The sequence below is a fragment of the Streptomyces sp. NPDC021100 genome (assembly GCF_044333095.1).
Lineage (GTDB): Bacteria > Actinomycetota > Actinomycetes > Streptomycetales > Streptomycetaceae > Streptomyces.
In genome coordinates, this window is the sequence record NZ_JBIRQH010000001.1 from 379592 (window position 1) to 435278 (window position 55687).

Annotated in this window: 55 protein-coding genes and 2 tRNA genes (2 of these 57 cut by a window edge); 16 read left to right on the forward strand and 41 right to left on the reverse strand. The window is 72.2% G+C overall.

The annotated features are described in order from the left end of the window. The 3 genes from lysA to ACH4PU_RS01745 form a co-directional block, all read right to left on the reverse strand. Positions 1-1265, reverse strand: the 5' portion of a protein-coding gene (gene lysA / locus ACH4PU_RS01735) for a diaminopimelate decarboxylase (RefSeq protein WP_398264481.1). The gene continues 127 nt to the left of window position 1, outside the view; only the first 1265 of its 1392 coding nucleotides appear in the window; the start codon lies at positions 1263-1265; its stop codon lies beyond the left edge, outside the window. A 38-nt stretch (positions 1266-1303) separates the two neighbouring features. Continuing rightward, positions 1304-2146, reverse strand: coding sequence for an ArgS-related anticodon-binding protein NrtL (nrtL, locus tag ACH4PU_RS01740; protein ID WP_398264483.1), 843 nt, complete (start codon positions 2144-2146; stop codon positions 1304-1306). A 137-nt stretch (positions 2147-2283) separates the two neighbouring features. Further along, positions 2284-2745: a PleD family two-component system response regulator gene (locus ACH4PU_RS01745; protein ID WP_398265322.1), complete on the reverse strand. Its 462-nt coding sequence runs from the start codon at positions 2743-2745 to the stop codon at positions 2284-2286. A gap of 210 nt (positions 2746-2955) precedes the next feature. On the opposite strand from ACH4PU_RS01745, the gene ACH4PU_RS01750 reads away from it, so the two are divergent. Next, positions 2956-3027, forward strand: a tRNA-Arg gene (locus ACH4PU_RS01750). Positions 3028-3160: 133 nt separating this feature from the next. Here ACH4PU_RS01750 and ACH4PU_RS01755 read toward each other — a convergent pair. Genes ACH4PU_RS01755 through ACH4PU_RS01770 form a run of 4 tightly spaced genes read right to left on the reverse strand, consistent with a single transcriptional unit; the run spans position 3161 to position 7583 of the window. Then, positions 3161-4639 (reverse strand): tyrosine-type recombinase/integrase, encoded by a 1479-nt coding sequence (locus tag ACH4PU_RS01755; RefSeq protein WP_398264485.1) that lies wholly within the window; start codon positions 4637-4639, stop codon positions 3161-3163. Further along, complete coding sequence (locus tag ACH4PU_RS01760; protein ID WP_398264487.1) at positions 4636-4833, reverse strand: helix-turn-helix transcriptional regulator; 198 nt, start codon at positions 4831-4833, stop codon at positions 4636-4638. The genes ACH4PU_RS01755 and ACH4PU_RS01760 overlap by 4 nt, the downstream gene beginning before the upstream one ends. A 57-nt stretch (positions 4834-4890) precedes the next feature. Next, the gene (locus tag ACH4PU_RS01765; RefSeq protein ID WP_398264489.1) at positions 4891-6663 is read right to left on the reverse strand and encodes an ATP-binding protein; all 1773 of its coding nucleotides are present in this window, start codon (positions 6661-6663) and stop codon (positions 4891-4893) included. Further along, positions 6660-7583: a bifunctional DNA primase/polymerase gene (locus tag ACH4PU_RS01770; RefSeq protein ID WP_398264491.1), complete on the reverse strand. Its 924-nt coding sequence runs from the start codon at positions 7581-7583 to the stop codon at positions 6660-6662. Before ACH4PU_RS01770 ends, ACH4PU_RS01765 begins: the two co-directional genes overlap by 4 nt. Before the next feature lie 160 nt (positions 7584-7743). Between ACH4PU_RS01770 and ACH4PU_RS01775 the strand changes: the two genes are divergently transcribed. After that, positions 7744-8244: a hypothetical protein gene (locus ACH4PU_RS01775; protein WP_398264493.1), complete on the forward strand. Its 501-nt coding sequence runs from the start codon at positions 7744-7746 to the stop codon at positions 8242-8244. A 38-nt stretch (positions 8245-8282) separates the two neighbouring features. Here ACH4PU_RS01775 and ssb read toward each other — a convergent pair whose 3' ends face one another. From ssb to ACH4PU_RS01855, 16 genes are all read right to left on the reverse strand, one after another. Beyond that, positions 8283-8756 (reverse strand): single-stranded DNA-binding protein, encoded by a 474-nt coding sequence (gene ssb, locus ACH4PU_RS01780; protein WP_398264495.1) that lies wholly within the window; start codon positions 8754-8756, stop codon positions 8283-8285. Positions 8757-8768: 12 nt separating this feature from the next. Further along, on the reverse strand, positions 8769-10637 hold the full coding sequence (locus tag ACH4PU_RS01785; protein WP_398264497.1) for a DNA polymerase: 1869 nt from the start codon (positions 10635-10637) through the stop codon (positions 8769-8771). Then, a complete protein-coding gene (locus ACH4PU_RS01790; protein WP_398264499.1) occupies positions 10634-11023 on the reverse strand; it encodes a hypothetical protein in 390 nt (129 codons plus the stop codon). Before ACH4PU_RS01790 ends, ACH4PU_RS01785 begins: the two co-directional genes overlap by 4 nt. A 104-nt stretch (positions 11024-11127) precedes the next feature. Then, positions 11128-11646, reverse strand: a complete 519-nt coding sequence (locus ACH4PU_RS01795; RefSeq protein ID WP_398264501.1) for a hypothetical protein — start codon at positions 11644-11646, stop codon at positions 11128-11130. Then, complete coding sequence (locus ACH4PU_RS01800; protein ID WP_398264503.1) at positions 11643-11882, reverse strand: hypothetical protein; 240 nt, start codon at positions 11880-11882, stop codon at positions 11643-11645. Before ACH4PU_RS01800 ends, ACH4PU_RS01795 begins: the two co-directional genes overlap by 4 nt. Before the next feature lie 83 nt (positions 11883-11965). Next, complete coding sequence (locus tag ACH4PU_RS01805; RefSeq protein WP_398264505.1) at positions 11966-12385, reverse strand: DNA cytosine methyltransferase; 420 nt, start codon at positions 12383-12385, stop codon at positions 11966-11968. Positions 12386-12472: 87 nt separating this feature from the next. Beyond that, positions 12473-12898 (reverse strand): NUDIX domain-containing protein, encoded by a 426-nt coding sequence (locus ACH4PU_RS01810; protein ID WP_398264507.1) that lies wholly within the window; start codon positions 12896-12898, stop codon positions 12473-12475. A gap of 29 nt (positions 12899-12927) precedes the next feature. Next, positions 12928-13401, reverse strand: coding sequence for a hypothetical protein (locus ACH4PU_RS01815; protein ID WP_398264509.1), 474 nt, complete (start codon positions 13399-13401; stop codon positions 12928-12930). A 203-nt stretch (positions 13402-13604) separates the two neighbouring features. Beyond that, positions 13605-15746, reverse strand: a complete 2142-nt coding sequence (locus tag ACH4PU_RS01820; RefSeq protein ID WP_398264511.1) for an ATP-binding protein — start codon at positions 15744-15746, stop codon at positions 13605-13607. Positions 15747-15863: 117 nt separating this feature from the next. Continuing rightward, complete coding sequence (locus ACH4PU_RS01825; RefSeq protein WP_398264513.1) at positions 15864-16055, reverse strand: hypothetical protein; 192 nt, start codon at positions 16053-16055, stop codon at positions 15864-15866. A gap of 2 nt (positions 16056-16057) precedes the next feature. Beyond that, positions 16058-16375: a hypothetical protein gene (locus ACH4PU_RS01830; RefSeq protein ID WP_398264515.1), complete on the reverse strand. Its 318-nt coding sequence runs from the start codon at positions 16373-16375 to the stop codon at positions 16058-16060. A 98-nt stretch (positions 16376-16473) separates the two neighbouring features. Continuing rightward, positions 16474-16707, reverse strand: coding sequence for a hypothetical protein (locus tag ACH4PU_RS01835; RefSeq protein WP_398264517.1), 234 nt, complete (start codon positions 16705-16707; stop codon positions 16474-16476). A gap of 47 nt (positions 16708-16754) precedes the next feature. After that, the gene (locus ACH4PU_RS01840) at positions 16755-17624 is read right to left on the reverse strand and encodes a protein spdB (protein WP_398264519.1); all 870 of its coding nucleotides are present in this window, start codon (positions 17622-17624) and stop codon (positions 16755-16757) included. Further along, positions 17621-17905 (reverse strand): hypothetical protein, encoded by a 285-nt coding sequence (locus ACH4PU_RS01845; protein ID WP_398264521.1) that lies wholly within the window; start codon positions 17903-17905, stop codon positions 17621-17623. Before ACH4PU_RS01845 ends, ACH4PU_RS01840 begins: the two co-directional genes overlap by 4 nt. Then, positions 17902-18090, reverse strand: a complete 189-nt coding sequence (locus ACH4PU_RS01850) for a hypothetical protein (RefSeq protein ID WP_398264523.1) — start codon at positions 18088-18090, stop codon at positions 17902-17904. Before ACH4PU_RS01850 ends, ACH4PU_RS01845 begins: the two co-directional genes overlap by 4 nt. Continuing rightward, positions 18087-18353, reverse strand: a complete 267-nt coding sequence (locus tag ACH4PU_RS01855) for a DUF6284 family protein (protein ID WP_398264525.1) — start codon at positions 18351-18353, stop codon at positions 18087-18089. Before ACH4PU_RS01855 ends, ACH4PU_RS01850 begins: the two co-directional genes overlap by 4 nt. Positions 18354-19345: 992 nt before the next feature. Here ACH4PU_RS01855 and ACH4PU_RS01860 point away from each other — a divergent pair. After that, positions 19346-20716: a hypothetical protein gene (locus ACH4PU_RS01860; protein ID WP_398264527.1), complete on the forward strand. Its 1371-nt coding sequence runs from the start codon at positions 19346-19348 to the stop codon at positions 20714-20716. Between the two features lie 3 nt (positions 20717-20719). On the opposite strand, the gene ACH4PU_RS01865 is transcribed toward ACH4PU_RS01860, so the two are convergent. Continuing rightward, on the reverse strand, positions 20720-21622 hold the full coding sequence (locus ACH4PU_RS01865) for a phosphotransferase enzyme family protein (RefSeq protein ID WP_398264529.1): 903 nt from the start codon (positions 21620-21622) through the stop codon (positions 20720-20722). After that, on the reverse strand, positions 21619-22071 hold the full coding sequence (locus ACH4PU_RS01870) for a GntR family transcriptional regulator (protein WP_398264531.1): 453 nt from the start codon (positions 22069-22071) through the stop codon (positions 21619-21621). Before ACH4PU_RS01870 ends, ACH4PU_RS01865 begins: the two co-directional genes overlap by 4 nt. Before the next feature lie 451 nt (positions 22072-22522). Here ACH4PU_RS01870 and ACH4PU_RS01875 point away from each other — a divergent pair, with 451 nt between their 5' ends. The 4 genes from ACH4PU_RS01875 to ACH4PU_RS01890 all read left to right on the forward strand — a co-directional run bounded on the left by ACH4PU_RS01875 (position 22523) and on the right by ACH4PU_RS01890 (position 29191). Further along, positions 22523-22927, forward strand: a complete 405-nt coding sequence (locus ACH4PU_RS01875; RefSeq protein WP_398264533.1) for a hypothetical protein — start codon at positions 22523-22525, stop codon at positions 22925-22927. 735 nt (positions 22928-23662) lie between these two features. Beyond that, entirely contained in the window at positions 23663-26677 is a 3015-nt protein-coding gene (locus ACH4PU_RS01880) for a D-alanyl-D-alanine carboxypeptidase (protein ID WP_398264535.1), read from the forward strand. Between the two features lie 122 nt (positions 26678-26799). After that, on the forward strand, positions 26800-28977 hold the full coding sequence (gene mrdA, locus ACH4PU_RS01885) for a penicillin-binding protein 2 (RefSeq protein WP_398264537.1): 2178 nt from the start codon (positions 26800-26802) through the stop codon (positions 28975-28977). Positions 28978-29118: 141 nt separating this feature from the next. After that, positions 29119-29191 (forward strand) — tRNA-Arg (locus ACH4PU_RS01890). 114 nt (positions 29192-29305) lie between these two features. On the opposite strand, the gene ACH4PU_RS01895 is transcribed toward ACH4PU_RS01890, so the two are convergent. Further along, positions 29306-30121 (reverse strand): polysaccharide deacetylase family protein, encoded by an 816-nt coding sequence (locus ACH4PU_RS01895; protein WP_398264539.1) that lies wholly within the window; start codon positions 30119-30121, stop codon positions 29306-29308. 149 nt (positions 30122-30270) lie between these two features. Further along, a complete protein-coding gene (locus ACH4PU_RS01900) occupies positions 30271-31431 on the reverse strand; it encodes a ferritin-like domain-containing protein (protein WP_398264541.1) in 1161 nt (386 codons plus the stop codon). A 209-nt stretch (positions 31432-31640) separates the two neighbouring features. Between ACH4PU_RS01900 and ACH4PU_RS01905 the strand changes: the two genes are divergently transcribed. From ACH4PU_RS01905 to ACH4PU_RS01915, 3 genes are read left to right on the forward strand one after another with little or no spacing between them, the layout of a single operon-like run. Then, positions 31641-32588: a diiron oxygenase gene (locus tag ACH4PU_RS01905; protein WP_398264543.1), complete on the forward strand. Its 948-nt coding sequence runs from the start codon at positions 31641-31643 to the stop codon at positions 32586-32588. Between the two features lie 53 nt (positions 32589-32641). Continuing rightward, a complete protein-coding gene (locus tag ACH4PU_RS01910; protein WP_004955925.1) occupies positions 32642-33364 on the forward strand; it encodes a TetR/AcrR family transcriptional regulator in 723 nt (240 codons plus the stop codon). A gap of 45 nt (positions 33365-33409) precedes the next feature. Next, a complete protein-coding gene (locus ACH4PU_RS01915) occupies positions 33410-33727 on the forward strand; it encodes a hypothetical protein (RefSeq protein WP_398264546.1) in 318 nt (105 codons plus the stop codon). 921 nt (positions 33728-34648) lie between these two features. Here the strand turns inward: ACH4PU_RS01915 and ACH4PU_RS01920 are convergent. The 5 genes from ACH4PU_RS01920 to ACH4PU_RS01940 form a co-directional block, all read right to left on the reverse strand. Beyond that, positions 34649-35926 carry a styrene monooxygenase/indole monooxygenase family protein gene (locus ACH4PU_RS01920; protein ID WP_398264548.1) on the reverse strand — a complete coding sequence of 426 codons (1278 nt, stop codon included), beginning with the start codon at positions 35924-35926 and terminating at the stop codon, positions 34649-34651. 7 nt (positions 35927-35933) lie between these two features. Continuing rightward, the gene (locus ACH4PU_RS01925) at positions 35934-36539 is read right to left on the reverse strand and encodes a GTP-binding protein (RefSeq protein ID WP_398265325.1); all 606 of its coding nucleotides are present in this window, start codon (positions 36537-36539) and stop codon (positions 35934-35936) included. A gap of 10 nt (positions 36540-36549) precedes the next feature. Next, positions 36550-36945, reverse strand: a complete 396-nt coding sequence (locus tag ACH4PU_RS01930; protein WP_398264550.1) for a DUF742 domain-containing protein — start codon at positions 36943-36945, stop codon at positions 36550-36552. Then, positions 36942-37433, reverse strand: coding sequence for a roadblock/LC7 domain-containing protein (locus ACH4PU_RS01935; RefSeq protein WP_398265328.1), 492 nt, complete (start codon positions 37431-37433; stop codon positions 36942-36944). The genes ACH4PU_RS01930 and ACH4PU_RS01935 overlap by 4 nt, the downstream gene beginning before the upstream one ends. Before the next feature lie 80 nt (positions 37434-37513). Continuing rightward, on the reverse strand, positions 37514-40081 hold the full coding sequence (locus ACH4PU_RS01940; protein ID WP_398264552.1) for a nitrate- and nitrite sensing domain-containing protein: 2568 nt from the start codon (positions 40079-40081) through the stop codon (positions 37514-37516). A gap of 353 nt (positions 40082-40434) precedes the next feature. Between ACH4PU_RS01940 and ACH4PU_RS01945 the strand changes: the two genes are divergently transcribed. Next, complete coding sequence (locus tag ACH4PU_RS01945; protein ID WP_398264554.1) at positions 40435-41208, forward strand: protein phosphatase 2C domain-containing protein; 774 nt, start codon at positions 40435-40437, stop codon at positions 41206-41208. Between the two features lie 105 nt (positions 41209-41313). Here the strand turns inward: ACH4PU_RS01945 and ACH4PU_RS01950 are convergent, their stop codons facing one another. Beyond that, complete coding sequence (locus ACH4PU_RS01950; RefSeq protein ID WP_185940188.1) at positions 41314-41808, reverse strand: MarR family winged helix-turn-helix transcriptional regulator; 495 nt, start codon at positions 41806-41808, stop codon at positions 41314-41316. Positions 41809-42032: 224 nt separating this feature from the next. Between ACH4PU_RS01950 and ACH4PU_RS01955 the strand changes: the two genes are divergently transcribed. Further along, complete coding sequence (locus ACH4PU_RS01955; RefSeq protein ID WP_398264557.1) at positions 42033-42908, forward strand: lysozyme; 876 nt, start codon at positions 42033-42035, stop codon at positions 42906-42908. Positions 42909-43017: 109 nt separating this feature from the next. Here the strand turns inward: ACH4PU_RS01955 and ACH4PU_RS01960 are convergent, their stop codons facing one another. Then, entirely contained in the window at positions 43018-45891 is a 2874-nt protein-coding gene (locus ACH4PU_RS01960) for a M4 family metallopeptidase (RefSeq protein WP_398264559.1), read from the reverse strand. Positions 45892-46174: 283 nt separating this feature from the next. Continuing rightward, a complete protein-coding gene (locus tag ACH4PU_RS01965; protein ID WP_398264561.1) occupies positions 46175-46339 on the reverse strand; it encodes a hypothetical protein in 165 nt (54 codons plus the stop codon). Between the two features lie 304 nt (positions 46340-46643). Here ACH4PU_RS01965 and ACH4PU_RS01970 point away from each other — a divergent pair, with 304 nt between their 5' ends. Continuing rightward, on the forward strand, positions 46644-47276 hold the full coding sequence (locus tag ACH4PU_RS01970) for a LysE family translocator (protein WP_398264563.1): 633 nt from the start codon (positions 46644-46646) through the stop codon (positions 47274-47276). 51 nt (positions 47277-47327) lie between these two features. On the opposite strand, the gene ACH4PU_RS01975 is transcribed toward ACH4PU_RS01970, so the two are convergent. Then, positions 47328-47780 (reverse strand): lamin tail domain-containing protein, encoded by a 453-nt coding sequence (locus ACH4PU_RS01975; protein ID WP_398264565.1) that lies wholly within the window; start codon positions 47778-47780, stop codon positions 47328-47330. A gap of 301 nt (positions 47781-48081) precedes the next feature. On the opposite strand from ACH4PU_RS01975, the gene ACH4PU_RS01980 reads away from it, so the two are divergent. Next, on the forward strand, positions 48082-48729 hold the full coding sequence (locus tag ACH4PU_RS01980) for a CatB-related O-acetyltransferase (protein WP_398264567.1): 648 nt from the start codon (positions 48082-48084) through the stop codon (positions 48727-48729). Positions 48730-48835: 106 nt separating this feature from the next. On the opposite strand, the gene ACH4PU_RS01985 is transcribed toward ACH4PU_RS01980, so the two are convergent. Then, on the reverse strand, positions 48836-49096 hold the full coding sequence (locus ACH4PU_RS01985) for a GntR family transcriptional regulator (protein WP_398264569.1): 261 nt from the start codon (positions 49094-49096) through the stop codon (positions 48836-48838). Positions 49097-49979: 883 nt separating this feature from the next. Here ACH4PU_RS01985 and ACH4PU_RS01990 point away from each other — a divergent pair. Beyond that, a complete protein-coding gene (locus ACH4PU_RS01990) occupies positions 49980-50816 on the forward strand; it encodes a class I SAM-dependent methyltransferase (protein WP_398264571.1) in 837 nt (278 codons plus the stop codon). A 24-nt stretch (positions 50817-50840) separates the two neighbouring features. Here the strand turns inward: ACH4PU_RS01990 and ACH4PU_RS01995 are convergent, their stop codons facing one another. Further along, entirely contained in the window at positions 50841-51344 is a 504-nt protein-coding gene (locus ACH4PU_RS01995) for a Uma2 family endonuclease (protein ID WP_398265331.1), read from the reverse strand. 248 nt (positions 51345-51592) lie between these two features. On the opposite strand from ACH4PU_RS01995, the gene ACH4PU_RS02000 reads away from it, so the two are divergent. Beyond that, a complete protein-coding gene (locus ACH4PU_RS02000) occupies positions 51593-51952 on the forward strand; it encodes a hypothetical protein (RefSeq protein WP_398264573.1) in 360 nt (119 codons plus the stop codon). Positions 51953-51983: 31 nt separating this feature from the next. Here ACH4PU_RS02000 and ACH4PU_RS02005 read toward each other — a convergent pair whose 3' ends face one another. The 3 genes from ACH4PU_RS02005 to ACH4PU_RS02015 form a co-directional block, all read right to left on the reverse strand. Further along, positions 51984-52844, reverse strand: coding sequence for an MBL fold metallo-hydrolase (locus tag ACH4PU_RS02005; protein WP_398264575.1), 861 nt, complete (start codon positions 52842-52844; stop codon positions 51984-51986). Between the two features lie 74 nt (positions 52845-52918). Beyond that, entirely contained in the window at positions 52919-55327 is a 2409-nt protein-coding gene (lon, locus tag ACH4PU_RS02010) for an endopeptidase La (RefSeq protein WP_398264577.1), read from the reverse strand. 107 nt (positions 55328-55434) lie between these two features. Next, a protein-coding gene (locus ACH4PU_RS02015; RefSeq protein WP_398264579.1) for a helix-turn-helix domain-containing protein crosses the window boundary here: on the reverse strand, positions 55435-55687 show its final stretch. It continues 782 nt past the right edge of the window; the window shows 253 of its 1035 coding nt (coding positions 783-1035); the start codon falls outside the window, past its right edge; its stop codon occupies positions 55435-55437.

The window sequence follows — 55687 nt, forward strand, 5'->3', positions numbered from 1 at the left end:
CAGTAGGCGCCGGTCGCGGGCACGGCGAGGAGGTCGCCGGGGGCGACGTCGGCGGGCAGGAAGGCGTCGCGGACCACGATGTCACCGGACTCACAGTGCTTGCCGACGACGCGGGAGAGCATCGGCCCGGCGGTCGAGGTACGCGACACGAGGGCCACCGAGTAGTCGGCGTCGTAGAGCGCGGTACGGATGTTGTCGGACATGCCGCCGTCGACACTGACGTACGTCCGCAGTCCGGGGAGCTCCTTGACCGTCCCCACCTCGTACAGCGTGAAGGCGGTGGGACCGACGATCGCGCGCCCCGGCTCGACGGACAGGCGCGGCACCGCGAGCCCGGCCGCCGCGCACTCGCGCTCGACGATGGCCCGCAGCGCGGTGGCGATCTCCTGCGGCTCGCGGGGGTCGTCCTCCGGGGTGTAGGCGATGCCGAGGCCGCCGCCGAGGTCGATCTCGGGCAGCTCGACGCCGTGCTCGTCGCGGATCTCGCGGAGCAGGCCGACGACGCGGTGCGCCGCGACCTCGAAACCGGAGGTGTCGAAGATCTGTGAGCCGATGTGCGAGTGGATGCCGATCAGTTCGAGCCCGTCCAGCTTGAGCGCGCGGCGGACCGCCTCGGCGGCCTGGCCGCCGGCCAGCGGCAGGCCGAACTTCTGGTCCTCGTGGGCGGTGGCGATGAACTCGTGGGTGTGCGCCTCGACGCCGACCGTGACGCGGATCTGCACCCGCTGCCGCTTCCCCGCCCGCTGGGCGGTGTGCGCGACGCGCACGATCTCCTGGAAGGAGTCGACGACGATCCGCCCCACGCCGGCCTCGACGGCCCGGGTGATCTCCTCGGCCGACTTGTTGTTGCCGTGCAGGGCGATCCGCTCGGCGGGCATGCCCGCGTCGAGCGCGGTGGCCAGCTCGCCGGCGGAGCAGACGTCGAGGTTGAGCCCCTCCTCGGTCAGCCAGCGCACGACGGCCCGGGACAGGAACGCCTTGCCCGCGTAGAAGACGTCCGCGTCCGGCCCGAACGCCTCGCGCCAGGCGCGGCAGCGGGCCCGGAAGTCGTCCTCGTCGAGGAAGTAGGCGGGCGTGCCGAACTCCTCGGCCAGCCGCTTGACGTCCAGCCCGCCGACGGTGGCGACACCGTCCTCGTTCCGGGAGACGGTGCGCGACCAGACGCGCGGGTGGAGGGCGTTGAGGTCGGCGGGGGGCGCCGGGTGGTGGCCCTCGGGCAGGACGTCGGCGTAGCGGGGCCCGGCGGGGTGCGCGGAGCGGCTCATGGCGCTGATCTCCTCAGGTGCTCAGAGATGTGGGGGTCTCAGAGATGTGCGGGTGCGGTGATGCCGAGCTGGTGGAGGCCGTCGGCGAGCACCGTGCCCGTGGCCTCGGCGAGGGCCAGGCGGGCGCGGTGGACGACCGAGGGTTTCTCGTCCCCCCGGGGCAGCGTCGGACACGACGCCTGCCAGCGGAGGAAGGCGTCGGCCAGGCGCTCCAGGGCCCGCGCGAGCCGCTCGGGGTCGCGGGCGCCGACGATACGGGGGTGGTCGGCGAGGGCGGATATCAGCGGCCCGGAGCCGGCGCCGAAGTCGTCGGTGTCGGTGTCGTCGGTGTCATCGGCGACGGCGGGCCCGAACCCGAGGTCGTGGGCGTTGCGCAGCAGGGCGCGGCAACGGGAGTGGGCGTACCGGACCCGGAAGAGGGGGTTGGCCTCGCGCTGCACCAGCAGCAGACCGCGGTCGAGGCCGGGCGGGCTGAGCAGGCTCCAGCGGGCGGCGTCGGGCCCGAGCCGCCGGACGAGCTCGTCGGAGGGGCGCAGGGGAAGCGGCTCGGACTCCGCGTGCCGCTCGAGGACGTCCCGCACGAGCCGCGCGTGCGGGACGCCCGCGAGGGTGATGTTGAGGAACCCGGGACCGGCGATGTCGACCCGGGCGATGCCGGGCTCCCGTACCAGCCGGCGCCGCAGCAGCTCGGCGACCTCCCGGGCGGGCCGTCCGCTCTCCTTGGCCAGCCGCAGGGCGACTTCGGTGGCGTAGTCCCCACTGCCCGGGTGCGGCGGCACCCGGATCCCGACCGCGGCCGGCGCCACGGCGCGCAGCTCGTCGGCGTCGATGGCACGACGCACGGCGCGCAGCACGGTACGGGAGAGATCCGCTGGGGTCACAGGGCAAGCCTAGGGGAGGAAGCGGGTCGCTCCGCCAGCCGGTTTCCCCGATGTTCCCCGGACGTGCCCCTCTCCATCCGTCCTCGGGGCCGGCCGTCTTCACGGTGCACCGTCCGCGCACCGGGCCGTCCTCGTGGTCAGCCGGCCGGCCGCACCACGGCCCCGGCCCCGGCGTCCCCGGACGCCGTCTCCCCCGCCTCCCCCTCGCCCCCGTCACGCACCCCGCGCCCCAGGAGCAGCCCCCACACCATCCGCACGAGCTCCGCCGGTTCGAAGGGCTTCGCCAGGAACGCGTCCACTCCGGCGGGCGGCCCGCCCCCTGTCTCCGCCCCGTCCAGCTGCGTGCACGCGCTGATGATGGCGATGGGTATGTCCCGCGTCCGCACGTCGTCCCGCAGCCGCGCCGCCGTCCGCAGACCGTCGAGCCGGGGCATCACGAAGTCGAGGGTCACGACGTCGGGGCGCACCCGGTGCACGATCTCCAGGCACTCGGCACCATCGGCCGCGGTCACGACCTCGAAGCCCTCGAGCTCGAGATTGACCCTGATCAACTGCCGGATGACCCTGTTGTCGTCGACAACGAGGACCCGGCCGGGCAAGCCAGGCACACCCCGAGGGTAGGCGCGCCCACCGCACCGCGTCCGGGTTTTCCCCACTTCCACCCCCGAGAGCGACCCGGCCCCACCCTCCGGCCCTCCGGCGCCCGTTCCGGAACCCGTTGCCCCGTGCCGGAACCCGTTACGGATCACCCGCCCGGAGCTGGTACTGTTCTTCCTGTCGCCGCGAGCGAGACCGCGACCGGAAGACACGCCCCCGTAGCTCAGGGGATAGAGCAACGGCCTCCGGAGCCGTGTGCGCAGGTTCGAATCCTGCCGGGGGCACTCGCCGGTCAGAGACCAGACATCAGGGTCTGACCAGGGCGGATGCCGATGACAGAGAGCGGGAGTCAGTCTCACTGACTCCCGCTCTCTCTCGTTGTCTCTCACTGTTCGCGCCACACCTCCGACACACTCGTCAGGTCGCGCCGCCCCGCTCCCCGGTCCACCCCATCACCCCCTCGATCTTCTTGTTGTCCTCTTCCTCGCTGTTGTCGATCAGACCTGCGTAGTGGCGATCGATGACCTCCGGGGATGTCCCTGCCCGGCGGGCGACTTCAGCGATCGCAAGCCCCGCCAGAAGCCACTGGGTGATACAGAACGCCCGGCCGGCGTACGGGTTCTCAGCCAAGGGCGAGTGGAACTTGGGCGGCGGGAAGGCATAGGCCCGCGCCTCCACCCAAACCCGGTAGTACGAGGTCGTACCTACCAAGCCGCCCCGCTCGTTCTGGAAGATCCGACCGTCCGGGGCCGTGCCGAACTCCTTCAGGTGCGCCCGGAGCATCCCCACCAGCTCAGGTGGAACGGGGACTGGGCGGTCCGCACCGGAGTCCCGCATCTTCAGCCCCCTCTTGTCGTGCCGTTCCCCGGTATCCGTCCACTTCTTTCCCGACACCGGGCGCGTCTCTCGGAGAGTCAGCACGCCCCACCCTGTTTCCGGCAAGTAGCAATCCTCCAGTCGGAGCCCTACCACTTCCGCCGGCCGCATAGCCGCGTAAAGGATGCAGCCGAAGAACGCGACTAGGCGCCTGCCCCGGTTTCGATTGATCGACCCGACATAGGACACGGCGATAAGAAACTCACGCGCCTGAGTCGGATTCATTAGTATTCGCCGATCGATCGAGGGGCTTCGGGCGGTCGCTGGTCTCTCGAATTCAGCAACGGGGTTCTCGCCCAAATACCCGCTCTGGATCGCATAGGCGATTGCCGCGTTGAAGCAGCGCCGGCGGCGCTTGTAGGTTTCCCTGGCAGCCAGTTTGCCGTCCAGCCTGTAGGTAAGCCGGTAGTGGACATCCTCTGCCACTCCGGGCTTCCTCAGAGCCGACAAAGGCAGGGAGTTACACGCCAACCACGCACAGGCATTCTCCAGGTCCGGCGGCGGCTCTTCGCCCTCGTGGGCTGGCACGACGGCCCACCTCACAGCCCGCCGCACGGCCAGGAGGTCTGGGGCATCAGGTCCCTCTCCCATCATGCCCAAGGCAGCGGACGCGAGGCTGTCGGCGAATCCCTCACGTGTCTTCGCCGCGGCGGTACGCCACCGCCGTTTCATGAATTCGCGCGAGAATTGCCACCAGGTTGGGTCCAGCCTGACCTCGATCTTAGCCGCTTCCATCGCTTCGGCTGCGGCGCGCACCTCGGACTCGGGCAAACCCGATTCGATCTCGAAGGCTTCACCTCGTCGATTCATGGCCTGCCACAGTTCGTTGCGTCGGCTTTCGGCGAGCGGGTACGTGGTGAACGTGTCACCGAACACCTGACCCGCAACAACCCAACGAACGCGCCAGGGCCGCGATTTGCGACCGGTCTTCGAGATTCTCCAGAGGCTGACGTCGAAGGTGTAGCCCGGCCGGGCTGATCCGCGAGGGAGCCTGGCCGGGGTGTTGTTCGCGGCGTTCACGCAGCATCCTCCCGCTCTGCCAACCACCGCTCGTAGTCGGAACGACGAATGCGCACATCCCCGTTCGGCAACTTGATCGATCGGGGACCTTTACCGAGCTGACGCCACCTGTAGAAAGTTGCCGGGGCAACCTTCAGGTCGGCGAGCACCTCTTGGATGGTCAGCTTTTCGTCCGGCACGCGGCCCTTGCTCATATCGACGCCCTCTCTTCTGTTGTGGCTGTGACCGGTCACAGTTGCGCCCGGATTTCGTCAACAACCCGGGTGTTTGAGGTGGCCCGCCGCGGTCAGCGCCGGTGCCATGGGCTGTTCGCAGATGGGGCAGCGCAGTCCCGGATTAGAAGTGGGGTGCGGATTAGCGTCCGCAGCGTCCGCAGCGTCCGGGATCTTGTGCGTGCGCAGGTCAGAGCCTGTGGCAGGTGCGGACGCTAGCGCGGACGCTGAGGGGCCCTTAGCGTCCGCAGCGCCGGTCGTAGCGTCCGCATGATCGTTGTGCGGACGCTGTGCGGACGCTGCGGCCGGGCCAGTGTCCGCGTTAGCGTCCGCAGGTTTGTGCAGGTCAGCGGGGGTTGCGGACGCTGCGGACGCTGCGGACGCTGTTTCGCACCGTACTTCAGATGGGGTGAGGCGGATGAGCCGTTGGCGGACGCGGTCGGGGGTGCGCTGGGTGTCGTCGTAGGCGATGCCGATGGAGCGCAGCAGGGGTGCGATCCGCTTGAGCCGGCCGCTGGCGCGGGTGGCGTCTTTGGGCCACTGGGGGTGGTAGCCGTCAGGCGGTGGGATGACGTCCATGAGCTGAGCTGCGGTGCCCGCCCAGGGGCCATGGGCATCCAGCCAGGCGACCACGGCGGAACCGAAGGGGTCGCCTTCCAGGGCGTCGGCGTTGATGCTCTCGGCGGCGTCGGTGTAGTCGGTGAGGGTGGACCAGCCGGTGACGTGGTCGATGGCGGCGAGCACGCGGGCGAAGTCCGCCAGGCGCGGCTTGCTGTCCAGCGTCACGTTCGGGAGCTCCCGCAGGACGGCGGCGAGTAGGTCCAGGAGACTGCCGATCACGTAGGGCCGGGCGGTGGTGTAGGCGGCGTCCAGTTCCTCTTCGCCGCGGCGGGCGCGGGCGGTGATGGGCTGGAGGTCCAGCAACATCATCCGTTCGGCCAGGTCTCCGGCCAGGGCGCCGGCGTCGATGGTGGTCATCGCCAGGACGCGGCGGAAGGTGAGGACCACCACGTCGTCGTCGCTGTACAGGGCGCGGTCGACGATGCCGTCGCCGGTGACTGCCCGGCACAGGGTGTCGGAGAGCCAGGGCGGGATCGCGCTCACGTTGTCCAGGCACAGGGCCCAGGAGTTGAACGCCTGGACCGACCACGCCTTGATGTCCCGCGGCTGCGAGCGCTTCGACGCCGGGGAGGGGTCGACGAGGTTGACGATCATCTGGGCGGTGTAGGACTTGCCGGTGCCCTGCTCTCCCTTGAAGGTGAGCACCGGGTGGGGGATGTCGGGGATCCAGGCGGCGACCAGCCAGGCGACCAGGCGGTGGAAAGCCGAGTCGTCCATGTTGACCAGGTCGCGCAGCAGCGCGACGCCGTCCGTGCCCTGCTGGGGGACGGGAAGGGGCACCATGGCGCCGGATCGGCGGAAGAGGACCGGGGAACGGCCAGCGACCGTCCAGCCGTCGGCGCAGACGATGACGGCTTTGCCGTCGGCGGTGCCCAGGTCCAGCACGATGCCGTCCTCGGCCCGGGCGACGCGCAGGTGGACCTGGACGGGGTCGGTGGCGTCCGCGATGCCTTCCAGGACGGTCATGGCGTCGGCCAGGGCGCCGGCGGAGGGGACCTGTCCGCCGGTGTCCTCGGTGAACTGCTTGGCGAGCGCGGCTCGTACGCCGCCGCGGCCCTTGAACGGCCGGGCGACGTTGGGGCCGTTGCGGCGTACGCCGTAGGGGCGGCCGTCGGTGGACATCACGAACTCGTAGCCCGCCTTGGCCATGCTGACGAGCTGGGATGCCTGGCTTGGGCCCTTCTCACTCACGAAGACGCCTCCTTCCGGGTGCGGGCGGCGCCCTTGGCCGCGCTGGCGATGGTGCGGCGGGCCGGTGTCTCGGGGTGCCCGCGGGAGACGGCGGCGGCCAGCAGCTCGGCCGTGGCCGTGTCGGGGTCGATGGCGTCGGACTCGAACGCCGTGCGGGCCGCCCAGTACAGCCGGTTGTTGAGATCGTTGGGCCCGCAATTCAGCACGAACCGCACCAACGGCCCGAGATGGCCCCGTGAGCGCCTGACCCCCCCTCCCGGGCCGTTCGGCCCGGCTAGTTCCTGAACGGCCGCCTGGCGGGCCGTCAGAAGGTCGGTGATCGCGGGCGGGGCTTCGGCGATGGCGGACTGGCTGAAAGTGACCGCGAAGCGGTAGCGGCCCTTCGGTCCGAGGGATCCGGGGCCGACCAGGTAGCCGCCCGTCCCCCGGGTGTCGATCCCGGGGGCGAGCAGACCGGCGGTGTTGGGGATCGTCACGTCGGCGGAGGCGGTGAGCCACAGGTGCCAGCCACCGGACGGGGTGGCCACCGTGACCGTACGCGGCACCTGGAAGCCGTGCCGGGCTGCGAGCGCGCGCAGGCCGTCCACGCCGTCCACGCCGTTCTTCCGGTCCAGGTCCAAGCCGAGCAGGCCGGCCGGGCCGCAGGCGATGCCGTAGCCGGCGGCCCACGGCGCCGCCGCGAACAGCGCGCGGACCCGGGCGGGGTCGGCGGTGGCGTCATGGACGCCATGACCCGCCTGCCCGCACTCCCCCGTGCAGGTGGCGGCTGGCTCCGGGTGTGCGCTGGGGAGGGCGGGGAGCTTGCTGCGGGAGAGGGGGAAGACGGCCAGGCCGTGCAGAGTGGCGGCGGTCAGAGCGTGGGCGCGGGCGGCTGCCCACCACGGGCCCGGCCGCTGTGCGCCGGGCATCCGTTGGGTCATGATGGAGACCTCCTTGTTCATACGGGCGGGGAGAGGGGCGTCCGCGGTCTGTGCAGGGCGGCGGGAAAGCCCTGACGTGCTGGGTGCCGCCCACCTTGGGTGTCTCCAGCGACGGGAAACCCGCGGCCGTATCGGCTGCCTCTGGGCATAGGCTCGGCTCATGACTGCGGAGATGGCATGGTGGACGGCCGGGCGCCTCTCGACCCTGGCGGACGAACGGGATTGGCACGATGCGTCACGGCGGGCCGCTGACCTGCTGGCCCCGGCGTGGCCGGCAAGCGGGGCGCTGTGGGAGGAAGTCCACGCGCTGGAAACGCTGAGCTTGCTGGTCTACGGCATGAGTGTCGAGCACGGCTTCGCCGAGTACGTGCCCGCGCCCGATCTGCTGGAGCGGCTGCGCGACCGCGAGGGTCTGCCGGGCTTCATCCGGGACCGTCTGGAGCAGCGTGGCCACCGCATCGACGAGGCCGACGGGCTCGGCAACCTCTTCATCAGGCTCACCGCCCGGCGGAAGGTAGGTGCCCAGCCGTCCCTGGATCTCCCGTCGCTGGAGACACCCAGGGTGGGCGGCACCGCGATGTCCTGGGGGACGGGCTGGGCGGTGCACGCGCTGGAGCTGCCGGGCCGGCTGGCCGCCGCCCGGCAGCAAGGCACCACCTGACCGGCGCTCGCGGAAGTACGGGCGCCAAGAGGGCGGTCTCAGAAGGGTGGTTTGTCGTCGCCCGGTCCGGCGACCGCCCAGGCGTCGGTGGTCGGCGCGCTGCCCCAGCCCGTCGGCTGCTTCTTGGCCGTGGACGGGCCGGTGCTGGTGGTGCGGTGGACGGTGGCGGTGGCGTAGCGGAGGCTGACGGCGATGTCGTCGACGTCGAGGCCGAAGCCGGTGCGCTGGACGCCGTCAGCGCTGGTGTAGTCGAACTGGCGCAGGGCGCCGGTGACGATGACCCGGGTGCCCTTGCGCAGGGTCTCGTTTGCGTTCTGGGCGAGCCAGCGCCAGGCCGTGCAGCGCAGGAACAGGGTCTTGCCCTCGCCCCATTCGGCGCGGTTCTTGTCCCAGACCTTGCTGTTGGAGGCGACGGTGAACGTCACCCACGGGGTGCTGTCAGCGGTCTCGTGGAGTTCGGGGTCGGCGGTGAGGTTGCCGACCAGGGTGATGACGGTCTCTCCGATGGGCATGGTGCGGGCCTCCTAGGCTCCGGCGTGCTCCGATACGGGGACGGGCGGCGCCTCCTGCTCGGGGAGGCGGCCCCAGTGGGTGCCGAGGATCTCGGCGTCCGCGGCGATGGGAACGCCGCGGAAGGACGTGGTCATCACGGCGGTGAGCAGGTCGCGGACGCGCATCGCGTCATGCTCGGGAACCTGCACGATGACCTCGTCGTGGACGAACAGCCACAGCGCGGACGACAAGTCGTGAACGGTGGCGAGTTCGTAGACGGCGGCGACCAGCAGGTCGCGGGCGGTGGACTGGATCGCGTAGTTGCTGTTGGCGTAGGGCCGGTCAGGGTCGGCGGGGATGCGCCGTCCGGAGCCGGTGATGACGGTGGTGGCGTTGGCGATGGTTTTGCCGAAGCGGATCACCTCGGGGTAGGTGCGCTGCCAGCGCTGGATCACCCCGCGCGCCACCCGCACCGGCACCCCGGTCTGTGCGGCCAGCGCCTTGGCGCCGCCGCCGTAGATTGTGCCGAACGTCGCCCGCTTGCTGACGGTGCGCTGTTCCTTGGTGAAGCCGGGCCCGTACATCAGGGTGGCGGTGGCGTCGTGCAGGTCGGTGCCGGAGGCGATGACGTCCATCAGCGTCGGGTCGCGGGAGAGCGCTGCGGCCACCCGGACTTCGACCTGGGAGAAGTCGCAGGCCACCAGCACGTGACCGGCATCGGCGCGGAAGCAGTGCCGCAGCCGGGGGTCATGCTTTTTGAGGGTCTGGAGCGCCGGGGAGGTGATGGACATCCGGCCCGTCTTGGCGCGGAGCGTATTGATCTGCGGGTGCACCCGGTCCGCCCCGTCGGCGGCGGCGAGGAAGGAGCGCAGGTTGGTGATGGTATTGGAGGTGGCGGCCATCGCCCGCCGCGCCTCCAGCAGCTCCCGGCCCTGCTCGGTGATGCGGGCGGTGCCGGCGGCGATGTCCTGGTGGAGCTGGGTGAGGACATCGGCGGTGACCTGGGGCCGTCCCGTCGCCGTCCGCGGCAGCTCCACCCCCTCGACCTGGCCAGCGAGCCACTCGGCGAACCGCGGCGACGCCCCGGGAAACCCGAGGGCGTCGCGGATGCGCTGGGCGGCCTGGTCGAACTCCATCCGGGTGTGGTCCAGGAGGTGTTGGGTGTAGGGGCGGTCGAGGAGCAGGCCGCGGACGGTGATGCCGGTGGACTGCGCGGCCAGCCACTGCTCCATGACCACCAGATGCGAGACCGGCGCGCACCTCGCGAGCAGCAGCGGCAGCAGCCGGCGCACGTAGACCGCGTCGAGACCGGCGTACACGACGTAGGTCTCGTCGTCGGCGGGGATGTGGGTCCAGCCCCAGCTGAGTGGCGTGTTGCCGGCGCGGGAGCCGGTCGGGGCCAGCTCCCGCATCCGCCCGTACAGCGCCTCGCGGGCCTGGACCAGCCCGTCGTCGAGATGCCGGAGGGTGAGGTCTTTCAGACCGTGCCCGGCCCGCTCGTCGGGGTTGATGAGCTTGGACAGCAGGTGGGTGTCCACCACCCGCTGTCCGAGGGCGATACCGAACGCGGACCAGATGGCCAAGGTGTCGTAGTTGGTGTGGGTGACGAACCGCCGCCCGGGGTCGGCGAGCACCCGCTCGATGGCCTCGCGCTGGGCGGGGATGAGGGGGTTGAGCACCCAGGCGGTGGCGGGGGTGCCGAACTGCACGAGGCGGACGCCGGTGCCGGGGCCGAAGTGGCCGGGGCCGCCGTCTTCGATCGCGCGGGTCTCCACATCCAGCCCCAGCACCACATCCGAGGCGGCGAACGCGGCGAACGCCGCCGGGTCGAACTCGGCGTCATCGCGCGGGGCGTGGACGGTCATGGTGTGCCCGGCGTGGGTGCGGGTGTAGGCCGTCACGGTCGCGCCTTGGGCAGAGGGCGGCCGAAGCGCACTTCGACCAAGGGCACGTCGTCCTCGTCGTCCCGGGCCAGCGCGCTCCAGTGCCGCACGCACAGCGCGGTCCGGCAGGGCCCGCCGCCGCGCCGCTCGATGCGATGGGTGGTGGAGTCCGCGAAGAAGACCACGGCCGCCGCGTGCGGGCCGACACCGCACTCGGCGTCGCCACTGGCCATGACGATGCTGCCCGACGTGGTGAGAAGCGGCTGGGCCGCCAGTTCCCTGTCCACGCCGACTCGGCGGGCAGCGGCCACCCGGCGGTTGTGCTGGGACAGGGCACGGTCCCGCTCGCGGCTGTCGCGGTAGGGGCGCGCGGCGACGTATTGGGCTGTTTGATCCGAACGCACAGGGTTACTCCTGTTCGTCTCACCGTGGGGGGGGCACACGCGGGGCACTGCCACAGCAGCCGCACCGCCTGCAGGCACATGGGCGGCGGTCACCGGCCGGGGCCTCAGGGGATTCGCGGTGCCGGGTGGTCAGTGACGACCTGCCGGATGCTCTTGAGGGACGGGCCGTCGTGGGTCCAGGGCTGGTCAGGGGTCTGGGCCAGGCATCGGCCGAAGCGACGAACCCTGCCGGGCGGGCAACCGCGGGAGTGCCAGGTCAGGCGGTACGTCCAGCGATCACCGCGGTGGTCCGGCTGCGCGTCCTGCTCCAGCAACCTGCCCACCTGGACGGTGACGAACGGCTCATCGCTGGAGCTGGTGCCCCACCACACGAGCGTCCGCCACCCGAGCGCGGCAGCGTGGGCAACGAGGTCGGCGGCTGCCTTCGGCAGGGCATATCCGTGGGGCGGAGTGGCGGCCAGCTCCCGGATCCGGCGTTCGAGCGCTGCAAGAGCCGCACGATCGGCCGGACTCGGCGTGCCGCTCTCTCGCAGCCGCGTGAGCAGGGCACCTCGCTCCGCGACCAGGCTCTGGTACTCCCGGTCCTGAGCGCTCTCGCGGACGGTGTCGGTGTCGGGGGTCATGCTCGATCTCCTCCCTTCTGGGGCATGTCGCAGGCGGGGCACTGCCACAGCAGCCGCACCGCCGGCAGGCGCATCGGACGGCGGCAGCGCGGGCAGGGCAGCGGGGCGGGGGCCGGGAGAAGGCGGGCAAGCCAGCCGTACCCGTCACCGGCCAGCGCCGCGTCGTAGAGGGTGGTGTCGGCGGCTTGGTAGCTGACCGCGGGCGGTGTCTCAGGGTTCTGCTGTGGGGCGTTCACGCGGGACCTCCGGCAACGGGATGTCCGTTGAGGGCCCAGGGCGGCCACGTCTCCTGAGAGGCGGGACCGCCCCGAACGCGCTCTTAGGCGATGTCCGCGTCGGAGCGGACGGGTGCGAGGGTGGCGAGCAGGGCGCGGTAGGCGTGGACGGCCTGGTGGATGACGACGCCGTTGCCGAGGATCTTGAGCTGGCCGGAGCGGTCACCGGCGATCCCTCCCCGAGGTCCGGCGTTGGAGATGTCCTGGCAGGGAAAGCCGGCCGTCAGCGCCGCCGGGCGGGGCAGCGATGCCGCCAGCACCGGCCAGTCGACGGCCTTGATGTCGCCCAGGTTGCGGGCGTGAGGCAGGCGGGCGGCCAGCAGTTTGGATGCGGCCGGGTCCTTCTCGCCGACCAGGAACGTCGGCAGGCCGGTGGCGGCTTCCACGGCCAGGTCCAGCGCACCGGATCCGGTGCACAGGCTGATGTTGCCGCCCTCCGGCAGGAAGGGGACGGTTTGGGGCATGCTGAGACCTCCAACAGGTCTGTTCGGACTGGTTGGACAAGGGCGGCCCCCATCTCGCCAAAGATCACGGGGCCGCCCTCGGCGTAGTTAGAAGGGGGCGTTGTACCGGCACCCCGCGGCGGCCACGATCTCCTCGTGGTCGAACGCGAGGAGGCCGGTGTCGTCCAGCGGCACCCAGTGGATGGCGGCGGCGTCATCGGCGGCCTGCGCGGTGGTGTCGTCGGCGACGATCACCAGGTAGGCGACGGTGACGTAGCGCCCGCGCGGGTCGCGGCCGGGGGCGTCGAAGACGCCGATCAGCTCCACGTCGTCGGCGTCGACGCGGACACCGGTTTCTTCCAGCAGCTCACGCACAGCGGCGGCGCGGGAGGTCTCGCCCGGGTCAACGTGCCCGCCCGGCAGAGCTAGCCGTCCCTTGTGCGGCGGGTATCCCCGCTCGATCAGCAGGACGGCGCCGCCCCGGATACACACCACGTCAGCGGTGTAGCGGATCGTTTCGAAGGCTTCGGCCATGTCTTCGGCTCTCCCTTTTCGCAGTCGGTTCAGCCGTGGAAGTGGTTGCGCTTGAAGATCGCTTTGCGGATGGTGACCGTGGTCCCGCCGGTGCCGTGCTCGTGGCCGCGGTGGGCGAAGACCTGGATGGCGATGACGCCGCCGAAGATGACGGCGGCCAGGATGATGAGCTGGGTGATCAGCGCGGTGAGGGCAGCGATGAACGTGGTGAGGAGCAGCAGGCCGCCGCAGACGGCGAGGAAGCCGGCGCCGCCGAGGGCGGCGTTGACGGCCGTGCGGGAGACGGCCGGCTTGGGCGCGACCGGCGCGGGGTGGGCGGGTTCGATGGCGTAGCCGGTGATGACGCGGCCATCGGGCAGGACGACGCTCGCCACCGCCGGCACAGCACCCGGCTGCACCAGCGCGGGCGGCGCGGGCACGGCGACGGGGGGCGGGAACGGGTCGGGCCGGTGGACGTCCACGGCCGTCTCGGCGGTCGGCCGGTGGGGGTGGTCGGGGTGCATGCGGAATCCCTTCCAGGACGTGGTCAGGGAGGCGACGGCACCCCCTTCGGGGTGCGTCCAGAGGGGGTTTCCAAGGCGCTGGCCTGCGCGCCTCCCTGCCTCCCTGGCAGATCATTCGTGCAGGTCAGGGGCAGGGATGCGGGTCAGGGAGGGGTTCAGGGAGTTCTCCCTGACTCCCTGGCCCGCCGGGGGTCGGTTCCCTGTCATCCGTCGGCGGAAGCGGAACCTTCGTCGTTGCGGTTGGCGAGGGCGCGGGCGAGGCGTTCGCGGGCGACGACCATGCGGCCGTCGGACTTGTACGGCTCGGCCCCGGTGCCCTCCAGGACGCGGCGCAGGTCCCCGGGCGTCCACTGGCCGTAGGCGGTGGTGTCCAGGGCGCTGAGGCGTTTGAGGACGTCTTGGGTGTAGAGCCGCTGTGCCTGGCCGAAGACGGCGGCGATGTCGGCGAGCGGGTCGCGTTCCTCGCCCCGGTCGATGACGTGCACGGTGGTGACGCCGTCGCGCAGGGCCTTGGCGCGGTCGGCGATCACCTGGGCGTCCTCGGTGGTGATGTAGTGCGTGCGCACCGTGACGGACGACTGGCCCTTGGGGATCTCGATTCCGTCGGAGGCGACGACCAGGGTGCCCTTGTCCAGGCCGGGCCGCAGCAGGTGCGGGGCGGCGCCGCCGTCAACGGCCTTGTCCCCGAGGGCCATGCGGGCTTGGGTGTCGGTGCCCAGGGCGAGGGAGGCGCGGGTGTGGGCGCCCTCGCGCACCAGCTTGGGCAGGTTCTGGTCGGTGGGGTCCTGCGTGCCCTGCCACAGCAGCACGTTCACCGCACGCCCCTGGTTGTGAATCTTGCGGGCGGCCATGAAGTAGCGCGAGGTGGCGGCCTGACCGCCGTAGGGGCGCTTCTCCTTGTCCTTGACCGGGCACATGAAGGCCACCTGCGCCTCGTCCACGATGACGATCAGCGGCGGGAACTCGGTGCCGGGCGGCTGCTGGAGGCGGCGGTTCATCTCCTCCACCGCGTCCTCCGCCATCTCGGTGACCTGGATGACGTGGTCGTCCGTCGGCCCCTGGATGAGGCGGGTGGCCAAACCGTCGAACATGTTCCAGTCACCGGCGCCTTTGAGGTCGCCCACCCAGAACTGCACTGACCGGTCCAGGGCCAGCCACAGGGCGAGCGCGCGCAGGGCGGCGGTCTTGCCCTGGTTGGACAGGCCGGTGACCAGGACGTGCCGCTGGTAGAGGCTGAGCGCGGCGGCGTCCCCGCGCAGATCCTGCCCCCAGGGTGCCTTGCCGCTCTCGTAGTTCGCCGTCAGGCTCTCGTCCGTGACCAGCGGGGACGGGCCGATCGGCTCGTCCAGCGCGCCGGAATCGGCGATCCACAGCCGCACCGTCCGGGCGGCCTGGGGGATGGTGATGAACACTTCGTGTTCGTGCCTGGTCAAGTTCTCGGCGAGCTTACGCCGACGCTTTTGCACTTCGTTGGTGGCGACGCCGGAGGGGAGGGTGACGTCGACTTCGACGCCGCACCCGGCGATGCGGATAGGGCCGAGCATGGACGCGCCGGCGTCGCCCATCTCCTTGATGGCGTTCCTCAGCGGGGCGACACCGAGGTCGCGCAGGGCCTTGACCACGATGGACGGGGTGATGATCTCTCCTTCGCCGGTGCGGGCCGAGGCGGGCAGGGCCCACTGGGGCGCGGCTTGCTGGTGGCGGCCAACGGCCCACAAGGCGAGCAGGGCCAGGAACGGACCGAGGGTGACCAGCGGCCCCCACACGATCGTCACGATCGTGATCACCAGTTGGATGAACTCGACCACGGCCATGATCGGGGTGATGATCTTGGTGGGGTCCTTGCTGGCGATGGCGAGGACGACGCCGAGGGCCACGAGGGTGCCGATGCCCATGCCGGTGCCGACCAGGGCGCCCTTGGCAGCGTCCACGGGCGAGTGGAGCAGGTCCATGCGGCGCCGGTGGCGGGCCTCGCGGAAGCGCTGCCCGCGCTCCTCCCACTCCGCCGCCACCTCGTAGTTGCCGGCGGCTTCGGCGGCGCGGAGCATGCGTTCGTAGCGTGCGGCGGTGCGGCCGTCCCAGGTGCGGCGGGCCACGATCCGGGCGCCACCGGCAACGTAGAGGCCGTGGCGGGCCACCGCGCGGGCGGCCGTCACAGTCCGCTCGTCCCTCGCCAGCCGCTTCACTGCCTGCCCGGAGCGCACCCACAGGGGCACGGGCGGCTGCGGGGCCGGGTCGGGGACGACGGTCAGGTGCGTCACGGTGCCCGGCTCGGCCGGGGGCACGGCGGGCGGATTGGGGGGAGGGTCGGGGTTTTTGCGCAGGGGAACGACGTTGTCGCCCATGATGGGAAACACTCCTGACTACCTGGAGCAGGGGGCGGGAGTTAGGGAAAGGCCCGGGGTGGCCGCGACCGTGGCAGGGACGGCCACCCCGGGCAGATGCGGCAGGGCCGCGGGTGCTCAGCCGGTCTTGCGCAGCTCGTGGCCGTGGCACAGCACAGGAGCGATCAGCCAACTGATGCCGTTGACGGTCCACCGGCCGTTCGTGAGCGGCCCCGGCGGGACCTCGTCGACGATCCGGCCCGTGCGGCCGACCGCACGCGGGTTGTCCTCGCAGGCCACGATCAGCACCTCGTCTCCGGCCTGGAACATGCTCACCACCACCTTGAGGACTTCTTGGCGGCCTTGGCGGCGGCGGCCTCCGTCACCACGCGCTGGCGCTCGACGTGCAGGGCGGTGATCTCCGCGATCAGCCGGGTCTCGGCCGCGCTCCACACCGACTCCAGCCGGCGGTCGGCGGCATCGGTGCTGCGGCCCTTGATGACCCGGTAGGAGCCGCTGGTCATCGCCATCGCGACGGCCCGGCGCTCCCGGCCGTCCAGCGGCCACATCTCCCGCGCGCGGACGGCCTCCAGCTTGCGGTTGGTCTGCTGTATCGCGCGGTCCAGCCGGCGCGTGTCGGGCTTGCCCATATCGGATACCTCTCAAGGTCTCGAACGGTGCGAAGCAGGTACGGGCCCCGCGCGGCGAGCGCGCGAGGCCCGTGCTCGGGGGTATGAGACGGGGTGGTTCAGAGCTGGTTGGGCTCCAGGGCGAAGAACACGACGTTCGCGGTGGTCAGCCCCGGGTGCTGGCGCGTGATGTCGCTCTTGATGGCCGTGAACACGTCGTGGCGGGTCGACCCGGCCGGCGGCGTCCACGTCCCGGAGCCGGTGACGGACGAGCGGCCGGGGAGTTCCAGGGTGATGATCCAGTGGTGGGAGCCCTGGGGCGGGTTGGAGGGTGCGGTGTTCTGGGTGGTCACAGCGGATCTCCTGGTTGGGTGTGGGTGATCAGGTGGCGCGCTGTTCGTCAGGCGGCTACGCGCTTCCACGCGGCCCTCAGGCGGACTTCGGAGGCGGAGTGGCCGGCCGCCCGGAAGCGGGCGGCCATCTCGCGGTAGGACAGGGGAGGCGTCTGGCTGTGACGGATCTCGTCCACCAGCCCATCCAGCGCCTGGTCCGTCAGGACCGGGCCGGTGTCCAGGGCGGGCGCTACAGGGTCCGTCGGACCCCACACAGGCAGCTCCCAGCGGGGCGTGCCGCCCGGTGTGCCGTCGGGTGTGACGGGCCTCGTCACACTGGCCAGCGCCCTACCGGTCTCCTCGCCCGCCCGGGTGCGCTCCAGCGTCGACCAGGCTTCGGAGAGGGTCTCGGCGGTCTGGGCCTGGACGTGTGCGACGCGTGCCCCGGCCTCCGTCACGGCCGTCAGCCGCGTCTCCTGCGTGGCCGCTTCCGCCCGCAGCCGGGCACGGGCGACGGCCGCCTCGTCCCGGGCTTCTTGCTGGATGTCACGGATGACGTCCAGCGCGTCGGGGGTCAGCGCGGTGCGCTCCCACAGCCCGTGCACCAGCCACATGGACTTCGCGGCCAGCGGGAGCCAGACGACGGCCAGCCACGCCCCCGGGGACGGCTCGGTGAGCGCGTGGGCGACCAGGACGCCGGTCGCCACCGCCCCGAAACACCACCCCGCGCCGGTCACGACACGGGAGTGGTCACCCTGGGCGGCCAAGCGGCGTTCGTAGGCGAGGGTGGCCAGCCAACCCCCGTCGATCCCCAGGCCGACGGTCAGAGCAACGGGCACCGGCACCGACCCGCGCAGCCACATCACCACCACGGCCAAGGTCAAGACCATGGAGACGGCCGTCATCACGACGGCGGGGAAAGCGGTCTTGGCCTTCACGGCGCGCCTCCGCCGCCGTCCCAGGCGGTGTAGGTGACCGGTTCCTGGGACGTCCACGCGCTCAGCGTCTGGGCGGAGTGGCCGATGTCGTGGCCCATGCCCAGGACATCGGCGACGATTACGCGCACGTCGCTGGTCCGGTGCTGCAACAGCAGGTGGTAGGCGCGTTCGTCCTCGTCGCTCAGCCCCGGCAGCGGGATGTCCAGCGCGTCATGCACTGCGCGCAGCAGCGCCACGGCCGCCTCCGGCAGGTCGCACAGGTTGACGGTCGGCTCGTTCACGCCGTACCTCCCGGGACGGTCACGGGCGCGGGGCGGGTGTAGTCGTCCCGGACGAGGTCGGGGTCAAGGTCAAGGAACTGGTGGCGCTGCTCGGCGAGCGCGTCGCCGTGCTGGGCGGCGCGCAGTTCGTCCAGCAGCCGCTCCATCGGGACGCCCGACGCCGTCACGGAACGGGTGGCGCTCACGCGGCACCTCCGCGCACGCTCTGCTCGTCGCGGTTGGCCAGCTCCCGGTAGGCCGCCAGCACCCGGCGCAGCGCCCGGCGGATCCGCTGGACGTCCAGCTCTGAGGGCGTGCGGTCCAAGGTGGTGATCTGCGCGTCCAACAGGTCGACGTCCGCGAGGATCACGGGCATCTCCCGTTCGATCGCGTCCAGCTCGGCGTCCGTCGGCTCCATGAAGTCCGCGAACGCCGTAACGATGTCCTGAACAGTGACGATGTCGGTCATGGGTTGTGGTTCTCCCTAGCAGGTGGCAACGGCCCCAACCGCGCCCCCGGTGTTCCAGCACCGGGGGCGCACGCCGTTGAAGTCGGGATCTCCGACTCCCCGCACTCCCACCCGTACATCCCCACGTTGCGTGGGACGGACGGGCGGGAGAGGCAGCCGGCCGCAGCGCTAGCCGCTGCGATGGCAGGTAAAGAGCGGACCGGGATGGTGTACCGGCGCCCGCCGGCCGGTCCGTCGCGGCGGTGCCCATAGTCTTCGTCGGTGCACTGGATTTCCCGTCAGTTGAGGTCGACAGGGGTGAAGCGGTGCAAGGACGGCCGCGTGAGCGCTCGAAGCGCGGCGGCCGTGGTCTTCCTGGGACATCGCCCGTTTCAGCTCTCACGCGCAACGTGAGGGAGTGCCTAGTCCGTTCGTGGCGACACTCGGAAGCTGTGTCGCCGCGGTCCTATCCACCGACCGGTCATCGCGGGGAGTCGCCCTCGCTCGGGATTCGGTGTCTCAGTGCCAATGCACCCACGGGCCTGCGAAGTTCGGTTCCGCGCCCGTGGACCGCTGTCGAGATTGTTCGCACCGGGTCTGACAGCCGACGGGCTGTGTCTGCCACACCCCTCCGGCCTGACGACCGAAGGGTGGTGCTGGGAGCTCTTACGTCCCCCTGCCGCTCGGACGGCGTGTAAGCGAATCCGGCGGAATCTTGCTGCCTGCTTGCGGCAGGCGTGCATCGGTTCACCCACCAAAAGCGTGGTGTGTATGACCTACCACTCACGGTGGCAGAAGGATTCCGCGTCGTCAACCCGTGGCTTTCGACTCGGAACCGCCGGTCTGCCCCGTGCGGTGGTGGTTCAACTGTCGCTAGGCGACACGCACTTCGGGAGCGTGCACTTGGGGGTGCACTCGTGCACTCCTACGTGCAAACCCTCTACACCCTGGCCGTGACCTGCGTAGAGTGTCGGCGGGTCAAGCCGGTACCACGGCCGCTCTCCGGGGGTTCGATGGCAGACCAGAACGCCAGACTGGCCGCGCTCATGCAGGAAGCTGACTTCTCACGCAAGTCGCTTGCTCGCGCGGTGGTCGCCGCTGCCGCTCGGTCAGGTGAAGGCATCACCTGTGACCACACGTACGTGACCAGGTGGCTCAAGGGCTCCATCCCGCGTGGCAACGTGCCCCAGTTCATCATCGACGCAATCGGGCGCAAGCTGGGGCGTCAGCTCACGATCGATGACATCGGGATGGGTGACGCAGCAGTATCCGCCATACAACCGGACTTGGGTCTTGACTTCGCGGACAGGCCGGAGAGCACGGCCAGGACCGTGACCGACCTTTGGCGCGCCGACCTGGCCGACGCTGAGACACTGGTCCGGGCACTGCCTGATTCTGCGGCCTGGAACACCGCGTCCCTGCGCTGGATCGTGGCCCCTCCGGACGCAGGGTTAACCCGGGTTGGCAACCGGGCAGTCGGCGCCGTCGACGTGGACATGGTGCGCTCGACAACCGACGCCTTCAGCATGCTCGACGGAAAGTTCGGCGGTGGTCACGCCCGACGGGCACTGATTCAGTACCTGCACACAGACGTCCGGCCGATGCTGGACGGGACGCACTCCGATGCCGTGGGCAAGCAATTGCATTCCGCTGTGGCCGAAGCGCTCTTGCTTGCAGGATTCATGTCGTACGACAGCGGCCTGCACGGCATGGCACAGCGGTACTTCATTCAGGGCCTGCGAATGTCTCAGGCAGCCGGTGACCGGCTCCTAGGCAGCAGCATCCTGTCCGCGATGAGCCATCAGGCGACGTTCCTGGGACAGTACCGGGATGCTGCAACTCTCGCCCGTGCTGCGTACACCGGTCCGGCCGGCAGTCTGGGACCGAGGATGGCTGCACATCACCTCGCGATGGAAGCACGGGCCCTTGCTCGCCTTGGCGATGAACGAGGTTGCGACTTGGCCCTGGTGACAGCGGAACACACGCTCGGTCAGCGGACAGCGGATAGCGATCCATCGTACATGATGTATTTTGACGAAATTGAGCTAGCAGCAGAGATCGGGCACTGCTTCCGCGATCTGGGACGCTCTGCTGAAGCCACAGAGCGGGGCGCAGGCGCCCTCTTCAATGACGGCCTGAACAACCGAAGTGACTTCTTTGCGACAGTGGTTCAGGCAGAGTCATACATCATTCACGGCGAAATCGGACGTGGTTTCGACATCGCTCTGAACGCGCTGCGACTTGGCGAGGGATTGAAGTCTGCGCGCTGCGTTCAGTACGTTCGGGAATTCCAGGGGCGCGTCACGGACGGGATGAGGAAGGCCGTGGAGTTCCGCGCATTCGAGGAACGGGCCCGCGACTTCCGCCTATGGCAACAAGCGTGACTTCTAGAACGGCGCCCAGTCTCGGCGCGAGCCACCCAAACGTAGGCTTTCCACCCGCTTCTCAACTTCCTCGGCCGCGCGCGGATTGGCGCCGGCGTTCTGCGAGAGCCACGTGATCATCAGAAGTTCGCGGATACTGCGGAGGACGGCGTACCCGGACCATTCCCGTACGTCGAACCCGTACCCGGCAACGAAATCCGCATACTCGGCTTCAGTGTGCCAGCCGAAGCTGTCGTAGTACATGGCAGTCTGCGTGAGGTCCCACTCACGGGGGCCCGTGACGAACCCGTCCAGGTCGATAATTTTCGGACGGCCAGCCGCGTCACGCAAGGCATTTCCCACGTTGTAGTCACCGTGTAAATGACCCACCGGAAGCGCGAACCTGAGACGGTCGTACTCAGCCGCCAAATCATCGGCCAGGGACCGGAGGTACGCGCGGGTGGCGTCCGAAATAGCGGCATGCCTCAAACGCTGCGCGACCCTATCAAAAGGCCGAAGAGGCGGGAGCAGAAAAGGCGGCGACTTCAATTCATGAAGCCGCCGCAGTAGTACACCCATTTCGCTCGTGCTAGCGTACGTGTCTCCGTCGGCAAGACCTTCCCAGAAGGTCACTGGGTGGCCCTGAACGACGACCGGCTGTTCGGCCACCGTAACGAGTCGCGCTGCCGGATATCCCTCGGCCGCGAGCCACCCAGCCACGGCCACCTCTCTCTGTACAGAGGCGAGCCGATCGGGACTCCGGCCGACCCGGGAGACGATACGACCGCCGTCCACGCGAAACACCGCGTGGTCGCCGAACCGCAGCATATCGATTCCGTCCGGGTCCACGTCCGCAACCTCGCAAGCCTTGCGCAGGATGACGCGCGCCGCATCAGCGTCGAATTCGGTTCGCTCGGTCGTCGTCATGCCGTTTGGGTCCCCCGTCCGACGGGCAACGCACGAACTTCCCGCCCTCGTGCGGCACTCTTACCGATGAGTCCTTGCCCTTCCATCTGCGCGATGGCGGAACGGACGGCCGTCCGGGACGCCTCGAACCGCTCGCACAGCTCCTTCTCGGTGGGGAAACGGTCGCCGACCCTGACCCCGTCAGCCCGCAACAGGTCGGTCACCTTCTCGACCAACGGCCGGCGGTCGCCTGTCCCCGCGACGAACCACCCGGCGCCCTGCACCGACTCGATGACGCCCTCAGCCCTGAGCGCGCCAAGCGCCCGCTCGATGGTGCTTCGGCTCACGTTGTACTCGGCCACGAGTGCCGACTGAGACGGCAGTGCCTCAGCGATCTCGCCCTTTCTGATCTTCTCGCGGAGAGATTCCGAGACCTCCAGGTACGTACCTCGCGGACTGGCCTCCGGCACTTCCGCTCCTCTCACGTCGCTCCATCGCCTCGACGCCAAGGGTCCCACGGTCGCGCAACGGGGACGCAGCCGCACACGAAGACCCTGGTTGGGACGACCGCCGGAGTCGAGAGGGGATCCGCGACACACCTCCGACACAGTCACGGCCCCCGCCCTGCCCGCTCCCGCTCCGCCGCAGGTCAGCGGGTTTTTGGATCTTGAATGACGCAATCTCTCCGGAGCCGTGTGCGCAGGTTCGAATCCTGCCGGGGGCACTTCGCAGGAAGTGCCAAGAGACCCTGCCCTCAACGGAATCGTTGAGGGCAGGGTCTTTTCGTTTGCCTTGTTTGCCTTGTTTGCCGGATCGGCTTGAGAGCCGGCGCGCGGCGCGAACGCGACCGTGCCGTCTTCGGCGGGCTGGTGGCCGGCTCGTGGCTCGGGCACCGTGGGAGGGACGCGGAGGGGGTCTCGGATGCGGGCTCGATTTCGGGTGGTGTTCCGCGAGTACGTGACGGATCCGGACGACGGGGACTGCCTGCGGCGGGCCAAGACGGTGCTCGCGGACCGGTTGGCGTTAGAGGACGGGGACCTCGTCCTGTGGCTCCGGGAGGCGGAGGTCGGGCGGTTCGCGTCGGCGGTCGTCCGAGCCGTGGAGGTCGAGAGCGTTCCGGGGTTCCGGCCGCGGGAGGATCCGCGGCGGCTCCGGGAGCGGCACCCCAACTACGGGCGGCCGTGGAGCGCCGAGGACGACGAGCGGCTGCTCGCGCTCTACCGCGGCGGCGAACGGGATCTGACCGCCCTCGGCGCGGAGTTCGGCCGGCAGCCGAGTGCCGTACGGTCGCGGCTCGCCAGGCTCGGGCTGGAGCAGTTGCTCTGAGGTCCCGGCCCTTGCGGAGCTCCGCCGCCGGCCGGCGGCGGGGCGCACGCGGCGGTCCCGGCCGGTCCGGACGGACGGGACGACGTCGAACAGTGATCGGTTACGCTGACGCCGCCGTACGGTGAACGGCCTTCAGGCCCAGGGGGAGGGCCTGTACGGAGTCCGGTTCCCGGCGTCCCTCCGCACACCGTCCTTTCCCGCGTTCGCGGTGCTCGGGCGCACCTGAGTGTGTCAGCCGTGGACCGCCGGGTCCGCCGGGCGTGACACCGGCCCGCGGCACCTGGACACGCGACGTAGGAGACATGGATGGCGGGCCGATCCCCCGACGCACCCGACGAGCAGCCGACGCGGGCGGACGTCTCCTCCGAAGAACGTGATCGGAACGGTCGTTCCGGGGAACGCGGAGCGGGCGCCTCTGCCGGTGAGGACGCGGGTGGGGGCGCTGCGGCCGGGGCCGGTGCGGAGCGCTCGCGCGGCTCCCGGGCGGCCGGAACGGCGGGCGGCGCGGGGCGGGGTGCCGCGGCCGCCGCGGGCCGTACGGGTACGGCCGGTGCCGCCGGCTCGCGGGAGGAGGCGGACCGCGAAACCGCCCCTGACGGAACGGACACCCTCGCGGGCGATGCCCCTGCCGCGAGCGCCGGGCCTTCGGCTACGGTGCGGGAAGCGGCCGGCGCGGACACTTCCGACGCTCCGGAGGGGGCCGCCGGGGCGAGCGGCCCTCGTGCGAAGGAAGGCATGGAAGCCGGTACCGCGTCCCCCGCGGATGGTGCGCACGGCGACGACCGCGCGGTGGGGCGGGCAGCGGACCGCACGTCCGCCTCCGATGCCACCGAATCCGTGTCCGGCGCGGGCGCCGATGCCGCGTCTTCGGGCCAGGTGCGGTCCGCTGCCGGGCCGGAGGCCTGCGCTTCCGGCGAGGCCGAGGCGGGGTCCCGCCGGCAGGGCGCCGCGCGTGACGCGGCGGACGGCGCCCAGGCACGGCATCGCGCCGAGTTCGCCGGCCAGGTGCCACCCAACGGCGAGGGCGGACCCCGATCCGGTGATGAGACCGAGACCGATACCGGTGCGCCCACCGCTCGTCGCGAGGACGCGGCCGGAACCACGTCCAGCACCGACAGCGGTGCCTCGGCCGACGCCGAAGGCGCCACCGAACGGGTCCTCGACGCCGGAAGCCGCGCCGCGCCGCACGGCGCGGCCGAGGCCGAGGCGAGCAGCGGAGGCACTCCCCGGTCCGGGGCCGAGAGCGGTCCCGGACCCAAGTCCCTTACCGGGGGCACCGCACGTACCGAGCCGGGCAGTGCGGGGAGCGCGGACGCCGAAGGCGAGCCGGCTCTTGAAGACGGCGATTCTCCCGCCGCCTCCGCGGACCGGGCCAAGGCCGACGACGCGGACAAGACCGTGTCCGCGTCGCGAGTCGGGGACAAGCCCGGCACGGACGAGACCATTGAAACCGGCGAGTTCGGCGAGAACGCCGGCCCTGGCCCCTCGGACAAGGCGGGCGGCCCTGCCGCCGTCGTCTCCGGCAAGGTCAAGGACCGGGCCGCGGCCGACTCCGGCAGCACGCCCGGGGAGGCCAAACCCGCAGCAACCGAGGACAAGCCCGATACCCCTGCCGCCAGTGAGGCCGACGCCGACGGCACGGACAGGGTAGAGACCAGCAGCAAGCCCGAAAAAGCCGAGCCCAAGGCCAAGAACAAGCCGGACGCCCCTGCCGCCGGTGAGGCCGACGGCACGAACGGGGCAGAAACCGACGGCGAGTCCGAGAAGGCCGAGTCCACCGCCAAGGACAAGCCCGACGCCCCGGCCGCCGAAGCCACCGGCAAGGTCCAGGACCCGGCCGACGACGAGGCCGAACCCGGTGGCACGAAGGGGGCGGAAACCCGCAGCAAGTCCGGGAAGGCCGAAACCGCAGCCAAGGGCACGCCCGCCGGCGAGGCCGCCTCTGCCTCCCGCAGTGGGGGGACGGCCGGGTCCGCGTCCGAGGGCGACGGTGAAGCCGGCGTCTCGGCCGGTCCTGAAGCCTCGGACGGAGTCCGGCCGGGCACCGGCGGCGTGGCCGAGCCGGAGTCCCCTGCCCAGGGTGAGGCGCCGGCGGAGGGTGATGCCGATGCCCGGGCGGAGGCGGACGGCGCCTCCGCCGGATCCGAGTCCCGCGCCACGGATGGCGCGGGCAAGGCGCGCGGGAGCGCGGGGTTCGAGGGTGAAGGGAAGGCGAGCGCCGGTGGCAGCGGCGGCGACGCCGCCAAGCCCAAGGGCGCGGCCGCGGCAAAGTCTCCGGCCGCTTCCAAAACCAAGGCCGGCAGCGGTGACGGTGCCGTTCGGTCCGGGGCGGTAGCCCAGGGCTCGTCCGGTGGGTCGGTCAAGGTCGCCGTTCCCGCGCCCGGCCCGGCGAGTGTCGCGGGGAAGGCCGACGGTGGTGTCCGTGACCAGGGCGACGCCTCAGGTGCCGAGCCCGCCGGCGCGGAGGTGCGCGGCGCGGGCGTGCGGCGTGTGGCCCGGGAGGTCGTGCGGCGGCCCGTCGCGCTTGCCGGGGCCGTTCTCGCGCTGCTCGTCGTCGTGTTTCTGGTCGTGCAGATGGTGCGGCCGTTGCCCGAGCCCGAGTTGAAGGTGCGGAAGGCCGCCGCGACGGTCACCGTTCCGGGGGGTCGGTTCGCCATTCCGTGGCCGGGGAAGGGGCAGGGGGCCGTCATGGTCGCCGGGGGCGGGACCATCGGGACGTTCGGGGCCGAGAAGCCCGTTCCCACGGCCAGTGTCGCCAAGATCATGACCGCTTACGTCATTCTTCGTGAACATCCCCTGGCCAAGGGCGAGCGGGGGCCGCGGATCACCATCGACGCCAAGACCGTGACGGACGGGACGGCCGAGGACGAGTCCCGGGTCGAGGGGCTCCAGGAGGGGCAGTCCTTCAGCGAGCTGGACATGCTGCGGATGCTGATGATCCCGTCGGGGAACAACATCGCCCGGATGCTCGCGCGTTGGGACAGCGGGCCGAAGGGCGAAGCGGCGTTCGTGCGGAAGATGAACGACGCCGCCAAGGCGCTCGGCATGCGGAACACCACCTACACCGACCCCAGCGGCCTCGGCCGCGGGACCGTCAGCACCGCCGTCGACCAGCTCAAGCTGGCCGACGCCGTCATGAAGTCGGACGCGTTCCGGTCGGTCGTCTCCATGGTCGGCGCCGACATCCCGGGCGCCGGGCACATCGACAACAACAACGCCCCGCTGCTCACCGCCGGCCTCGGCGTCGAGGGCATCAAGACCGGCTCCAACACCCCCGCCGGCGGCACGCTGTCGTGGGCCGCGCGGGCCACCGTGGACGGGAAGGAGCGGCTGGTCCTCGGCACGATGATGGACCAGCACGTCACCGGCCCGGACCCGAACGGCGCCAACAGCCTCGCGCTGGTACTGGAGAACAGCAGGAAGGTCGTCGCGGCCGTCCGCAAGGGGCTGACCACCGGCACCGCCGTGCGCAAGGGGCAGGTCGTCGGGCATGTCGACGACGGGTTCGGCGGCCGGACGCCCGTCGTGGCCGCCAAGGACCTCATTGTCGTCGGCCTCCCGGGGCAGCGCGTGCGCGTCGCCTTCCGCGACGGCGGCCGGGCCCTCGCCCGTACGGCCGGGCGCGGGACCGTCGTCGGCGAGCTCACCGCGAGCACCGTGGACGGGTCCGCGGCCGGGAAGGTGCCCGTCGTGTTGAAGTCGGCGCTCAAGGAGCCCTCCTTCGGTACGCGGATCACCCGGGTCGGTTGATTCGACAGTGGCCGAAGAGGTGACGTGGGCGCGGCACCGGCCCCGGATGCCGCGCCCCGCCCGCGTCGCCTAAGCTCTGCTGCTGGTACGACTGTTCGGTTCCTGTGGGGGGAATGCCGCGCGTGACCAACATCCCGGAGACCGGCGGCCGGACGCCGCGGATCCGCATACGGCTCGTCGTCGTCCAGATCCTCGTCTTCTCGCTGCTCCTGACCCTGGGCGGGCGGCTGTGGTACCTCCAGATCCGCAAGGGGGACGAGTACGCGGCGGAGGCGACCGGCAACCGCGTGCAGCGGTCCGTCCAGCCCGCCGTGCGCGGTTCGATCCTCGACGCGCGCGGTGTGCCGCTGGCGGACAACGAGAGCCGCCTGGTCGTCTCCGCGTCCCGCACCGAGCTGTCGAGGGCGAAGGACCGCGGCAAGGCGGTGCTGACCCGGCTCGCCGGGCTGCTGGGGATGGACCCGAAGGAGGTCATGGCGAAGGTCCGGCTGTGCGACGCGAAGACGCCCCGGCCGTGCTGGAACGGTTCTCCGTACCAGCCGATCCCGATCACCGACAAGGCCACCACCCGGCAGGCGCTCCAGATCCGGGAGCGCGCCGAGGACTTCCCCGGCATCACCGCCGAGCCCACGGCCGTGCGCCGCTACCCCGCCCCCGGCGAGGCCAACACCGCGCAGGTCCTCGGCTACCTCTCCCCCGTCACCGACGAGGAGGTCGACCGGGCCAAGGACACCGACTCGCCCTACCTGCGCTCGGACATGATCGGCCGGTCCGGGCTGGAGCGGCAGTACGACGGGGTGCTGCGCGGCAGGGCCGGTGTGACCCGGCACGAGGTCGACAAGCTGGGACGCGTGATCGGCACGGCCGAGAGCGACCCGCCCGTGCCCGGTTCGAACCTCGTCACCAGCATCGACGCCCGCGTCCAGCGGGTCGCCGAGTACGAGCTGAACGAGGCCATGAAGGCCGCCCGCAAGGAGTGGGACCACAACACCGGCGAGAACTACAAGGCGGACTCCGGCGCCGTCGTGGTGATGGAGGCGAAGACGGGGCGCGTGGTGGCCATGGCGTCCGCCCCGACGTACGACCCGAACGCCTGGGTGGGCGGCATCTCGGCCGCCGACTACCGGAAGCTCACCGGCGAGGACTCCCACCACCCGCTGCTCAACCGCGCGATCCAGGGCCAGTCGGCGCCCGGTTCGATCTTCAAGGTGATCTCCACCACGGCAGCGGTCGACGCGGGCCACTCCTACGACGGGCCCTACGACTGCTCCAGCTCGTACCGGATCGGCAGCCAGGTCTTCAAGAACTTCGAGTCGGCGAACCACGGCCCGATCTCCCTGGGCCGCGCCCTGGAGGTCTCCTGCGACACCGTCTTCTACCGGCTCGCCCACGACGAGTGGCGGGCGGACGGCGGCCTCCGGGCGAAGGACGGCGCCGGCGACTGGTTCCACCGCACGGCCCACCGGTTCGGCCTCGGCAGGACCACCGGGATCGACCTGCCGAACGAGGTCCCGGGCCGGATCCCCGACCGCCGGTGGAAGCAGCGGTACTGGGAGGCCAACAAGGACGCCTGGTGCAAGCAGGGCAAGAAGGACGGGAGCTACGCCGAGCGGATCGCCTACGACAACTGCCGCGGCGGCGACCTGCTGCGCCCCGGCGACGCCGTGAACTACTCCATCGGCCAGGGCGACACCCTCGTCACGCCCATCCAGATGGCGAGCGTCTACGCGGCCCTCGCCAACGGCGGCACGCTCTACACGCCCTCCGTCGGCAAGGCGGTGATCAGCCCCGACGGGAAGAAGGTGCGGGAGCTCGCCCCCAAGGCACGCGGGAAACTGCCCGTGACCAAGCGGTTGCGCGACGAGATGGACCAGGCCCTCGCGGGCGTCGTCACCCGGGGGTCGGCCGCCTGGCGCTTCGGCGGCTGGCCGCAGGACCGGATCCCGCTGCGCGCCAAGACGGGTACGGCGGAGGTCTACGGGAAGCAGACCACCTCGTGGTTCGCCACCTACAGCGACGACTACGCGGTGGTGATGACGATCGCGCAGGGCGGCACCGGCTCCGGCGCCTCGGCCCCCGCCGTGCGCAACATCTACAGCGCGCTCTACGGCGTCTCCGGGAAGGGCGCGATCGACCCGAAGAAGGCGCTGCTGCCCACGCCGCAGAAAACCCTGCCGAAGATCGACGCGGACGGGACCGTCGAGGAGCCGAAGACCGGGAAGTACCGGCCCGACGAGCAGGGCGATACGCAACCGCCGGCCACCGGGACGCCGGCCCCGGGGCGCGGGCGGCGCGACTGACGGCCGTTCGCGAGACGCCGGTGCGGAATTCCGGCGGGCCGCAAGAGGAAGTGGCGACCGTCACAGCCATTTCTTTTCCGGATACCCCCTGACCTGGTCACCGGGGGTCCGCGGGGCGTGTAAAGTATTTCTCGCAAGCCCGCGCTCGTAGCTTAACGGATAGAGCACTTGACTACGGATCAAGAGGTTGCAGGTTCGAATCCTGCCGAGCGCACCGCAAAGAACCCGCTTCGTTTCGACGAAGCGGGTTCTTTTGTCGTCCTGTGAGCATTCCCCCGCGGGAGGGGGCGCCGCAGGGCGCCCCCGGTCCGCCTCAGGTCTTCGGGAGTCAGATCTTCGGGAAGCTGAAGCCGTACCCCTGCTGCTTCAGCCACGGAAGCGTTTCTTCCATCGCGGCCATGGTCTGGCTGCGGTCGCCGCCGGCGTCATGGAAGAGGATGGTGGGGCCGCTGGGGACCTCGCGCTTGACGTTGGCCACGATGCGCGCGACGCCCGGGCGCTGCCAGTCACGGCTGTCGACCTGCCAGCCGAGCGGCCGCATCCCGTGCGCGGCGGCCACCTTGCGGCTGTACGGGGTGAACGCCCCACCGGGGGCGCGGTAGTACCGCACCTTCACTCCGTCCCCGGCGGCGTCCTCTATCAGCTTCTGGGCGTCGAGGATCTGGCTCGCCTGGTAGGACTCGGGGCGTTTGTCCATGGACGTGTTGTGGTCCATGGAGTGGTCGCAGAGCCGGTGCCCCTCCGCGACGACCTTCTTGACGAGGGACGGGTACTCCTTGGCGCGCGGACCTATCATGCAGAACGTCGCCTTGACGTCGTTCCGGCGCAGCAGGTCCAGCACCTTGGGCGTCCAGACGGGGTCGGGGCCGTCGTCGATGGTGATGTTGACGACCTTGCCCGGGCTCTCGCTGTCGTGCGAGATCTCCTCCGACACCGGTCCGCCCGCGTCGGGTTCGGCGGCCTTGCCCCGCTCGCGGGGCACCTTCGCCGACGGGTTCTTGGCGTCGGCGGCGACATGCTTGCCGCCTCCGTCGTCCGACGCCTGGTTGGCGACGGCCACCGAGCCCAGTATCACCGCCACGAGCGCAAGGCCCGACCCGGCCGCCACCGCGATGTGCCGCCCCCGCCCGGTAGTTCGCGTCATGAACGATCCACTCCCTCGCACGCCTGTCTGTTCCCTGCCCGCGAAGACGTGCTTGTACCGCATGCCGTTCCGTTATGCGGTATCGCTCACAAAACAGTGACAAAGCAGGCGCTCACGCGCCTGAGACGTCCTCAATCACCGTACGGCGGTCACTCTTCCGGCTTTCCTCCGCCATCTTCTCCCGGAATGCCGTCCTCCTTCACGTCCGGCGCTTCGCCCTCCGCGATCACGGCGGCCACTTCGGCGACGCGGGCCGCTTCTTCGGCGGCGAAGCGCCGGGCGTCGAGCCGTTCGGCGAGTTCCTCGTCCTCGGCCATCAGCCGGTCGAGGCTGGCGTCGCCCAGGTCGAGGACGCCGAGGTCGAGGTAGGCGCGCTGGAGGCGTTCGCCCCACAGCCCGATGTCCTTGACGCAGGGGACGATGCGGCTGAACAGGAGCTTCCGGAAGGCCCGGACGTAGTCGGACCGTTCGCTCAGCTCCACCGCTTCCGCGGCCGGGATGCCGAAGTCGACGAGGACCTCCTCCCCGCGCAGCCGGTTCCGCATCAGGTGACAGCCCTCGATCACGAACTCCTCGCGCTCGCGCAGCTCCGCGTCACTGAGCTGTGCGTAGTAGTCGCGCAGCGCCAGCCGGCCGAAGGCGACGTGCCGGGCCTCGTCCTGCATCACATACGTGAGGATCTGCTTGGGCAGCGGCTTCTCGGTGAAGTCGCGCAGCATGCCGAACGCGGCGAGGGCGAGCCCCTCGATGAGGACCTGCATCCCGAGGTAGGGCATGTCCCAGCGGGAGTCGCGCAGGGTGTCGCCGAGCAGTCGCCGGAGGCTGGTGTCGACGGGGTAGAGCATCCCGATCTTCTCGTGCAGGAAGCGGCTGTAGACCTCCACGTGCCGGGCCTCGTCCATGGCCTGGGTGGCGGAGTAGAACTTGGCGTCGAGGTCCGGCACCGACTCGGTGATCCGGCTCGCGCAGACCAGCGCGCCCTGCTCGCCGTGGAGGAACTGGCTGAACTGCCAGGCGGCGTAGTGGCGGCGCATGTCGCGCCGGTTCGCCTCGCCCATCCGGTCCCAGTACGGGGTGTTGTACACCAGCATGTTCTCGTCGGGGACGCCGAGCGGGTCGTAGGGATCCACGTCCACGTCCCAGTCGATGCGCCTGTCTGCGTCCCACTGCTTGTCCTTGCCCTTCCGGTAGAGGGCGAGGAGCCGTTCGCGGCCCTCCTCGTACTCCCAGCCGAAGCGGGCGGCGCCGCTGGCGGGGACCTCCCACAGCGGCTCGTCGGGCTCGTGCGCGTAGAGCTCTCGCGTCGCCATCGGACGCCTCCTTCGCTTCCTTCGCTCGCCGTCCCCCGCCGCTCGCCACTGTGGGCAGGCTCACACGGCTTTTGACTGGCGGTCAATCGGCCGGAGCGATTCGTGTCGTACGGGGCGGCAGGGGCTCCCGGGGGTCTTGACGGGCTTGCTGACACGCAGTCTTATAAGCAGGTAACCCCGGGTAACCCGCATATGAGGTGGGATCAGGCATGGCAGCAGACCCGATGACGCCGGCCGGCACGGCCGGACCCGCGCTCCGCGACGCGCTCGGGCCGCTCAAGGACCGAGAACGGATCGCCGAGCGCCTGCTGGAGTCCTCGGCCAGACACTCCTTCGACCCGGACACCGAACTCGACTGGGACGCCCCGCCCGAGGACGGCAAGTGGTACTGGCCCCCGGAGCTCGTCTCGCTCTACGGGACGCCGCTGTGGCGGCGGATGTCCGAGGAACAGCGCATGGAGCTCTCCCGGCACGAGGCCGCCTCGCTCGCCTCGCTGGGCATCTGGTTCGAGATCATCCTGATGCAGCTGCTCGTCCGGCACATCTACGACAAGCCGGTGACCAGCGCCCACGTCCGCTACGCGCTGACCGAGATAGCCGACGAGTGCCGGCACTCCAAGATGTTCGCCCGCATGATCCAGCACGGCGGCGCCCCCACGTACCCCGTCGCCCGGCTGCACCACAACCTGGCCCGGATCCTGAAGACGATCTCCACCACCCCCGGCTCGTTCGCCTGCACCCTGCTCGGCGAGGAGATCCTCGACTACATGCAGCGGCTGACGTTCCCCGACGAGCGGGTGCAGCCGCTGGTGCGCGGCGTGACCCGGATCCACGTCGTCGAGGAGGCGCGGCACGTCCGGTACGCCCGGGAGGAGCTGCGCCGCCAGATGAAGACGTGCCCGCGCTGGGAGGCGGAGCTCACCCGGCTGAGCTGCGGGGAGGCGGCCCGCGTCTTCTCCGTCGCCTTCGTCAACCCGGCCGTCTACACCAACGTCGGCCTCGACCGGCGCGAGGCGGTCGCCCAGGTGCGGGCGAGCGGGCACCGGCGCGAGGTGATGCAGGCGGGCGCCAAGCGGCTGACCGACTTCCTCGGGGAGATCGGGGTGCTGCGGGGGCCCGGGCGCCGGCTGTGGCGCAGTTCCGGCCTGCTGGCCTGAGCGGGCCGCGGGCACCGGCCGGGCGTCGCGCCGGCTGCCGTACCCTGCCCTGCATGACCGGCAGCGGAACCACCTCCTACCGCCGGCTGGGCGTCGCCCAGCGCCGCGCCCAGCTGATCACCGCCGCGCTCGGCCTGTTCGCCCAGCGGCCGCCCGAGGACGTCTCCCTCGACGACGTGGCGGCGGCCGCCCAGGTGTCCCGGCCGCTGGTCTACCGCTACTTCCCGGGCGGCAAGACCCAGTTGTACGAGGCCGCGCTGCGCAGCGCGGCGGACGAGCTGGAGCTGTGCTTCGCCGAACCGCAGACCGGCCCGCTGACCGTCCGGCTCGCCGCCGCCCTCGACCGCTACCTCGCCTTCGTCGACGGGCACGCGGCCGGGTTCGGCGCACTGCTCCAGGGCGGCAGCGTCGTCGAGACGTCGCGGACCGGCGCGATCGTCGACGAGGTGCGCCGCACCGCCGCCGGCCACATCCTCGCCCACCTCCAGGTACCCGAGCCCGGAGTGCGGCTGCGGATGACGGTCAGAACGTGGATAGCGGCCGTCGAGGGCGCGTCCCTGACCTGGCTGGACGAGGGGAAGCGGCCGCCCGTGGAGGAGCTGCGGGACTGGCTGGTCGACCACTTCGTCGCCCTGCTCATCACCACGGCGGCGAGCGACGAGCAGACCGCGCGGGTGACGCGGGCGGCGCTCGCGCTGGAGCCGGCGGACGGGGTGGTGACGCGGCTGGTGCGGCGGTTGGGGCCGGTGCTGGCGGAGGCGGGGCATCTGCTCTGACGGCGCGGGCGCGCGGGGGCGCGGGCGCGCCCGTACGCTCGTACGGTGCGAAGCGAAGAAGTGCCCTTCGAGGGCGGGCCCCTCGACGGGCGGGTACTGCCGGTGCTGCTGGGACCGACCGGGCACCCGCCGAAGGTCTACGAGGTCCCGGTACCGGACGCGGCCGGCGGGCCGCCCACCGTCCTGGTCTACCGGCGGGCGCAGGCCGGGGTGACGCGGCGGCTGGGGCTGCCGCGGGGCTGGAAGTACGTGTACGACCCGGAGGAGCGGCGGAGCGAGGGGGTCCGGTGGCCGTGGTCCCGCCCTCGGCCTCGGCCTGAAGCCGGGTCTGAAGCCGGGGGTGAGCAGCCGCCGTCCGGGTGAGGGGGCGTCGCCCGGACGGTGTGCGGCTCGGGCGGTTCCGCCCCTGGCGCCCTAAAAGTACGACCGGTCCGTGACACGATCGCCGCGGAGGTGAACCCCCGTGTCAGGACGGCTGGTGCGCTGCTTCTGCGCCGTGGCGCTGGCCGCCGCCGTCGTGTCGGCGGCACCGCCGCCCGGGGGCCCGGCGGAGCCGCCCTCCGGTGAGCGGTCGGTCGGTGCCCTGCTCACGCGGCTGCGGACGCTCTACCGGCAGGCCGAGGCGGCCACGAAGGAGTACGAGGCGGCGGGGCCGGCGCTGCGGCGGGAGCGGGCGGTCGCCGATCGGGCGGCCGAGGAAGTGGCCGGGGCGCGGGTGGCTCTTGCTCGGAGTCGGGACGAGGCGGGGGCGCTGGCGCGCGAGCAGTACCGAAGTGGGGCGGGTGCTCTCTCCCCCGCCGTCACCCTTCTGTTCGCCGCGGACCCGGAGGGGGTTCTTCGCCGGCGGCACGAGCTTGAGAGGGCGGCGGCGGGGCGGGCGGGAGTGCTGTCGCAGCTCGCCTCGTCCGCGGCGCGGGCGGAGGTCGTCGCGCGGCGGGCTCGGGTGGCACTGGATGCTCAACTGACGCTGGCGGATCGGCGGGAGCGGCGGCGGGAGGGGGCGCGGCGGGGGTTGGACGAGGTGGAGCGGGTGCTGGCCGGGCTTACGGACGGGGAGTTGGCGGCGCTGGGAGCGCCGGGTGGTGGGGTGCCCCGGTCCCGCCCTTTCGCCGTTTCCTGGGGCTGCGCCCCAGACCCCGCTTGTCGCGGCTTCGCCGCTCGTCCTCAAACGCCGGACGGGCTGCGATCAGCCCGTCCGGCGTTTGAGGACAACCGCGCGGAGCGCGGTTTCAGGGGGTCTGGGGGCTTGCCCCCCAGGAAACGGCGAAAGGGCGGGACCGGGGCTCACCCCCCACCCACCTCCCGGAGGTACGCCTCCGCCCGCTCCTCCTCGTAGAACCACCCCTCGAAATCCGACGGATCGTCGTACCCGTTCGCGAAGCGGTCCGCGACCGGCTGGCAGCCGGAAGCCGCCCCGATCAGCCGCTGAACGTGCAGCGGCAGCGGCGCGAGCATCGCGTTCGTCCAGCGCGTGGCGTGGCGCGCCGCCAGGGACCAGTGGCGGTCGGAGACCGAGCGCATCCACGCCTCGTCGAACGGCCCGTCCCCCCGTTCGACGATCGCCGCGAGGCACGCCGCCGCGGACTTGGCCGCCGAGTTGGCGCCCTGCCCGGTGACCGGGTCGTCGACGACGACCGCGTCGCCGATGCCGAGGACGAGGCCCCCGGAGGGGAGCCGGCCGACGGGGTCGCGGACGACGGGGGTGTAGCGGCCGGCCAGTGTGGCGCCGGGGTCGGTGAGTTCGACCTGGGTGGCGCGGCCGTACTCCCAGGGGGCGTAGCGTTCGATCAGTTCGAGCATGCGGGCCAGGTGCTCCGCCGGGCTCTCGCCGGCGCCGAAGACGTCGAGGGGGCCGCCGGGGAGGCCCTCCCAGAAGAGGATGTCGGCGCGGCCGGAGAGGGTGAGGGCGGGGATGACGAGCAGTTCGCCGACGCCGGGTACGAGGGTGCAGCGGACCGCGTCGTACTCGGGGTGTTCGGGGCGCGGCCCCAGGCCGTGGACGTAGGCGAGGGCCAGGCAGCGCTGCGGCGCGGCGTACGGGGAGCGGGCGGGGTCGCGGTCGAAGAGGGAGACCAGCTCCCCCTTGCCGGCGGCGACCAGCACCAGGTCGTAGCGGCCGGCGAAGAAGTCCAGGTCGCAGACGGTGGCGCCGTGGAGGACCAGGGTGCCACCGCGGGCCGCGAAGGTCTCCAGCCAGCCGGCCATCTTGAGCCGCTGGTCGACGGAGCGGGCGGGCTCGTCGAGCCGGCCGACCCAGTCGACGATGCGCCGCACCCTTCCGGCCGAGGCCGGGACCGGAGCCGCGGCCGGGAGGGGTGGGCCGGCCACGGAGTAGCCGAAGCCCTCGATGCCGGGGGCGTGCTCCTCCCAGAAGCCGAGGCCGAGTTCGCGTTCGTGCCGCAGGGCGGTGCCGAACATGACCTGGGTGGAGGTGACCCGGCCGGCGCGCATCTCGTCCGGGGTGCGGTTGGAGAGCAGCGTCACGTCGTAGTCCCGGGCCTGGAGGCCGAGGGCGAGCTGGAGACCGGACTGGCCGGCGCCGACTATGAGGATGCGTCGCATGGTCCGTTCATCCGGGGGTGACGTCGAGGGCGCGGCCGACCAGGATCAGCAGCGAGTCGACGACCGTGTTCCGCTTCCGCGCATCCATGATCACGATCGGGACGTGCGCGGTCAGCGACAGCGCCTCGCGCACCTCCTCCGCCTCGTGCCGGGGCGTCCCCTCGAAGTGGTTGACGGCGACGATGTACGGCAGCCCGCTGCTCTCGAAGTAGTCGAGGGCGGGGAAGCAGTCCGCCAGCCTGCGGGTGTCGCACAGGACGACGGCCCCGATGGCGCCGCGGACCAGGTCGTCCCACATGAACCAGAACCGCTGCTGGCCGGGGGTGCCGAACAGGTAGAGGACGAGGTCGGGTTCGAGGGTGATCCGGCCGAAGTCCATGGCGACCGTGGTCGTGGCCTTCTCCGGGACCGCGACGGCGTCGTCCACCTCCTCCCCGGCGACCGTCATCACGGCCTCCGTGCGCAGCGGGGTGATCTCCGAGACCGAGCCCACGAACGTCGTCTTGCCCACGCCGAAGCCGCCCGCGATGACGATCTTCGTGGCGGCGGGGGCCCGGGTGCGGCCGTCCGGGTCGTGCTGCGGGCGCTCCCGTGCGGGTTCGGAGCCCGCTATCGTCTCCGTCTCAGATCCTGCGAAGTCCACACTGGACCCTTTCGAGCAGCGCGCGGTCGGGCCGTCCGGTGCCGTGACCGGGGCCGTAGACGCGGATTCTTCCCTGGTCCGCCAGGTCGCCGAGGAGGACGCGGACCACCCCGAGCGGCATTCTGAGCAGCGCGGAGACCTCGGCTACGGCCCGGAGTCCGCGGCAGAGCCCGACGATGGCGCCCGCCTCGGGGACCAGCCGGGCGGCCCCCGCCTCACCGGGCCGCCGCTCGTGGGTCTGCACGAACGTCTCCACCTGGAGGACGTGCCCGCAGGGGGCGCGTCCGCCCGCGGCGGAGTACGGGCGGACGCGGGCCGTCCGGCCCCGGCGCGCGGGCGCCGGGTGCGGGGCGGGCACGGCGCAGCCTCCGGTCACCTGACCGCCTCCACCGACTGCCGCAGTTCGCGCCGGAGTTCGGGGGTCAGGACGTGTCCGGCGCGGCCGACGAACAGCGCCATGTGGTAGGCGACGACGCTCATGTCGCAGTCCGGGGCGGTGTGGACGCCCAGCAGTGAGCCGTCGCTGATGGTCATGACGAACAGGCTGCCCTCCTCCATGGCCACCATGGTCTGTTTGACGGTGCCCCCGTCCATCAGGGACGCGGCCCCGGTGGTCAGGCTGCCCAGGCCGGCGACGATCGTCGCCAGGTCGGCGCCGGAGTGCCGGGGGCCGTCCACCGGGCCGTCCAAGGGGCCGCCGCCGTCCGGCCGCCGGCACGGGTCGGAGGAGAGCAGCAGCAGGCCGTCGGAGGAGACGACCGCCACCGACCGGACGCCGGGCACCTCCTCGACCACGTCGGTCAGCAGCCATTGGAGGTTGCGGGCCTCGTGACTCAGCCCGTAACCGGCGCCGCCGGAGGGCAGTCCGGCGCCGCCGGGGATTCCCGGGGTGCCGACAGGGGTTCCGACGGGGGTGACGGGGGTCGCCCCCCGGGAAAATGCAGTCAACCGCGTGCCTCCTCGACATCGCCGACGTCACCACCTGCGTGCGGCGCCTCCGCCCGGCGTCGCTCGCCCTCGCGCCCCGCGAGCTCCTGCTCGACGTCGCGCCGCCCCTCCCGCGCCCCCTGCTGGAACCCGGCGAGCTTGGCCCGCAGGGCTTCCGCGTCCACGCCCTTGCGGACCTGCCGGCCCGGTGGCACCACCACGGCCTGCGGCACCGAACGCGGGGTGCGCTTGGGCAGCCCGCTGCCGGTGAGGACGCCTTCCGCCGAGCCCGTCGGGTACGGCCCCGTCGGGTACGGGTCCGGGGCGGCGGGGGGCCGGGCGTGCCGTCCGCTCCCGCCGGGCTGGGCGGGGACGGTGGGGCGGCCCTCCGGGCTGAGGGGACGCACCTCGGGCGGGACGACGGGAGCGGCGCCCCGCTCGGGGACGATCAGCTGGATGGTCGCGTCGTCCGGTGGCCCGGAGGCCGCCGGCTGCGGTGCGAACCCGGCCATCCGCCGCGAACGGCCGTTCATCATGTGCGAGTTGACCTCCGCCGCGGCGCCCGGCAGCTGCACGGCCGGGGCGGCGGAGGCGCCCGGCACCGGGGGCGCGGCCTGCGGCTCGGCGACGGGCGGCGGGCCCGCGGGCAGCAGCCGGGCGGGCAGCACCACGACGGCAGTGATGCCGCCGGGCCGCTGCTCGCGCAGCTGGACGCGGACACCGTGCCGGGCCGCGAGCCGGGCGACGACGTAGAGGCCGAGGCCCATCACGGCGTCGTCCGGAACGCCCGCCGGGCCCGGACCCGGCGGTTCCGGATCGGCCTGCGCCAGCAGGGAGTTGATCTGCTCCAGACGGTCGGGGGCCATGCCGATGCCCTCGTCCTGGACGGACAGCATCACGTCGCCGTTCTCCAGCAGCCACCCGGAGACCTGCACGGGCACGTCCGGCGGCGAGAACGCCGTGGCGTTCTCCAGGAGTTCGGCGACCAGGTGGCTGATGTCGTCCGAGGCGAAGCCGGCGAGCTGGGAGCGGGCCGGGAGGGAGTGGATGCGGACCCTCTCGTACCGTTCGATCTCGCTGACGGCGGCCCTCAGCACGTCCAGCAGCGGGACCGTCCCCGCGTGCCCGCCGACGTGCTCGGAGCCGGCCAGGACCAGCAGGTTCTCGCTGTGCCTGCGCATCCGGGTGGCGAGGTGGTCGAGTTTGAAGAGGACGTCGAGGCGGTCGGGGTCGGCCTCGTGCGCCTCCAGCCCCTCGATGACGGTGAGTTGCCGCTCGACGAGGCCGAGGGTGCGCAGCGACAGGCTGGCGCAGGTGGTGTGGGCGCGTCCGGCGAGGCCGGCGAGGTGTTCCTCGCGGTCCCGGTCGCGGACGCGCAGCGCGTCGCGCTCGTCGGCGAGGTCCTGGCGGGCGGCGTCCAGCCGGGCGCGCTCGGCGTCCAGCAGGGTGATGCGCTCCCGCTGCCGGACGACGGTGCCGTGCAGGACGTTGACCGAGCGGGCGATCTCCGCGAACTCGTCGTCCCGGCCCTTGAAGGCGACCGGTTCGGTGCCGCCGGGGTCGGCGCAGACCCGGCGGGCGCCCTGCCGGAGGGCGGCCAGCGGGCGGGTCAGCGAGCGGGTGGCCCGGACGCCCCCGAACAGGGCGGCGGCGAAGCACAGCGCCACCAGCCCGGCGCGGATCTGGAAGGCCGTCACGTCGCGCTCGTGGACCCGCGCCAGGTGGTCGGCCTCGGCGGTGGCCAGGTCGGACTCGACGCCGCGCATCCGGTCGAGGCGGGTGGTGAGCAGGGCGCGCACCGGCCCGGCGTCCTGCACCCGCTCCCCGGCGACCAGGGCGGGGAGCCGGGACTCGGCGGCGGACACGTCCGGGCCGCTCACCTCCCGGGCGTAGGCGTCGCGGGCCTTGGCCGGGGCGAGCTGGGCGAAGTCGGCGCGGGCGGCGCGCTCACGGGTGTCGGTCTGCTGGGCGGCGGCGGCCAGTTCGGGGCGTTCGCGGTGGGCGGCGGAGGCGGCGTAGGAGGCGAGGAGCAGGCCGCGGGTGGCGGACGCCTCCTCGACCGCGCGGCCGAGCAGCGCCACGGCCTGCCCGTCGCCCGTTCCGGCCCGTTCGGGCAGCCGGGCCGCGAGGGTGCCGGCGACGCCGTGCAGGGCCTGCACGGTGGAGGTGTAGGTGCGGAAGACGGTCAGCGGGTCGGCGGAGCCGGTGAGGACGGTGCGCCGCTCCCGCGCCAGGCCGTCGAGCCGGGTGCGGACCGCCTCGGGGAGCCCGGCGCGCGTCGTCGCCGAGGTGAGGAAGGCGCCGAGCCGCCGGTCCGTCCGGGCGCGTCGGGCCGCGAGGGTGGCCGGTACGGGGCCGCGGCCGGCCGCCGTGTACTCGGTGACCGCGTCGCGCTCGTCCGCCAGTTCGTGGGCGAGGCGCACGGCGTCGCCCGCGGCCTCGGCCATGGGGACGAGCCGCGCGGTGTCCGCCGCGTCGCGGCAGGCGTCCGCGACGCCCAGCGCGCCCGCGCCGAGGACCGCCAGGGAGGCGGTCGCGACGGAGAGGACGAGCCGGTTGCGGGCGCGGGCGGTGCCCTCCGGCACCCCCGTGGTCTGTCGCTCCCGTCGCCCGCCCCGAAGCCGCTTCTTCCGCACCGGTGCTCACAATCCGCTCTCGTCCGGTCTGGGTCCCGCCCACCCCTGGCGCTGACTGGACCTTGTCAGCACGGGGGCGGGGCGGGCGCCGGTCATCCGTCCGCCACACCCGAAGGTGTGGGGTTCCGTCCCGGAAGTTGCCGTGATCGTCCACCGGCCGCACGCCGCCCCCGCCGCATAGGTGGGAATGCCGTGCCGCCGCGTCCGCCGCCCCCGGCAACCGCCACCCGGTAAACCGCTCGGCCCGCCGGAAGGATGCGCGCCAACCGCCGCGGAAATCACGGCTCGTGCACACTGGCCCCATGCGCATCGAGCTGGCCACCCGGCCGGGCGACCCGGCCCGGCCCAACGAGGACTTCGTGTCGGCGGTCCTGCCCGCCTCAGGACGGGGCGGCGCGCTGGTGCTGCTGGACGGCGTGACGCCGCCGCCGGACGGGGACGACGGCTGTGAGCACGGCGTTCCCTGGTTCACGGCGCGTCTGGGCGGCGCACTGCTGGAACTGTGCGCCACCCGGCGCGAACTGACGCCGCGCCAGTGCCTGGCCGACGCGATCACCCGCACCGCGGACGCCCACCGGGCCGGCTGTGATCTCGGTCACCGCCGCACCCCGCAGGCCACCGTGGTGGCCGCCCGCTGGGACGAGGAGCGGGTGGAGTACCTGGTGCTGTCGGACTCCGTCCTCCTGGTGGAGGGCGCGGACGGCGCGGTGACGCCCGTGCTCGACGACCGGATCGCCCGGCTGGCCGCGCTCGGCCCGGTGACGGACGCCCACCGCAACGCCGAGGGCGGCTTCCACACGGCCGCCGCCGACCCGGCCGTCACCGAGCTGGCCGTCACGGGCGTCCTGCCGCGCGCCGGGGTCCGCGCGCTGGCCGCGCTCAGCGACGGCGCGGCCCGCTGGGTGGAGGTGTTCGCCGAGGGCGACTGGGCCGCCTGCGCCGCCCTGCTGGCCAAGAGCGGCCCGCGCGCCCTCGTCGACCGGGTGCGGGCGGCGGAACTGGCCGACCCGGACCGGCGGCTGTTCCGGCGGGGGAAGGTGCACGACGACGCGGCGGCGGTGTACGCGGAGTTGTAGCGGGTACCCGTGCGGAACGGCCGTCCGCCGCCCCGTACCCGCCGCTCCCCCGGGAGACCGATGAACGATCCGCTCGCGGGGCCCCGGCCGGCGCCGGCGGGGCCGTCAGCCGCCCAGAGTCGTGTTCAGCCGGTGCAGCAGCCGGGCCAGTTCGCCGATCTCGGCGCGGTCCCAGTCGGCGAGCTTGCGCATGTACTGACCCCGGCGGGCGTCGCGGACGCGGCTGAAGCGGGCGTGCCCCTCCTCGGTGAGGGCGACCAGCGAGGCGCGGCCGTCGGCCGGGTCGGGGGTGCGGGTGACAAGGCCGAGGTCGCCCAGGGCGCGGAGTTGGCGGCTCATGGTGGCCTTGCCGACGCCGAAGTAGGCGGCGAGGTCGGTGGCGCGCTGGCGGCCGGCGTCGGCCAGCCGGACCAGCAGGCCGTAGGCGGCCGCTTCCAGCTCGGGGTGGACCTCGCGCGCCATCTCCCCCGAGGAGGCGCGGGCGCGGCGCAGGAACACGGAGAGCTCGCGTTCCAGGGCGAGGAACGGGTGGTCCTCACCACTGGCGGTCCGCTGGTCCGTACCGCCCTCCTCGGGAGGCGGCGTGGTGGTCTGGTGCACGAGGGGCCCTCTCCGGCTTTCCAGTACGTGAAACTTTGCCCGGGTCGCGGCAGGTCGCCGCAGCTCCGTCAGTATTTCGCAGGATTAGACCAACGACGGCACCCCGGGGGCCTATCCCCGATACCGCTACCCGCGTAGTTTGCGGAGTGGGCATATCTATGTCATGGCCGCGCCAATGGGCGCCCACCGATCGGATCCTCCCCCACCGAGGTCCCGGAGGCAGCATGTCCGCACTCCCCCGCCCCACCAGCCCCCACGCCCGCCGCAGATCCCCCGCGCCGGCACCCGTCCGCACCCTCCTCACCGTCCTGCTCGCCGTGTGCGCCCTGCTCGTCGCCCTCCCCGGCACCGCGCGCGCCGCCGCCGGCGGCTTCGCCCCGCCCCGCCCGGGCCACCCGGACCGCGACTGGATGGGCTCCACCGTCCGCCTCCACGAGGGCGGCGAGGCCGGCAACGCACCGGAGTGGGTGACCGCGTCCGTCGAGGGCGTGGACGTCAGCAGCCACAACGGCAACGTGGCCTGGAGCACCCTCTGGAACTCCGGAGACCGCTTCGCCTACGTCAAGGCCACCGAGGGCACCGGCTACACCAACCCGTACTTCACCCAGCAGTACAACGGCTCGTACAACGTCGGCATGCTGCGCGGCTCCTACCACTTCGCGCTGCCCGACCACGCCGACGGCGCCGCCCAGGCGAACTACTTCGCCGACCACGGCGGCGGCTGGTCCGCCGACGGGCGGACGCTGCCCGGCGTGCTCGACATGGAGTACAACCCCTACGGCGACATCTGCTACGGGATGAGCGCCGGCGCCCTGGTCGACTGGATGACCGACTTCTTCCGCACCTACCGGCAGCGCACCGGCCGCGACGCCGTCCTCTACACCTCCACCGCCTGGTGGCAGCGGTGCACCGGCGACTACGCCGGCTTCGGCGCCGTCAACCCGCTGTGGATCCCGCGCTACGCGAGCTCGCCGGGGACGCTCCCGGCCGGCTGGAGCTTCCACACCTTCTGGCAGTACACCGACACCGGGCCGGTGGTCGGCGACCACAACCGCTTCAACGGCTCGCAGTCCCGCCTCCAGGCGCTGGCCGACGGCTGAGGGCCGACGGCCGGGCCGCTGACGGCTGACGAGGCGGCCTCACGGCGGGCCGTGCCCCCGGCACATCGGCGCCGGGGGCACGGCTCTCACACGCGTCGGTGAACGGCCGTCAGCCGCAGGTGCCGGCCGGGCGGTGCCGGGTCACCAGGTCGGTGTAGCCGGTGGTCGCGTCGGTCCACACCACGCGGGTGCCGGTGTCCGCCGCGCCGCCCAGCTGCTCGCCGCGGTTGCAGGAGACCCGGCCCTTGCGGGCGCCGTCCGGCGAGAACTGCCACAGCTTGGACAGCGTCTCGTTGCGGTACTGGGTGTCCGGGGTCTGCGCCAGGACGGTCACCGCCTCGTCGGAGGCCGTGAGCAGCACGCCGCGCAGCGCGTCCTTGCCCGTCGCCGGGCTGATGTCGACGACGTTCCCGCCGTCCAGGTCCGCCCTGCGCACCGCGGTCAGACCGGTCTCGTAGTCCGCCGTGCTCAGCCAGAAGACGTGCTTGCCGGTGATCGCGGTCGGGCCGGCCTCGGCCGTGGCGTCGGTCAGCTTGACCGTGGTCCGGGCGCCGCTGGCGACGTCCAGGATGCCGACGTCGTTCCGGTACGCGCCGTCGACGCGGTGCTCGTCGGCGAAAGCGATCCGGCCGTTGTGCAGCGAGGGGTGGTTGGTGCGGTTGAAGCGGCCGGTGCCCGCGGAGGGCGGGATGCGGACCGGTTCGTCGTCCTGGCCCATCCGGAGGTACGCCGCCGCGGTGTAGCCGCGCCGCCCGTGCAGCTCGAAGGCGACCGTCTTGCCCTCGACCGCCAGCGAGGTGAAGCGGTAGCGGCTGGTGGCGAGCACCTTGACCGGCCCGCCGGCCAGCGGCCGGGCCAGCAGCTGGATGTCCCGGCCCTTGTACGACATCCAGACCACCGTCTTGCCGTCGGTGACCGGGTCGACGTGGAAGCGGCCGTCGTTGGGGCTGATCAGCTTGGGCGCGCCGGTGCCGTCGGTGCGGCCGGCCCAGACGGAGTACGCCTCGGTGCCGTCGTCGTTGGACTTGGACGCGGCCCACCAGCCGCCGCCCGCGCCCGCGCGGCTCTCGTTGGTGTTGACCCGGCCCAGCAGCTGGTCGGAGTCCACGCCCATGGCGAGCTCCCAGCCGGGGACGATGCCGTGGGCGTTGAACGAGCGCTCGACGGTCCGCAGTTGGGCGTCGGTGACCTTGAGGTCCCTGGCCGCGGCGAGCACGGCGTTCCGGCCCTCGGTGAAGCCGTCCAGCGGGGTCATGTACTCGGTGAGCGCCTTGTAGACGATCTTGTCGGCGAGGGTCTTGTCCAGGTCCTGGCGGATGTCCCACAGGGCGCCGGAGAAGATCGTCGAGTTGAGGTGCACACCGCCGTTGTCGGTGCCGAAGCCCACGCCGAGGAAGGACTTGGAGGTGGTCCTCCCGTCGTTGAGGTCACGGAACGCGCAGTCGCGCGGCGACTTGGTGCGGCACAGCGACTCGCCGAGCAGGCCGGAGTCGGGGTCGTCCATGGCGATGCCGCGGGCGTCGTTCTTGATGGCGTTGCCGAAGTAGTCGGCGATGGCCTCGTTCATGGCGCCCGACTGGCCGGCGTAGACGAGGTCCGCGGAGTTCTCGACGACGCCGTGGGTCATCTCGTGGCCGACGACGTCCAGGCCGGCGGAGAGCGGCCGGTACTCGGCGTCGCCGTTGCCGTACACCATCTTGGTGCCGTCCCAGAAGGCGTTGACGTACGGCAGGCCCCAGTAGCTCACGCCGACCAGGGACTTGATGGCCATGCCGCGGCCGTTGAGGCTGTTCCGGCCGTGCACGGTCCGGTAGTAGTCATAGACCTTGCCGGCGGCCCAGTGCGCGTCGACCGCGCCCGACTCGGTGGCGTCCTTGCCGAACGCCGGGTCGGCGGAGCCGAACTCCTTGACGCCCTCGGGCCAGGTGCCGGAGGTCTCGTCGACGGACTTGCCGCGGGCGTCCCAGGTGGACAGCTCGTTGTGGGTGCTGTCGCGCATCCGGGAGAGGTCGCGCATCACGTACTCGTTGCGCGTCGCGTCCTTGGTGACCTGGAGGTCGACGGACTTGCCGTCGAGCCGGACGCCGGTGCCGGTGGCGCCGTCCTGCGGCCCGTCGGCCGCCGCCGCGCTCCGCCGCGCGGCGGTGCGGGAGGCGTCCGCGGCCTTGCCCTTGCCCGCGTCGGCGCTCGGCGCGCCGAACGTCTTGATGGCGCTGTACTGGAGGACCGGGTAGCCCGACGTGGCGTCGATGTACACCTCCTGCAGCACCGGCCGGCCGGTGGCCGGGTCGGCGCCGCGCACGGTGACGTGCTGGGTGAGCACGCCCTCGCCCTTGGGCAGGACGACCAGGCCGCGGGCGGTGCCGGTGAGCGGGGGCGCCTTCTCGGTGTCGTCCGCGCTCTTCCGCGGTCCGGCCGCCCGCTGCGCGGCGAGCCGGTCCTCGGTGGCGCCGACGGCCCGTTCGACGGCCAGCTCGGCGTCGACGTCGGGGGTCGTGGTGGTCTTCAGCCCGGTGAAGTACTTGCCGGAGGTGCCGGTGACGACGCGTTTGCCGTCCTTGTGCTCCATCCGCACGACGTACTGGCCGCCCAGGACCTCCACGCCCCGGTGCCGCTGCTGGAGCCGTACCGTCTCGGTCGTCCCCGAGCTCAGGGTCTGCACCGGCCGCAGGTCGCGGCCCGGGTCGGCGATGCGGTAGCGGCTCTTCTTCTCCGCGAGGTGGCCGCGGGCCGCGTCGGCGGGACTGCCGCCGGCGGCGGCCGGCTCGCGGATGCCGCGGACCAGGGCCGGGGTCGCGGTCTTGCCCGCCGGGATCACCTGGCCGGGCCCGTCCGCCGGCTTCCCCGGGTCGGCGTGGGCCGGAACCGCCGAGACGACGAGTGCGGCGGCGCCGATCAGCGCCGCCGCACCCGATATGCCGGTCTGTGCTCTGCTGGTTCTCGATCTGCTGGCTCTGCCTGAACGTGCTCCGGTACTGCGCAAGGTCTCCCCCTCGGTACGCGCCGGACGGTCGAACCGCTCCACTCGGTGGGCCGCTTCGACCCGGTGGGACTGCTTCAGGGCAGGGACATGCAAGCGGCAGCCGGGCGGCCGGACAATGGGGAGGGGTATTCCACGGGCACTTTTCGGCCGGTCGGCGGAGGGGGCCGGTCGGGGGTCGGCGGGGGCGGAACTGTCGCTTCCGGCGGCGGAGTTGTCGACTCCGCCGCCGTTTCCCCGCCGGAACCACCTCTTCCGTAGGAGAACACGCGCCTCCGGCGCCGGTTCACGCCACGCGCACGGTGTCCGCGAGGCGCGAGAAGTCGTCCCGGCCGTGCCCCTCGGCGATCGCCCGGCGGGCGACGGCGAGCGCCGCGTCCAGGACGCCGGTGTCCCGTCCGCGCGCGGCCGAGGCGTGGACGATGTGCCGGATGCCGGCCGCGGCGTCCACACCGTGCCGGCGGCGGGGCCGGGCACGGCCGGCATCGCGGCGGTGCTGCCGCGCGCGGCCGGGGACGAGGCGTCGCCGCCGCTGCCCGCGTGCTCGCCGCCGGCGGACGAAGTGCCGGCGGAACGGAACCGGGTCGAGGGGACGATGACCCAACTGGGCCGCTGCCCGTACTTGTTGTGGGAGACGATCGACCGGTCGGGTGTCGAGGCTCGTGCGGCGGACGGCGTCGGCGGGACCGACTGCAGGGAACCCCTGGGGTCCTACGCCCTAGCGTCCCCCCAGTCTCTTGGAGCACGATAGCCCCATGCTCACCACTTTCATCGCCTTCCTCGGGGCCTGCACACTGATCGCGGCCTCCCCCGGTCCCGGCACCATGCTGATCATCCGCAAGTCGCTGCAGAGCCGACGGGCGGGCTTCATGACGGTGCTCGGCAACGAGACCGGCGTCTTCGTCTGGGGCCTGGCCGCCGCGTTCGGTCTGACGGCGCTGCTGGCGGCGTCCGAGGTGGCGTACGACGTGATGCGGATCGTCGGGGCCGTGGTGCTGGTGACATTCGGGGTCAGGACGCTGCTGGAGGTGCGGCGCGGGACCGGGAAGGCGGAGGTGCCGGGCGCCCCGCAGGCCGGGGAGGAGGAACGTTCCGGCTGGTCCTCGTACCGGGCGGGCCTGGTGTGCAACCTGGCGAACCCGAAGGCCGCCGTGTTCGCGATGTCGTTCCTGCCGCAGTTCGTGCCGGACGGGGTGCCGCACCTGCCGGCGATGGTGGCACTCGCCGCGATCTGGGCCGTGTTCGAGGTGGGGTACTACGGGGTGTACGTGTGGTTCGTCGGCCGGATGCGGGCGATCATCTCGCGGGAGCGGGTGCGCAGGCGGCTGGAACTGGCGTCGGGCGGTGTGCTGGTGGCACTGGGCGTGCGGATGGCCGTCGAAGGCTGAGCCCGCTGCCGGCTCCGGGAGCCGGCAGCGGTCCTTACGGGCGCGCGCGGATCAGCGACGGCCCCAGGAGGCGGTGGCGACGGTCCGGCCGGCGGCGTCCCGCAGGGTGGCCTTGTCCCGGTCGTTGTTCCAGACGTAGGCGCGGCGGTTCTGGTACACGTCGGCGGCGGTGTCGCGGCCGGTGCCGGTGTGGACGCGGACGGAGGCGTGGGCGGCGAGGCGCAGCGTGCCGAAGCGGTAGGTGTGGCGCTCGTTGTCGGTGAGCGTCCAGCGGCTGAGGTCCACGGCCTTCTTGCCGGTGTTGGTGACGGTGACCCACTCGGCGTTCAGGCTCCGGTTCGAGCGGTCGTCGCGCCCCGGGCTGTCGTACTGGATCTTGCCGAACGCGACGGTCGGACGAGCGGCCACGCTCTGCTCCGCCGCCACCGCCGCGGGCACGGCGGCGGCCGCCAGCACCGCGCCGCAGGCGGCGGTGACGACCAGGCGGGCTATGGATCGCGACAAGGGAACCTCTGCTTTCCGGCCCGGCGGCCCGGCGGGGCCGCCGCGACCACGGCTGTGCGCCCGGCGGCTGCCGGGCTCGCCCTACTCTCGCGCGGAGGCGTCCGCTCCGGGAAAGGGATCCTGTGTCCTGTGACGCAGTTCTCACACTCCCGTGACACCCGCCGGCCCGGGGGTTTCCGGCCCGCTCACGCCCCGCACCGGCCACGAACGTCGCTCCGACGCGCCCCAGCGGGCCGCGTCCGCCCGGGATTTGTGATCATTGAACGCCCCGGTCCGCCGTGTGTGAGAGGGATGATTCCTGATGCCCGCCGTTCCCGCCGACCCCACCGTGCTCCACCCGATGCCCGGCCAGCCCCGGGTGGTGTTGCTGAAGCCGCTGGTCACCTCGCCGTTGATCGAGGTCGGGGAGTTCTCGTACTACGACGACCCGGACGACCCGACGGCCTTCGAGACCCGGAACGTGCTCTACCACTACGGCCCGGAGAAGCTGGTCATCGGCAGGTTCTGCGCCCTGGGCGAGGGGACGCGGTTCGTGATGAACGGCGCCAACCACCGGATGGACGGCCCCTCGACGTTCCCGTTCCCCATCATGGGCGGATCCTGGGCCGACCACTTCGACCTGATCACCGGACTGCCCGGCCGCGGTGACACCGTGGTCGGGAACGACGTGTGGTTCGGCTACCGCTCACTGGTGATGCCCGGCGTCCGGATCGGGCACGGGGCGATCGTCGCCTCGGGGTCGGTCGTGGTCGACGACGTACCGGACTTCGCCGTCGTCGGCGGCAACCCGGCCAAGGTCATCCGGTACCGGTACGCACCCGAGGACATCGCCCGGCTGCTGGACATCGCCTGGTGGGACTGGCCGGTGGAGCACATCACGCGGCACGTCAGGACCATCATGTCCGGCACGCTCGACGAACTGGAGGCGGCGGCTCCGGGCCGTGGTTAGGGATTCGGCGGCCGGGGGCCCGTGGGCCGCGCGGCTCCCCGCCCCGGCCGGAATCCGCCCCCGCCGAGTCCGGAACCCGCGCTCCGCCACGCGTCGGCGGGGCCGCCTACTCGGCCGGCTCGGTGACGAACGTTCCCTTGGCGGGCAGCGTCACCAGCAGGCCGCGCTCCCGCAGTTCCTGGATGGCCCGCCGAACGGTACCGATGGCCACGCGGTACTCCTCCGCCAGGTCCCGCTCCCCCGCGAGCCTGGCACCGGGCCTGAGTTCACCCGCGACGATGCGGGCCGCGATGTGGTCTGCGACCTGCATGTAGACGTAGACCGCTTTGGTCGGGTCGATGGGCGCCGCGCCCTGCTCACCTGCCATGACAGTCAACATAGAGCAAGGAAGCGCTACACGGATGAGTGGATAGCTCTCCACTGCTCTACACCGCTCCACGTTCCGGTATTACGGTCGCAGCACGTAACACCCCGGCGGCGCCTGCCAGCGCCCCGGGGCACGGTCCACGCTGCGAAGGAGCGTCGACGTGTTCAACGCTATCCCCCATTGGCTTTCCCGGGCATGGGAAAAGCTGTGCCCGGCCCTCAGAGCCGTCGGAGACGGCCATCGCCCGCCGCAGGAAGTACGCGTCCCGACTGCCGGAGCGGCCTGGACCGACGTCCCGCCGACAGAGGACCCGACCGCGCCCTTCGTCAGGGTTTCCGCACACGGCATCGACATCGTCCCCCGCAGCCCGTCGCGGTGCATCTGCCGTGAAAGGGTTTCGCCGCCCCGTCGCGTCACCAGCGCATTCGTCACGGACGCCCAAAGGCCGGGGTCTCCGGCAACCTCCGCGCTCCCAGCCGAGAGGGGTGGCGAGTGAACAGCCTTGCCGGGGCACGCGGTCCGACGATCCGGCCCGAGTACGAGGCCGAATCAGCGGTCACTTTCTCGATGCGTTGCGCCACCTGCGGGGCCGCGTCCGAGCGCGTGGAGGATTTCACCGTTTCCCACGGCTGGTCACTCCGGCATGTGACCCGGCACCCCGACCACCTGCGCTATCGCGAGGTTATTCACCGCACTTGGCGGGCTGACCCCGCTCTCTGAGGCCGCTGAGAGCCACCCTCCGGGCCGGGGCCGCCGTGCCGGCCCCGCGCCGCGTCGGCACGCGGAGCGGCACGGCGATGCTCAGGAGGGCGCCGCGCGCCGGGACAGGCGGCGGGCGACTGACCTGACACCGCTCTTAGCGACCGCCTCGTAGAGTGCCGCCATGACGCGCAGCGACAACGACCGGCCCGGCGAGCCGGACCGCGCCCGGCGGACGGTCTTCGGGGAGGCCGCCGAGGAGTACGACGCCGCCCGGCCCGGCTACCCCGGGCAACTGTTCGCCGATGTCCTGGAGTTCGCGCGGCCCGGCGCGGAAGGGGACGTCGAGGCGCTGGAGGTCGGCGCGGGCACCGGAAAGGCGACGCTGGCGTTCGCCGCGCTCGGCGTGCCGGTGACGGCGATCGAGCCGGACCCGCGCATGGCCGCCGTCCTGGCCCGGCACCGCGCCGACCGCCCCGGGATCACCGTGCACGAGGGCGAGTTCGAGACCTGGGACGCGGCCGGCCGCCGCTTCGACCTCCTCTTCTCCGCCCAGGCGTGGCACTGGGTCGACCCGGAGGTCCGCTGGTCACGCGCCCGTTCCGTGCTCCGCCCCGGCGGCGCGCTCGCGCTCTTCCGGAACGACTGGTACGTCACCGACGAGTCCCTGCGGCAGGAACTCGTCGCCGTCCACGACCGCTTCCTCCCCGAACGCCCCCCGCACTCGATCCTCGACGAGCACCCCCGCGAGTCCGTCCGCGGCGAGCACTCCTGGGTGACCGCGGAACTCCGCGCGGACCCCGGCTTCACCGACCTCGACCACCGCGTCTACTCCACGGCGCACGAACGCTCCACCACCGGCATCACGGCCCTGCTGACGTCCCTGTCCTTCTACCGCGCCCAGCCGGAGGACACCCGCCGCCGCCTGCTCGCGGAAGTCGCGCGGGCCGTCGATGCGCAGGGCGGACGCGTCGGCCTGACGACGCAGTCGGTGCTGTTCCTGGCCCGGACACGGAGCTGAGGCCGCCGGGCCGGGCCGCTCCGGTCACTCGTGGGCGAACTCCTCGGTGTCCAGGACGAGTCCGACGACCGTGCCCGCGAGGTCGACCGGATCGCCGAACTTCACGGCGGGCTCCAGGCGGTACGCCCCGCCCTCGGGTTCCGTGTAGACGTGACAGAGTCCCGTGTACGGGTCGACGATCAGGAGGACCGGGACTCCGGCGGCCGCGTAGGCGTCCTTCTTGGGCCCGTAGTCGTTGCGTGCGGTGTCCTTCGAGATGACCTCGGCGACGAAGGCGACGTCCTGGTGCTTCCAACGGCCCTTGGCGTTCTTCTCCGCACCTTCCTTGAGGAGAAGGACATCGGCGGCGAAACCGTTCAAGTGGCCGGGGAAGTCGATGCGGACGTCCGACAGCAGCCGGCGGCGGGGGTACCGTGCGCGGAGCTGCTCGACGACGTTGGCGGTGAGGTCCCAGTGATTGTCCCGTTGCGGCCAGAAACAGACCGCTCCCTCGACGACCTCCACCTTCCAGCCCTCGGGCACGGGCATGCGTTCAAGCCATGCGAACAGCGTGTCCAGACTCACCCCGTAGTTCACCGTGTGCTCCTCTCCCCCGCCGCCGCGCGGCGCGGGCGGCCGCGGGGTACAACGCGGCGCACGGCCGCCCCGACACGCCCTGCCCGGCGAGAACCGCCCCACTCGTCCACCGCGACCGTCCGCCCTCCCGCATGCCGCCGCTCAGCGCCGTCGTCGCACAGCCGCTACCGTCGCTCCACCACACCGGCCGAGGAGGAGCCATGCGCCCAGCAGACGGCGGACAGCCGCCCGAACTCTTCCCGCACCCGGGCACGACCGTTTCCGCGCTCGGTGGGGCACTCGCCCGGGTGGCTCCCTCCCGCCTGACCGAGTTCCGGGCAGATCTCGACGCGGCCCTGACCGCCGCCGCGCAAGACGGCTCGTCCCAGCCGGTCCGGTTCTTCCGAACCACATGGGCCACGGAGATCGAGATCGAGCGCCGACCGGCCTTGGCCGCCCGCTATCGGGCAGCGCTGGACGCGGCCAACATTCTCGATCGGGACGACCCCCGCCGGCGGGACGCCATGGACGCCTGCCTGGCGCTGTACCAGGAGGCCCGTTCCGCGGCGACCGGCGGGTGACGACCGAGGCCCCGGAGGGGGTACCGCGCCCTTACTCGTCCACCGCCTCCCACTCCACCCCACCGTCCTCCGTCCGGCGGACGCGGCCGAAGGGGACGTCGGCGAAGTGGATGCCGAAGCCGAGGGTGTCGGGTGCGGTGAGCTGTTCGACGAGGTCGCGACGGAAGGCGGCGGACTGCCGCTGGTCGTGGTCGACGACGGCGGACCACTCGGGGTGGGCGACCTGGAGAGGGGTGTGCATCGCGTCGCCGAAGGCGATCAGGCTGCGGCCGCCGCCGGTGATGACGTAGGCGGCGTGGCCGATCGTGTGGCCGGGGGTGAACAGGGCCCGGACGCCCGGGAAGATCTCCTCGCCGTCGGCGACCGTGCGTACATCGGTCGCCATGGCGGCGAGGGTCTCCTCAGGCACGCCGTGCTCCACGGCGAGGTGGCGCTCCTCCCACTCCGGCCCCGCGACCAGGTGGGTCACGCCCGCCGCGGTCAACTGGGCGGACCAGCCGATGTGGTCGCGGTGGAAGTGCGTGATGGCGACCGCTTCCAGGGCGGCGGGCGGGCGGCCGAGGGCGGTGAGGTGGTCGAGGAGGGCGCCGGCCTCGATCCGCCCGACGGGGGTGCCGGGCGCGGCCGGCAGCGAGACCGGGCCGATGCCGGCGTCGATCAGCAGGGCGCGGTCGCCGTGCTCCACCAGCAGGCCGCCCACGCCGGCCACCAGGTAGCCGTCGGCGTCGAGGTATTCGGGGTGGGCGGCCCACACCTCGTCCGCGGTGGCCGGGAGCCAGCCTCGCGGCGACAGTTGGACGACGCCGTCGGGCACGTAGGTCACCTTGGTGTCGCCGAGGCGGAGGGAGCGGATGCCGGCAGGGCGATTCAGACGCGTGCGAGTGTTCGTCATGCTGCGAACAACGGGCCGCCGGCGCGCGGCATTCCCGCGTTCCGACGGCCCGTCAGAAGCGTTCTTCCGCCGCTTTACGCGGCGACCGGCACCCCGTTCCCAACGGCGGCCGTCGCCGGCTCCAGGGCCAGCTCCAGCACCTGCCGGACGTCCGACACCGCGTGGACCTCCAGCTTCTCCAGGACCTCGGCCGGGACGTCGTCGAGGTCGGGCTCGTTGCGCTTGGGGATGACGACGGTGGTGACACCCGCCCGGTGCGCCGCCAGCAGCTTCTGCTTGACGCCGCCGATCGGCAGGACCCGCCCGGTCAGCGAGACCTCGCCGGTCATCGCGACGTCCGGGCGGACCCGCCGCCCGGAGAGCAGGGACGCCAGGGCCGTCGTCATCGTGATGCCCGCGCTCGGCCCGTCCTTGGGGACGGCGCCCGCCGGGACGTGCAGGTGGACGCCGCGCTCCTTGAAGTCACCGACCGGAAGCTCCAGTTCCGCGCCATGGGAGCGGAGGAAGGAGAGGGCGATCTGCGCGGACTCCTTCATCACGTCGCCGAGCTGGCCGGTCAGAGTGAGGCCGGCGGCGCCCGTCTCCGGGTCGGCGAGGGACGCCTCGATGAAGAGGACGTCGCCGCCCGCGCCGGTGACGGCCAGGCCGGTGGCCACGCCCGGGACGGACGTGCGCCGCTCGGCCGGGTCCTGGGCGGACTCGGGGGTGTGGTGCGGGCGGCCGATCAGCGGGCGCAGCTCGTCCACGCCGATCGTGAACGGGAGCTCCAGCTCGCCGAGTTCGTGCCGGGCCGCGACCTTGCGGAGCAGCCGGGCGAGCGACCGCTCCAGCGTACGGACGCCCGCCTCGCGGGTGTACTCGCCGGCGAGCCGGCGCAGTGCCGCGTCGTCCACCGTGACCTCGCCGGGCTCCAGGCCGGCCCGTTCCAGCTGCCGGGGCAGCAGGTGGTCGCGGGCGATGACGACCTTCTCGTCCTCGGTGTAGCCGTCGAGGCGGACGAGCTCCATCCGGTCGAGCAGGGGCTGCGGGATGGCCTCCAGGACGTTGGCGGTGGCGAGGAAGACCACGTCGGAGAGGTCGAGTTCGACCTCCAGGTAGTGGTCGCGGAAGGTGTGGTTCTGCGCGGGGTCGAGGACCTCCAGGAGGGCCGCGGCGGGGTCGCCGCGGAAGTCGGAGCCGACCTTGTCGATCTCGTCGAGGAGGACGACCGGGTTCATCGAGCCGGCCTCCTTGACGGCGCGCACGATGCGGCCGGGGAGCGCGCCGACGTACGTGCGCCGGTGGCCGCGGATCTCCGCCTCGTCGCGCACGCCGCCGAGCGCCACCCGGACGAACTCGCGCCCCATGGCCTTGGCGACGCTCTCGCCGAGCGACGTCTTTCCGACACCGGGCGGGCCGACGAGCGCGAGCACCGCGCCCCCGCGCCGCCCGCCGACCACGCCCAGCCCCCGGTCGGCGCGCCGCTTGCGCACCGCCAGGTACTCGGTGATCCGCTCCTTGACGTCGTCCAGGCCCGCGTGGTCGGCGTCGAGCACGGCCCGGGCGCCCGGGATGTCGTACGCGTCCTCCGTGCGCTTCGTCCACGGCATCTCCAGGACGGTGTCGAGCCAGGTGCGGATCCAGCCGCTCTCGGGGCTCTGGTCGGAGGCCCGCTCCAGCTTGTCGACCTCCTTCAGGGCCGCCTCGCGGACCTTCTCCGGCAGGTCGGCGGCCTCCACCCGGGCGCGGTAGTCGTCGGACTCGCCGTCCGCGTCCCCGTTGAGCTCGGCCAGCTCCTTGCGGACGGCCTCCAGCTGGCGGCGGAGCAGGAACTCGCGCTGCTGCTTGTCGACGCCCTCCTGGACGTCCTTGGCGATGGACTCGGCGACGTCCTGCTCGGCGAGGTGGTCGCCGAGCTGCTTCACGGCGAGCTTCAGCCGCGCGACCGGGTCGGCGGTCTCCAGCAGCTCGACGCGCTGGGCGACGGTGAGGAAGGGCGAGTAGCCGGAGTTGTCGGCGAGCTGGGAGACGTCGTCGATCTGCTGGACGCGATCGACGACCTGCCAGGCGCCGCGCTTGCGGAGCCAGCTGGTGGCGAGCGCCTTGTACTCCTTCATCAGCTCGGTGACGGCGCCCGGCAGCGGGTCGGGGGCGGGCTCCTCGACGGCCGTGCCCTCCACCCAGAGGGCGGCGCCGGGGCCGGTCGTCCCGGCCCCGATGCGGACGCGGCGGACGCCGCGGATGAGGGCGCCCGGATCGCCGTCGGAGAGCCGGCCCACCTGCTCCACCGTGCCGAGGGTGCCGGTGCCGGCGTAGGTGCCGTCCACCCGTGGGACGAGCAGCACGCGCGGCTTGGCCCCGCCCTGCGCGGCGGCCTGCGCGGCCTCGACGGCGGCGCGGACCTCGGAGTCCGTGAGGTCCAGGGGGACGACCATCCCCGGCAGGACCACCTCGTCGTCGAGCGGCAGCACGGGCAGGGTGAGCGGTGCGGACGTCGAAGCCATGATCTCCCCTTCGGCAGGCAAGTTGAGCTATGCAGACTCAATGTCCCTGCGCGGGGAGATGTTCCCGCAGGCGTGTTCGCTGTGAGCGATCAGGTTCGCCGTGAGCCTCAGTGCCCCGCCCGCCGTACCGTCCGGCCCGGGCGGACCGATCGGCCGCCGTGGCCCGGGAAGGCGCGGCGGTAGTCCGTCGGGGTGATGCCGAAGTGCAGCGTGAAGTGGCGGCGCAGGTTGGCGGCCGTGCCCAGGCCGCTGAGCTGGCCGACGCGTTCCACGGGGAGGGTGGTGGCTTCGAGGAGGGACTGGGCGCGGGACAGGCGCTGGGAGAGGAGCCACTGGAGGGGGGTGGTGCCGGTGGCGGCC

What these genes read in the sequence shown, in the direction of transcription:
- ACH4PU_RS01760 (WP_398264487.1), bottom strand. Translation starts at nt 4,833, where the DNA reads ATGAGCAAGGGCCGCGTGCCGGACGAAAAGCTGACCATCCAAGAGGTG.
- ACH4PU_RS01770 (WP_398264491.1), bottom strand. Translation starts at nt 7,583, where the DNA reads ATGACCCAACGGATGCCCGGCGCACAGCGGCCGGGCCCGTGGTGGGCA.
- ACH4PU_RS01775 (WP_398264493.1), top strand. Translation starts at nt 7,744, where the DNA reads ATGACTGCGGAGATGGCATGGTGGACGGCCGGGCGCCTCTCGACCCTG.
- ssb (WP_398264495.1), bottom strand. Translation starts at nt 8,756, where the DNA reads ATGCCCATCGGAGAGACCGTCATCACCCTGGTCGGCAACCTCACCGCC.
- ACH4PU_RS01795 (WP_398264501.1), bottom strand. Translation starts at nt 11,646, where the DNA reads ATGACCCCCGACACCGACACCGTCCGCGAGAGCGCTCAGGACCGGGAG.
- ACH4PU_RS01805 (WP_398264505.1), bottom strand. Translation starts at nt 12,385, where the DNA reads ATGCCCCAAACCGTCCCCTTCCTGCCGGAGGGCGGCAACATCAGCCTG.
- ACH4PU_RS01810 (WP_398264507.1), bottom strand. Translation starts at nt 12,898, where the DNA reads ATGGCCGAAGCCTTCGAAACGATCCGCTACACCGCTGACGTGGTGTGT.
- ACH4PU_RS01815 (WP_398264509.1), bottom strand. Translation starts at nt 13,401, where the DNA reads ATGCACCCCGACCACCCCCACCGGCCGACCGCCGAGACGGCCGTGGAC.
- ACH4PU_RS01820 (WP_398264511.1), bottom strand. Translation starts at nt 15,746, where the DNA reads ATGGGCGACAACGTCGTTCCCCTGCGCAAAAACCCCGACCCTCCCCCC.
- ACH4PU_RS01825 (WP_398264513.1), bottom strand. Translation starts at nt 16,055, where the DNA reads ATGTTCCAGGCCGGAGACGAGGTGCTGATCGTGGCCTGCGAGGACAAC.
- ACH4PU_RS01830 (WP_398264515.1), bottom strand. Translation starts at nt 16,375, where the DNA reads ATGGGCAAGCCCGACACGCGCCGGCTGGACCGCGCGATACAGCAGACC.
- ACH4PU_RS01855 (WP_398264525.1), bottom strand. Translation starts at nt 18,353, where the DNA reads ATGACCGACATCGTCACTGTTCAGGACATCGTTACGGCGTTCGCGGAC.
- ACH4PU_RS01860 (WP_398264527.1), top strand. Translation starts at nt 19,346, where the DNA reads ATGGCAGACCAGAACGCCAGACTGGCCGCGCTCATGCAGGAAGCTGAC.
- ACH4PU_RS01865 (WP_398264529.1), bottom strand. Translation starts at nt 21,622, where the DNA reads ATGACGACGACCGAGCGAACCGAATTCGACGCTGATGCGGCGCGCGTC.
- ACH4PU_RS01875 (WP_398264533.1), top strand. Translation starts at nt 22,523, where the DNA reads ATGCGGGCTCGATTTCGGGTGGTGTTCCGCGAGTACGTGACGGATCCG.
- ACH4PU_RS01880 (WP_398264535.1), top strand. Translation starts at nt 23,663, where the DNA reads ATGGAAGCCGGTACCGCGTCCCCCGCGGATGGTGCGCACGGCGACGAC.
- ACH4PU_RS01895 (WP_398264539.1), bottom strand. Translation starts at nt 30,121, where the DNA reads ATGACGCGAACTACCGGGCGGGGGCGGCACATCGCGGTGGCGGCCGGG.
- ACH4PU_RS01900 (WP_398264541.1), bottom strand. Translation starts at nt 31,431, where the DNA reads ATGGCGACGCGAGAGCTCTACGCGCACGAGCCCGACGAGCCGCTGTGG.
- ACH4PU_RS01905 (WP_398264543.1), top strand. Translation starts at nt 31,641, where the DNA reads ATGGCAGCAGACCCGATGACGCCGGCCGGCACGGCCGGACCCGCGCTC.
- ACH4PU_RS01910 (WP_004955925.1), top strand. Translation starts at nt 32,642, where the DNA reads ATGACCGGCAGCGGAACCACCTCCTACCGCCGGCTGGGCGTCGCCCAG.
- ACH4PU_RS01920 (WP_398264548.1), bottom strand. Translation starts at nt 35,926, where the DNA reads ATGCGACGCATCCTCATAGTCGGCGCCGGCCAGTCCGGTCTCCAGCTC.
- ACH4PU_RS01945 (WP_398264554.1), top strand. Translation starts at nt 40,435, where the DNA reads ATGCGCATCGAGCTGGCCACCCGGCCGGGCGACCCGGCCCGGCCCAAC.
- ACH4PU_RS01955 (WP_398264557.1), top strand. Translation starts at nt 42,033, where the DNA reads ATGTCCGCACTCCCCCGCCCCACCAGCCCCCACGCCCGCCGCAGATCC.
- ACH4PU_RS01970 (WP_398264563.1), top strand. Translation starts at nt 46,644, where the DNA reads ATGCTCACCACTTTCATCGCCTTCCTCGGGGCCTGCACACTGATCGCG.
- ACH4PU_RS01980 (WP_398264567.1), top strand. Translation starts at nt 48,082, where the DNA reads ATGCCCGCCGTTCCCGCCGACCCCACCGTGCTCCACCCGATGCCCGGC.
- ACH4PU_RS01985 (WP_398264569.1), bottom strand. Translation starts at nt 49,096, where the DNA reads ATGGCAGGTGAGCAGGGCGCGGCGCCCATCGACCCGACCAAAGCGGTC.
- ACH4PU_RS01990 (WP_398264571.1), top strand. Translation starts at nt 49,980, where the DNA reads ATGACGCGCAGCGACAACGACCGGCCCGGCGAGCCGGACCGCGCCCGG.
- ACH4PU_RS01995 (WP_398265331.1), bottom strand. Translation starts at nt 51,344, where the DNA reads ATGCCCGTGCCCGAGGGCTGGAAGGTGGAGGTCGTCGAGGGAGCGGTC.
- ACH4PU_RS02000 (WP_398264573.1), top strand. Translation starts at nt 51,593, where the DNA reads ATGCGCCCAGCAGACGGCGGACAGCCGCCCGAACTCTTCCCGCACCCG.
- ACH4PU_RS02005 (WP_398264575.1), bottom strand. Translation starts at nt 52,844, where the DNA reads ATGACGAACACTCGCACGCGTCTGAATCGCCCTGCCGGCATCCGCTCC.
- lon (WP_398264577.1), bottom strand. Translation starts at nt 55,327, where the DNA reads ATGGCTTCGACGTCCGCACCGCTCACCCTGCCCGTGCTGCCGCTCGAC.